The sequence below is a fragment of the Acinetobacter sp. YH01020 genome (genome assembly GCF_013420275.1).
Taxonomy (GTDB): domain Bacteria; phylum Pseudomonadota; class Gammaproteobacteria; order Pseudomonadales; family Moraxellaceae; genus Acinetobacter; species Acinetobacter amyesii.
In genome coordinates, this window is record NZ_VOYN01000008.1 from 57,672 (window position 1) to 98,093 (window position 40,422).

The window sequence follows — 40,422 nt, forward strand, 5'->3', positions numbered from 1 at the left end:
CTTTAGAAAGTACGTATACTTCTGCGTCGAATTTAGTATGCGGTTTGATTGTACCTGGTTTAGCAAGTACTTGACCACGTTGAACGTCTTCACGTTTAGTACCACGTAGAAGAACACCACAGTTCTCGCCCGCACGACCTTCGTCAAGAAGTTTACGGAACATTTCTACGCCAGTTACAGTTGTTTTAACTGTATCTTTAATACCAACGATTTCAACTTCTTCGCCTACTTTCACGATACCAGTTTCAACACGGCCAGTTACTACTGTACCACGACCTGAAATTGAGAATACGTCTTCGATTGGCATAAGGAATGCTTGGTCGATAGCACGTTCTGGCTCTGGGATGTAAGAGTCAAGAGCTTCAACAAGAGCAACTACAGCATCTTCGCCGTATTGACCAGCTTCACCATTAAGCGCTGCAAGAGCAGAACCACGGATTACTGGAGTATCGTCGCCTGGGAAGTCATAAGTAGAAAGAAGTTCACGAACTTCCATTTCTACTAATTCAAGAAGTTCTTCGTCGTCAACAAGGTCGCATTTGTTTAAGAATACAACGATGTAAGGTACACCTACCTGACGAGAAAGAAGGATGTGTTCACGAGTTTGTGGCATTGGACCATCAGTCGCAGCACATACAAGGATTGCACCATCCATTTGCGCAGCACCAGTAATCATGTTTTTAACATAATCGGCGTGACCTGGGCAGTCTACGTGAGCGTAGTGACGGATTGGAGAATCGTATTCTACGTGTGAAGTATTAATTGTAATACCACGTGCTTTTTCTTCTGGTGCAGAGTCGATTGCAGCGTAATCTTTCGCTTCACCACCGAATTTTTTTGCACATACAGTTGCAATTGCAGCTGTTAAAGTAGTTTTACCGTGGTCGACGTGACCAATTGTACCCACGTTAACGTGTGGCTTATTACGTTCGAACTTAGCCTTAGCCATGAGATCTTCCTTTTTAAACTACTCATGCAGGGATACTGCATGAGCATTTGGTTTTTAACTATGAATTAGTTTGGGCTTATAGTAATCGAAAGATTACTCGTCGTCACCTTTTTTACCGCCAGATTGGAACTTAGCGATGATGCCTTCAGCCACGTTACGTGGTGTTTCAGCGTATTTAGCGAATTCCATAGAATAAGTCGCACGACCTTGAGACATAGAACGCATATGAGTTGCGTAACCAAACATCTCAGAAAGTGGAACTTCTGCACGGATAGCTTTAGTACCACCAGGTAAATCGTCCATACCTTGAACAAGACCACGACGACGGTTTAAGTCACCCATGATATCGCCCATGTAGTCTTCTGGTGTTTCTACTTCAACTTTCATGATTGGTTCAAGCAAGATAGGATCTGCTTTCATGAAACCGTCACGGAATGCGTAAGAACCAGCCATTTTGAACGATAATTCGTCAGAGTCGACGTCATGGTAAGAACCATCGAACAATGTCGCTTTGATGCCAACAACTGGATAACCAGCTAGGACACCATTCTTCATACGTTCTTGGATACCTTTGTCAACTGCACCGAAGAATTCTTTAGGTACTACACCACCAACAACTTCTTCAGCGAACTCGTAATCTTTGCCAGCATCTTCAGCAAGTGGTTCTAAACGTACGTATACGTGACCAAACTTACCTTTACCACCAGTTTGACGTACGAACTTACCTTCTTGTTCAACTGATTTTTTGATCGTTTCACGGTAAGCTACCATTGGTTTACCAATGTTCGCTTCAACGTTGAATTCACGCTTCATACGGTCAACAATAATGTCAAGGTGAAGCTCACCCATACCAGCAATAATTGTTTGACCAGATTCTTCGTCAGTACGTACGCGGAATGAAGGGTCTTCTTTCGCCAAACGACCTAAAGCAACAGACATTTTTTCTTGGTCAGCTTTAGTTTTAGGCTCAACCGCAAGCGCAATTACTGGCTCTGGGAATTCCATACGCTCTAGTGTAATTACATTATTTTCATCACATAATGTATCACCAGTAGTAGTATCTTTAAGACCTACACATGCTGCGATATCACCCGCACGAATTTCTTCAATATCGTGACGGTCATTTGCGTGCATCTGTACGATACGGCCAACACGTTCGCGCTTCATTTTAACTGGGTTATAGCAAGGGCTACCTGCTTTAAGCACACCAGAGTAAACACGTACGAATGTTAAGTTACCTACAAATTTGTCGTTCATGATTTTGAACGCAAGCGCAGAGAACGGAGCATCATCAGACGCTTCACGAGAACCTTCAGTTTCGTCTTTGTCGTCAAGGATACCTTTAATCGCCTCGACATCAGTCGGCGCAGGTAAGAATTCAATGACTGCGTCCAACATACGTTGAACACCTTTGTTTTTGAACGCTGAACCACAAAGCATTGGTTGAATTTCATTCAACAATGTACGTGCACGTAAACCTGAAACGATTTCTTCTTTAGTTAACTCACCTTCTTCAAGGTACTTGTCCATGAGTTCTTCTGATGCTTCCGCAGCAGCTTCAACCATGTTAGTACGCCATTCGTTAGCAGTATCAACTAATTCAGCAGGGATTTCGCCATATTCAAACTTCATACCTTGAGACGCTTCGTCCCAGATAATCGCTTTCATTTCGATTAGGTCAACAACACCCTGGAAGTTTTCTTCTGCACCGATTGGAACAACGATTGGCACTGGATTACCACCAAGACGTGTTTTAACTTGTTCAACAGCACGGAAGAAGTTCGCACCAGTACGGTCCATTTTGTTCACGAATGCAATACGTGGAACTTTATATTTATTTGCTTGACGCCATACAGTTTCAGACTGAGGTTGTACACCACCTACAGCACAGTAAACCATGCATGCACCGTCAAGAACACGCATAGAACGTTCAACTTCAATAGTGAAGTCTACGTGTCCTGGGGTATCAATTACGTTAATACGGTGCTGTTCGAATTGGTTACCCATCCCTTTCCAGAAGCATGTTACTGCCGCTGAGGTAATAGTAATACCACGTTCTTGCTCTTGTTCCATCCAGTCTGTAGTTGCAGAACCTTCGTGAGTTTCACCAAGTTTGTGACTTTCACCTGTGTAGAACAAAATACGTTCTGAAGTGGTAGTTTTACCAGCATCAATGTGCGCAGAGATACCAATGTTACGATAACGAGAAATTGGGGTTTGACGAGCCATGATTTCTAGCATTCCTAAATTTTGTTGTTTAAAACAGGACGCTTTAAGCTGCATAGCAACTTAAAGCGATTCGATGACAAAACAGTGACAACTGATTTGTCACCCTCCTGAATAGGGGCTGTTTTATCCGCTTAGAAACGGTAATGAGAGAAGGCTTTGTTGGCTTCAGCCATACGATGCACATCTTCACGTTTTTTGATCGCTGCGCCTTTACCTTCAGCTGCATCAAGCAACTCACCAGCAAGACGTAAAGCCATAGTTTTTTCAGAACGCTTAGCAGCAGCATCTACTAACCAACGCATAGCCAAGGCAGTACGACGGGATGGGCGTACTTCCATAGGCACTTGGTATGTAGCACCACCAACACGGCGTGCTTTTACTTCGACCATAGGACGAACTTTTTCAAGAGTAGTCTCGAAAAATTCAACTGGGTCTACTTTAGATTTTTCTTGAACGCGGTCTAAAGCACCGTAAACGATACTTTCAGCAATAGATTTTTTACCATCTTGCATTACGTGGTTCATGAATTTAGCGATTGTTTGGCTGCTGAACTTTGGATCCGGAAGGATTTCACGGGCAGCAACTACGCGACGTCTTGGCATTTTAATACACCTAATAAATATGACACTTCAGGTTACTCCAGCAGGTGCACAAAGTGTCATGTGCTTTCGCTGGCCTTACTATACGTCGCTTGGAATTTTCACAAAAAATGCAGAAATCAGACAAGCGAGACGATAAAGGATTGCAGTTCTAACGAACTAAGAAGTTAATCTTTTCAGATTATTTCTTAGGACGTTTAGCACCGTATTTAGAACGAGACTGGTTACGATCTTTAACACCAGCACAGTCTAAAGAACCACGAACGGTATGGTAACGTACACCTGGTAAATCTTTAACACGACCACCACGGATAAGAACAACACTGTGCTCTTGTAGGTTATGGCCTTCACCACCGATGTAGCTAGAAACTTCGAAACCTGAAGTTAAGCGAACACGGCAAACTTTACGCATTGCTGAGTTAGGTTTTTTAGGTGTAGTTGTGTAAACACGTGTACAAACACCACGACGTTGTGGACAAGCCTTCAACGCAGGAACTTTAGATTTTTCAACTAAAGTTGTACGACCCTTACGGATCAACTGATTTGTTGTTGCCATTTGGCAATTCTCCCGTTAATAAAAAGCCCCAAAAAATACTACTTTTTGAGGGCATGCAATTGTAAGCGAAGACTTAAAATTGGTCAACAATATACGATCATCGAAAACATTTATTCATCGTGATTTGCGCAATTTTTCACCCACAAATAAATAGTTTATTTTTCAGAAGAATCTGCTGATTTTTTTGTAACTTTATCTACGGCTGCTGTTTTGGCTTTACGCGGCTTAGTTTTGGGTGCAGCTTTTTCCACTGGGACATCCTCCTGCTGTACAGATTCCAACACATCAAACTCATCTTTTTCAGCTAAAGCAGGTTTTTGCGCAGCCCCGGGTGCATGAGGCTCAACAACTTTCTCCGCAAGTGCCTCCAAACCTTCTGAGACTTTTTGTTCCTGCTCTACTTCCACTTCGGCTGCATCAGAGTTTTTAACTTGTGCTTTTTTGATGACTTTTACTGCGCGGATACTCTCATGACCTGCAACATCTATGGTCTGATCTAGTACCGGCTCAGCCAAATCAATATCTTTCGCCTTAATACCTTCTAGTAATTTAGGTGTTGCTTGAGCAAGCAACTCAAGAGAACGCTCATAGGCATGTAAAGGTGACAAGCTAATATCCTGATGCTGCAAAATATATTGGCGCGCATTAGAAAAGACTTGCTGTGCCTTCTGATTCACCTCATCCACTAAACGGCGACTATACACCACACTTACACCAACACTCACCACAGGAGATAATCGTGATAGCTGATTTAACAATGAAACTTTTGGCATTTGATTGAGCCATGCCCACTTAAACTGACCATTTTCATCTAGTACATATTTTTTCAATGCTGCTGCATCAGTATCTGAACCCACCAATTGCTGCAATTGATGTAAATCACTATTTTGTAGCGTACTACTCAGAGCTTTTATTGCCATAAGCAAAGTTTGTTTTTCTGCAATTAAACTCAAGTCGACCTGTTTGAAAATAAACTGAACGATATCTTGATCACTTTCTTTACTTAAGTCGAAACCATAAGAACGTCCAACTTGATAAATCACTCGCAAAGTCATAATCAGTGAAGCAGGAATATCAATACTTGAACCAATAACACCTGTCGCACCTGTTAAAGCCCCTTGAATCGAAGCAATCCATTTATTTTGCTCACCCAGAGCCTGACTAATACGACGCGAACGATCGACATCTTGTGTCAACTCTTCTAAATCACGTACCCCAGCTTCATCCAGTACAGCATCTACAGATGAAATATCCGAACTAAAATGATTAAGTCGATCAAATAAATAATCAGAAATTTTGTCACTAAATTGAGGAGCAACAAAATTAGCCACATTATTTACGGTATTAAAATGTCGACCGAATAATTGTCTAGAAACATTTGGAACGTGTTCACGCAAGATTTGCTGAGGATTATCATATTTTTTTACATCAAATACGCCCGCTTGCCTTGACTGACCCTCCAAAGTTTGACCATTTTTTTGAGGTTGAATGACCTTAGTTACGGATTCGGGTGCGACATGATTAATGATGGACACCCCAGTAGAACTGAGCTTTTTAGCCACTCCAAAGGCGTTTGAGAGTAGACCTGCCGTTGGTTTATTATTCGTTTTCACCATTCCCTACCTCATTAAAACTATTCTTGAAATTATTGATAAATACTAGGTGTAGTCAAACTTTATCACAACTTGAATATGTATCTTTAAGTTAAGTTTTTTGCTGCAAAGTTGCAAATTAGCTCAGTCAACAATAGGCATAGGATTTGCCATAAGAATTCAAAAAGCTTTCTGCTATCATTATTCCAATCAAATTATATGAGTTCGCCTATTTAGAAAGTTTCCATCGTATACTTTCTATAGCTTGCTCACACACTACCTATAAAGGATCTGTAGATGAAACGTGTTGTAATCACTGGTATGGGCATCAACTCATGCATTGGTAATACATTAGAAGATGTCACTCATTCTTTGCAAAACGGGATTTCTGGAACACGTTTCAACCCAAGTTATGCTGAACTTAATTTTAAAAGTCATGTCAGTGCGGCTGCAGAACAAAACTTTGACGGTATTGACCGCCGTTTAAAACGCTTTATGGGCGTATGCGCAATGTATGCATACAACTCCGCTTTGGCTGCGGTAGAAAATGCAGGCTTAACAGCAGAACAAATTGGCGGTAATCCACGTTACGGTATTGCGGGTGGTTCAGGTGGTGGTTCAACTGCATCTGTTGTTGAAATGAAAGAACTTCTAGACACCAAAGGTGCACGTAAAGTTGGGCCATTCTTTGTACCACGTAACATGACCAACACCATTACCGCAAACGTGGGTGTGGCATTTAAAATGCAAGGTATTGCACATACGATTACTAGCGCATGCGCAACATCTGCAGATGCCATTGGTTATGCATACAACCTGATTCAATTGGGCAAACAAGACTTAATGCTTGCCGGTGGTGGTGAAGAAGACCATTGGTCACAAAGTCTTTTATTTGATGCAATGGGCGCACTTTGTTCAAAATACAATGACACTCCTGAAACTGCTTCCCGCCCTTACTCTGCTGACCGTGACGGTTTCGTGATCGCTGGCGGCGGTGGCTTCGTTGTACTAGAGTCACTTGAACATGCTCAAGCACGTGGTGCAAACATTTTGGCTGAAGTTGTCGGTTATGCAGCAAACTCTGATGGTGCTGACATGGTTGCACCATCAGGTGAAGGTGCGACTCGTTGTGTCCTGATGGCGCTTGAAGAAGCAAAACAACACGGCGTAGACAAAATTGACTATGTAAATACACACGGCACATCTACTCCGGCAGGTGATGTTACTGAACTTAAAGCAATGGAGCGTGCTTTCGGTGAAGGACAAGTTCCTCCACTCAGCTCGACCAAGTCGATGACTGGTCACAGCCTGGGTGCTGCAGGTGTACAAGAAGCGATTTACTCTATTTTGATGATGCAAAATGACTTTATTGCACCAAACATCAACGTGACTGAACTGGACGAAGGTGCAAAACCTTTTGATATCGTACTTGAAAAACGTGATGCAAAATTGAATACTGTGATGAGTAACAGTTTTGGTTTTGGCGGTGTAAACGCTTGCCTCGTTTTCAAAAAATGGGAAGCTTAATATAAAGTTTGCTGCTTTGGCGCTTCGGTGCCAAAGCACACACCCACCGCCCTTTTAAGGGTCAATATATGGATGCTCCATCAGATGCTTTCCTCTGGGTCAAAGCATTACATATCATCGCAGTTGTTTGCTGGTTCGCAGCGCTATTTTATCTCCCTCGCCTTTATGTCTACCATGCCATGAGTGATGATGCTACGAGTCATCAGCGCTTTCAAATCATGGAACGCAAGCTATATCGCGGCATTATGTGGCCCGCAATGATTGCTACACTGATCACGGCGCACTTCCTCGTCGATTGGGGTGATGCAACACGACACTACCATGAAGCGCTTTGGTTCTACCTAAAAGTTGGATTAGTTGGACTATTGGTGATTTATCATTTTGTTTGTGGTTATTACCGTAAAAAGCTTATCGAAAATGCACATTATAAGTCGCATAAATTCTGGCGTTATTTTAATGAAATGCCCACTTTGATTTTATTTGCGGTTGTCATTTTAGTTGTAGTGAAGCCAAGCTTCTAAACGACTGTAAAAAAGCCCCTACTCATTGGGGCTTTTTTATTTCTATACCAAAATGTTTATATACAAAAACTACAACTGCACACAGCTATCTAAAATATTCCAATTGTGTGCTCTAAATTGCTCACGCGGATACGGCACCTCAGCACACAGCATACCCTCCTTCTTAAAGAAACGTCGGCCGTGGCTATTTTGATTCAACTGCGTTAAATCAGTCGCACCCTGATTCAACAAATTAAAAATCATAATTCGATCATTCAAAATGTGCCCCGCAAGCACATAGCGCTCCCAAGGCACCCCCTCTATATTGGACAAAGTATTGCCCAAATAGTTTTTGATATGCCAAGATGAATACTGTCCCTGTTTTTGACCAGCCTGCATCCTAAACGAATCATAAGAAAGCTCAGATAGCTGTGCCGCCTCTTCATATTGCTTAAACAATTGATTTGCAGTTTGATTTGGCAAATACAACCAATACATCAACGAGGTATTCCAGTCCGATAATTGCTGCACCTGCTTCAACACCGCATATACGCCATAGGCTTCCAATTGCGCTGCTGAGCGCAAACTTAACTGACTGGCACTTAAAGGCTCTAAATAAACAACTTGTCCAGTCTTTAATTGCTCATTACGTATAATTCAAACATAACGTGCCAGCCAGCTTTGAATCAGCATCCTTTCAACCAATGAGATCGGGCGCTCAAGCATCTGCTGCAATCTTTGATATTCAGCCATATATGCATCCAGCTTATCCTCTTTATTTAACGCAATATTGATCTGATAAAGGATCGCCAACTGATTTAAATACTTAAAGTCTGGATATGCGGAATTGCTCGGCATACTTAAACTGCGGTATTGGTCTGCATGCTGCAACCATGTGTTAAAGCGCTGCAACGGCACCTTTTCTTGCTGTATCAGCGCACCGAGCACCTGATGATGCTTAACAACAAATGCGCTAGCTGCCTTAGGATCATCGACCAGCAATTGCTGAAACTCCGCAACTAAATTCGTCTGTTCTTCTGACCACTTTTCACGTGTTAGCTTCGCATTCAATGGCTGGCCCAATACATTCTGATGCTCTTGCCCCAACAAACTAAATGCCCAATCTTGATGATAACGATAGCGCCCAACATTCAATGCCGAAAACCGATCTGCGGCATTCAGCCCAAGCAAGTTAAAATACGGCTCTTGTGTGTAATTTGAATGATAAGAAATTTCAGACTGCTGCCACTTGAGCACCCGAGGATCAATACGCTCATCCCACCGCAGCCAAAGACAAAAACACACAACAACTGCAAGCAACAGCAAGAAAATAAAGATGATTTTTTGTTTCATTGATTTCTTATTTTGAATTATTTCAGCCGCATTATATTCAACTTCACCATTCACGCATACAAAAAAAAGCCATCACAAGATGGCTTTTTTTACTTTAAACACAAATATTTATGCAGGAATACGAAGCACCTGACCTGGGAAAATGTCATCGGCATTTTTTAGCAAAGGACGGTTTGCTTCAAAAATTTTATTGTATTGATTTGCATCACCATAAAATTCTTTAGAAATCTTAGAAAGATTATCGCCTGATTTAACTGTATAAAATTTACTTTCTGGTTCTGGCGTTGCTACAGTCAACTGATCATCCACTTGCGCCACATGATCAATATTCCCTACCGCCAAGATAATCTTTTCACGATCTGCTTGGCTTTGCACCTGACCTTTCACTGTTGCTAGATCTGAAGTCCCGTTATAACTCACAGACAAGCCAGTTACAGGTAAGCCCAGTGCTTTGATATGACCCAATAACTTATTGGCAATTTCTTGTGCAGATGGTTCAGAAGGTGTTGCTGGCGCTGCCTGAGGCTCTGCAGGTGCTGTATTTTTTTTACCAATACCTTTTACAAAATCAAAAAGACCCATGTTTTTCTCCGTTGTTTTTACTGTTTTAAATAATTTAACTATTGTTCAATCTCTATTTTTATAGCTAAAAAGTAACCGCTTTTGAGTTGTTGTTAGTGACAGAAACGTAAGCTAATGTAAAAACAAAATATTCGGCATAAAAAAAGCCACCGAATGGTGGCTTTTTAAATCAGCATCGCTGAAATCTAAAATTAACCTAGTTTCTTAGAAACGTAGTCAATTGCAGATTGTACAGTAGTGATTTCGTTTGAGTCTTCATCAGGAATAGTGATGTCGAAATCGTTTTCGAAAGACATAACTAATTCAACTAGGTCTAGAGAGTCTGCACCTAAGTCATCCATGAAAGAAGCTTCATTTTTGATCTCGTCTGCTTTAAGACCAAGTTGTTCAGCTACTGCTTGTTTTACGCGTTGTTCGATATCGCTCACAGGAATTCTCCTCATTGCTTGTGGCGTTTTTAATGCCGTTAGTTTAATTGAATCTAAATCGTTTTGAAAGTTTATACTTGAGCGCTTAGCTCATGTATAAACCACCATTTACATGTAATACAGTTCCGGTAATGTAACTTGCCTTTTCAGAAGCAAGAAAACTTACGGCATTTGCGATATCTTGCGGCTCACCTAAACGGTTTAAGGCCACTTGATCATTCATCTTTTTACGAATTTCTTCGCTTAACTGTTCTGTCATTTCTGTTGCAATAAAGCCCGGAGCCACTGCATTTACAGTGATTTGGCGGCTTCCCATCTCTTTTGCAAGGCTGCGACCAAAGGCCTCAATCCCTGCTTTTGCAGCAGAATAGTTTGCTTGTCCTGGGTTAGCAAAATGTGCAACCACAGAACTAATATTAATAATTCGGCCAAAACGTGCTTTGGTCATACCCTTTAAAACACGTTTAGAAAGTCGATAAACGGCTTTCAAATGAATGTTGAGAATGTCATCCCAATCATCTTCTGACATACGAAGTAACAAATTATCTTTGGTAATACCCGCATTGTTCACCAAAACCAATACAGAACCAAAGTTTTGCTCAATGTCTGATACCAATGCATCAATTGCAGTTGCATCACGTACATCTAAAACTTTACCCGCACCATTTTCAGCAAAAGCAGCAGATAATTTTTCCGCACCCGCTTCTGAAGTTGCAGTACCTACAACAAAATAACCGTCTTGAATCAATTGCTGAGCAATTGCTGCTCCAATCCCTCGGCTCGCACCTGTTACTAAAGCAACTTTGCGTTCTTGTGTCATGCAATTTTCCCTTCTGCCACTAAAATGGCATTCAGTGCATCTTCCATACGACCTTTCGTGTCGAGTGGGAATGCTTTTTCAATATTTGGCAAACGTTTTGCGAGATTCGCAAGGACATTACCCGGACCACATTCAGCAATGTACTGAATACCTTGGTTTTGCAAATACTGCATGGTCTTTGTCCACTGTACAGATTGGTATAACTGTGCAGTTAACGCCTGACGTAATTGCGCTACATCAGTCGCGATTTCAGCGCCTACATTTTGTATTACAGGTATAGTAGGCAGCTCAATGGCAGTTTCTTCCAATGCTGTCGCAAACTGTTCAGCAGCAGGTTTCATCAATGCACAATGCGATGGCACAGAAACCGGAAGTGCGATTGCCTTACCGCCATTTTCTTTAGCAGCAGCCATAACCGCTTCAACCATGGCTTTATCGCCCGCAATGACAACTTGACCTTGTGCATTGTAGTTTGCAGCATCTACTGAACCTAGGCCTTCTGCTTGAGTACAAAGTTCAATGACTTTGGCATCATCTAGACCCAAAATTGCCGCCATTGCACCTTGACCTTCAGGTACAGCACTTTGCATTAACTGACCACGTAGGTTCACCAGTTTAACGGCATCACCTAGGCTCATCGCTCCCGCAGCAACCAAGGCGCTGTATTCACCCAATGAGTGACCCGCAAGGTATTTCGGTGCAACACCACCTAACTCTAACCACACACGCCATAAAGCAATACTGGCAGTCAGTAGTACAGGTTGAGTAAATTCTGTTTGGTTTAACCCTTCACCACTTTGCGCAATTTGCCAAAGATCAAAGCCAACTGCTTCTGATGCTTCTGCAAATGTTGCTTGCACACTACTAAACTGTTCTGCAAGTTCAGCGAGCATGCCGACTTTCTGTGACCCTTGACCCGGGAACACGAATGCAGTTTTAGTAGCTTGAGCTGCTTGCTCGAGTTGTTTAGCAGACATAAAAAAATCCTTTATCAAGACTGGTGAATTTATGCTATTTGGACATTTATTCAACACAATCCCATGTAAGCTTGTTTCAGGGACGGAAATTTAACACTTAATTTTTGTCTTGGTAATTGCCAAATGCAACAAAAAATCGGTACAAAAAAAGGGAGCTTAACGCTCCCATTTTTTCTACTAAGCTTGACGCTTAATACATCACCAATTATTCAGCAGATGCTTTAGCGAATAATTGACGACCACGGTAGATACCATCTTTAGATACGTGGTGACGACGGTGAGTCTCGCCAGTAGCTTGGTCTACAGTTAATGCATTCTCGGTTAAAGCGTCATGTGAACGGCGCATGTCACGGCGAGAGCGACTTTTACGGTTTTGCTGAACGGCCATGATGGCTCCTTACAAAGATCGAAAAAATGGATCAGAACAAATTCGATTGTCTTATACTCAAGAGTATAACACAAAAATTAGTTAAGTTTACCCTTCAAACCTGCCAAAACATCAAACGGGTTGTCCCGTTTTTCTTCAACAAGCTCTTCAGCGGCAGGTTGATGCTTATGTTCACAAGCGTCGTGCTTAGGTGACAAAGGCATCAACAATAACAATTCATCCTCTATCAGTGAGAGTAAATCAGCAGTCGCAGGTGCATCATATGAACCTTTGGTTGTTGCTTCACTTTCACCTAAAACGATGAAATCAGCATCCTCATCCAAGCGCTCTATCAGTGACTCGTCATCTACAAGAGCTAGATGAAAACTTAAAACAAGTGGGATCTCAACAGTATCCAGACAACGCTGGCATTCCATTGGAACATTTGTTTCAACATGACCATCTAGCCATACAATGCGATGATAAGCATCCATTGATAGCTTACAGTCTATGTTAATCAATTGATCATCAATTGATCCAACAGCTTCACGAGCAATACGAACAAAGCGAGATAATGGCAGTGTTCCTGACCATTTAAAGCCCTGTTCAGCCCATTTAAACGGCTCAATCTGTGCCGGAAAGGTATTTGCTGACATAATTAAGGCGGCAATTCTACAAATTCATCAGTACTCTGTCAAAGATTAAGATACAATTTTGTACTTATTTAGACAGACCATTTGGGTAACTTAAGTTATGCATCTGTTGCAGCCGCAAACAGAAGTGAATGTTTCATCACTTATGAGCACAATTTCAACGCTTGATTCTGACATTTCAACTGACCAAGTGCAACTCTCGGCTTGGGAGAAACTTTCCACAGAAACAGAACACGTCGATTGGCTCATCTTACACTTTAATCATTGGTTTTCCCACCTGAATGTGAGCTTAGTGAAAGGTGACTTTGAGCCCGAGTACTTTCCTGCTGATTCAAACGGCCCTGCCCGTATTCAATTTGCTCATGGTTATTTCAATAGCGCCCTGCATGAAATTAGCCATTGGACTATTGCTGGCGAGCAACGCCGTTTACTTCCCGATTTAGGCTATTGGTATGCACCAGATGGTCGTAGCAAAGAGCAACAAGCCCTCTTTGAACAGGTAGAAATTAAGCCCCAAGCGATCGAATGGTTATTTGCCAAAGCCTTTGGACGTAAATTTCGTGTCTCACTTGATAACCTTACTGGTGAAGGCGGTGATGGCAGTAGCTTTAAAGATAATGTCTATGCACAATTACAGGCTTATTTTAAGGGCGAAGCCAAACTTCCACGCGATGCTTGGCGCTTTATCCAATGCATTTGCCACTGTACACGTGCTGGCAAAATGTTACAGGCGAATGAATTTCAACGTGAAATGCTTGATTAAATTATACAATTTGACTGCATTTCACATTGCACAAAGCAAATATACCGCGACATAATGTCTAGAGCTTTTAATAATAAGAGGAAAACGACATGTTGCATTTAAGAATACATCCGGAAAATCCTCAGCCCCGTTTAATTACGCAAGCCGTTGAACGGATTCGTGCCGGCGATGTGGTGGTTTATCCTACAGATGCCGCCTATGCCATCGGTTGCCAAATTGGGAACAAAAATGCCATGGAACGCATTGCCCAAATTCGTCAGCTCGATGCTAAACATCAATATGCGATTATTTGTGCAGATTTATCTGACATTGCCACTTATGCCAAAGTCGATAATGCCATGTATCGTTTATTGAAAAATAACACCCCTGCGGTCACTACCTTTATTTTGCCTGCGACCAGTGAAGTTCCTCGCCGTTTAATGCATCCTAAAAAGAAAACCATTGGACTACGCATTCCGAGCAACCCGATTTGCCAATTGTTACTCAAAGAACTCGGTGAACCTTTATTAACATCGACCTTAATTTTACCGGGCCAAAAAGAACCGATTGATGATCCTTACGAAATTGAACTGCAAATCGGCAAACGAATAGATGTATTAATAGATGGTGGTTTAGGTACTTTAAATACCACTAGCGTTGTAAACCTTGCAGGTGAATACCCAGAAGTGATTCGCCGTGGTGTCGGTGATGTCAGTGCATTTGAATAACATGTCCTGTTAAACACATGCTGTCGATTAGAGGCACAGCATGTAAAATACATCTGCTCAAAACGCGGTTAAAGCACCTTTCGATAAAGGAATCGACCTGATGACTTTATTTCAAATTTTACTCAAGCTCCAAAATGCGACAGACCTCAATGTCTCCGAGCAAAACCGTCTCAATCATCTCGCCATTTATGCCACTGAGCCTTGGACTTTAGAATCCAAGGCTCAACTAAGGGCAAAAGATGAAAATTTAATTTCACCAATAGCGACAACACAGCCGCAAATTTTTCATTATTTTCTGCATGCATCAACGGTCAAATCGCTGTTTAAACGTAGAGCTAATCAAAATCTCTGCTCGCAAGCGCAGTGCCAACTCATCATCGAATTTGCACTTGAACAAAGGGTCTTACCAACAGGCTCAAAACCTTGATAGTGTGCTTTTCCTCAAGCGCGATAAAGCTGCATAAATTCTTTTAAATGAATTTTTTGTTGCCCTTGCTCATCAAAATTATTTGTATTGAGCCAAGCTGCATAAGCTTGAGACAACATTGGCCAATCCTGATCTAACATCGCAAACCAAGCGGTATCACGGTTACGACCTTTCACAATCACATGTTGACGAAACAACCCTTCAAATTGAAAGCCAAAACGCAAAGCAGCGTTTTTCGAAGGCGTGTTCAAGTCATCACACTTCCACTCCACCCGTCTATATCCCGCTGAAAAGCATGCTTTTAACAATAGATAAATGGTTTCTGTTGCGGCGGTTGATCGCTTCATTAAACTTGAAAAAAAGACATTGCCAATTTCGATGACAGCATGTGCTGGGCGTACATTGAGCAATCCAATCCACCCTACAATGGCATCACCTACCTCAATGACATAATGCATCGAACCGGTAAAATGAAAGGATTGCTGAAAATAATCACGCAATTGCTGCATGCTTTGAATTTGAGAATAAGGCAAATACGTCCAACAGCGTTCATCAGGTTCTTGTTGTACTGTCTGCCATAGCCGCTGTAAAAGACTATCATCAAGCTGATCTGGCAGCATTGGAATAAGCCGAACAGATTGCCCCATTTCGGTTTTACATCTGAACTGGCAAGGTTCAAACTGCGCCAACGTCATCCCTACGGCCTGACCCCATTGATTATATTGTTGTGGCATAGCAAATATTCTTTTAGTCAATTCATTCAAATCATTTCATGATAGACGCCCACCATCCAGACATCACAGCTTAAATAAGTTCATGGATTGATGAGTGTATTATTTATAATTAACACAAGTTGTGATCGATATCACAGCTTTAAAATTTTACATGTGTATAAATAAAGCCTATTCCCTATAAATTTTATGTTTTTTACCCAATTCAACCGTTCAGTAATTTCTTTAAACGCATTTTTCCATTACACTATTCCCTATAACTTTTGTGCTTTTACTTTCGATGTGAGATCGAAGCGAAAGCTGTCTGCATGCCTTTGAAAATTCGCGTGGCCTATAATTGCAATGAACCAAACTGTCCATAATTCTATGGAAGATGCTCCACACATTCGCGTTTTGGATGAGTGGCAAGAAGCTATTCCAGAAGATTTGTACATTCCACCCGCTGCATTTGAAATTCTATTAGAGCATTTCGAAGGACCACTCGACTTTCTGATTTACCTGATTCAAAAAAATGGCTTCGACTTATTACAAGTCGATATTGCCCCGATTGCATCCCAATATTTGTCCTATATGGATGCAATGAAATCTCTAGATATTGAATTAACCGCAGATTATATGGTGATGGCAGCCCTATTGGCCGATTTAAAATCGCGTCTATTATTGCCAAAACCTAAGTCGACCGCAGCACATGAACAAGATCCTAAACAAGAATTAATTGACCGTTTAGAAACGTATTTACGCATCAAACAAGCTGCGGAAAGATTAGGTCAAATGACTGTATTGGATCGGGATACTTTCGATACCAATGTCAGTTTAGGAACTATTGTCGAAACCAATGATGGCTATGACATTCAATTACTTCGTGATGCCATACTCTGTGTTTTTAATCGACCAGAACCAGTTACCCACCAAATTCTACAAGAGCCTGTCTTACTCGAAGAACGTATTGCTTATATTGAAACTAAGCTTGAGTCAGGTGAAGTATTAGATTTTGCAGACTTACTCAAGCCAAGCCAAGGCCGCATGGGTGTTGTCGTGACATTTATGGCCGTGTTGGAACTGACACGCCAACAAAAAGTTCAAATTGTCGCATCAGGTGTAGAAGCACCGCTTGCAATTCAGGGAGCACGTGCATGAACACTGAACTTAAACAAATGACTGCGGTGTCTTCAGAAGATAATCTGCATGAAATTTTGATGCAGCTTGAAGCCATTATTTTTGCCAGTGAAGCGGCAGTGAGTATTGCCCGTTTAAAAGAGGCTTTCCAAGACCGTTTCAGTAAAACCGAATTACGCCAATATTTGCAGCAGCTTTCAATGCTGCAACACGGCAGATCAATTGAACTTGTTGAAACCGCTCAAGGTTTCCGTTTTCAAGTACGTGCAAAATATCGTAATATTATTGCACAGACCTGGCCTGAACGACCAACTCGTTTATCGCCATCCTTGCTCGAAACTCTTTCTGTCATTGCTTACCATCAACCGGTAACCCGCGCAGATATTGAGCAAATCCGCGGGGTGACCAACAATAGTCAAATTTTACGTACGTTATTTGACTGGAACTGGATTAAAGAATCTGGTTTTCGTGAACTCCCAGGACGACCCGCGTTGTTAGTTACAACGCCTCAATTTTTAAATGCTTTTGGTCTAACCTCTTTGGGCCAATTGCCTCCCCTGCAGGATGCCAAGGAAGCTTTTATGGCCCTCGATGCGAATGCACCGAAGTCATAAATAGGTGAACTGTTGATGATAATTTCTAAGGTTATGCTGTCATGAGTGAAAAATTGCAAAAGGTGCTCGCACGCGTTGGTTTGGGTTCTCGCCGTTATATGGAAGAAGTCATTGCCGCTGGTCGTGTGAGCGTAAATGGGCAAGTTGCCCAAGTGGGTGAACGTATTGAACCGGGTGATGAGCTTCGCATCGATGGTCGTAAAGTTCAGTTCCAAATTGAAGACGAAATTCGTCGCCGTGTGTTGATTTACTACAAACCAGAAGGCGAAATTTGCTCACGCAATGACCCTGAAAACCGTCCAACGGTATTTGAACAATTACCTCAAATTACCGGTGATCGCTGGGTAATGGTAGGTCGTCTAGATATCAACTCTACAGGTCTATTGCTGTTCACAAATGATGGTGAACTGGCGAACCGTTTAATGCACCCTTCTAGCGAAATCGAACGTGAATATGCCGTTCGTGTTATGGGTGAAGTCACTCCTCAGTTAAAAAACAACATGTTACAAGGCGTTGTTTTAGATGATGGCCCTGCAAAATTTGAGTCATTCTCTGAAATTGGTGGTGACGGTATTAACCGTTGGTATCAAGTGGTCGTAAAAGAAGGTCGTAACCGCGAAGTTCGTCGTATTTTCGAATCTCAAGGCTTAAAAGTGAGCCGTCTTTTACGTACACGTTATGGTTCAGTAATTCTGCCACGCGAACTACGTACTGGTCGCTGGATCGAGCTAGATAAACAAGATATCGACAACTTAACCAAGTCCGTTGAGCTTAAACCACGTCAAGGTACTGGCCTGTTTGGTATGGCGAAACGTCGTACTGAACGTATGCAAGATAAACCAATGGCAGCACGTCGTGGTGGTTACTTACGCCAACAACGTCGTGACAGTGACGAAAACCAGCCACAACAAAGCAATGGTTATCAAGACAACCGTGGCGAACGTCGTACTGGTCGTACTGAAGGTGGTTTCCAAGGCAATGGATTTAACCGTTCAGAGCGTCGCAACGAAGGGTTCAACAATAACCGTAATGATCGCAACAGTGAAAACTTCGGTAACCGTGAACGTCGTAACGACAATTTTGGCAATCGTGAGCGTCGTAATGACTCTGTGCCAAGTCGCGCATTTAGCGGAAACAACAAAGGCTTTAAGAAATTTTAATTTCTTAAGTATAAAAAAACCGCTCATTTGAGCGGTTTTTTTATACCAATACTAAATAAATTGTTCAGTGGTTTGTGGAATCGCACTCAGCAAACGCTTGGTATATTCATGCTGAGGTGATCGATACAACTCATCCGAGTTTGCAATTTCAACAATATCACCATGGTTCATCACCATGATTTGATCAGAAATATATTTCACCACAGATAAATCATGTGAAATAAAGATATAGCTCAAACCAAATTCATCTTGTAAATCTTGCAATAAATTCAGAACTTGGGCTTGAACCGAAACATCTAATGCAGACACAGACTCATCACAGATCAAAATTTCTGGCTTTAAGGTCAAGCATCGTGCAATGGCAATACGTTGACGCTGACCACCAGAAAACTCATGTGGATAGCGATAAAATGCTTGTGCAGGCAAACTGACACGTTCAAGTAAATCAAACGCCATTTGCTCTCGTTCTGCATCATCCTTCCCAATCTGATGCACTTGCATCGGCTCCATCAGAATTTGACCCACAGTAAAACGTGGATTAAGTGAAGCATATGGGTTTTGGAAAATGATCTGTATTTTGCGCTGATATTGGGTAAATTCTTTTTCGCTCATCGCCAAAATATCATGACCTTCAAACAGCGCCTGACCACCTGTCGCTTCCTGTAGACGCATCAGTAAAAGGCCGATTGTGGTTTTACCTGAGCCAGACTCTCCAACCAACCCGAGCGTTTTACCTTTCGCCAGTTGAAACGAGACACCTTTGACCGCCTGATACTCATCCTTACCAAATAAACCCTTGCGGCTATAAAACGATTTTTTTAAGTCTTTGACATCTAAAATAATCTGTTCGTTACCCGTAAGACCACGCGTTCGTTGTCTACGGGTTTCCTCAGATAAATGCACATCCTCAATCAGCTCATCACCATTTTGACGCATAAAATCACTGATCATCGGTAATTTATAAGGACGCTCTGACATCTGTGGACGACACTTAAGCAAAGCTCGAGTGTAGATATCTTTAGGATGATCCAGCACTTCATTGACCAAGCCTTGTTCACGGATTTCTCCATGACGCATGACAATCACCTGATCGGCAATTTCGCTTACCAATGCTAAATCATGCGTAATGAACAGCATCGACATCTCACGTTTCTTTTGCAAGGCTTCAAGTAAATCTAAAATTTGCTTTTGAATCGTCACATCAAGTGCCGTGGTTGGCTCATCGGCAATCAATAACTTCGGCTCACATGCAATTGCCATTGCAATCATGACCCGCTGTTGTTGACCACCTGACATTTGGCTAGGATAGGCATCAATTTTCGTTTCAGGAGAAGGAATACCTACTTCCTTCAATAATTCCAAAGTCCGTGCTCTTGCCTGCTTACGCCCCATACCTAGATGAAGTCGTAATACTTCGGCAATTTGATCGCCCACCGTAAAGACAGGATTGAGTGACGACATCGGTTCCTGAAAAATCATTGCAATATCTTTACCACAGATATTACGCATTTCTCTTGGAGACAGACTCAGTAAATCCTGCCCTTCAAAAATAATTTTACTCCTTGCATCTATACGGCTTTGATCACGTGGCAACAGCCCCATAGTTGCCAACGAGGTCACCGACTTGCCACTGCCAGATTCTCCCACAAGCGCCACAGTTGTATTGGCAGGAATGTCAAAAGATATTCCTTTGACCGTTTCGATATAGCTTTTATCTTCGGCTTTAAAGCTCACTTTCAGGTTTTGAACACTGAGGAGCGTTGGTTTAACAGTTTGATTTTGTTCCGTCATCCTTTACTCCTCCTTATTTCAATTTTGGATCTAATGCATCACGCAATGCATCAGTAAACATTGAAAATGCCGTAACCAAAACCGCCATCGCTACAGATGCTGCGATAAGTTGCCACCATTTACCTAAAATCAATTCACTTTGTGCTTCATTAAGCATACTTCCCCATGACACAACCCCAACAGGAACACCAAATCCCAAGAAGCTCAAAATCACTTCTGACTTAATAAAGGCCACCACTAAAATCGAGATTTGCACCAATGCAATATGACTGACGTTCGGAAAGATATGCACAAAGATGCGTCGGAAATGACTCACCCCTATCGCTTTGGCAGCGAGTACATATTCACGCGAAGTATGTTTCATATACTCTGCGCGAATCAGACGATACACCCCCGTCCATCCAGTAAGCCCTAGAATGAGGACAATCGATAAGATCCCCTTTTGCTGTAGTACAGCAGCAATCGCAAGAACCAAGAGCAAATACGGAATCGAGGTAAAAATGTTATAGAACCAGTTTAAAATATCATCAACCCAACCACCAAAGTAGCCAGAAATTGCCCCTAAAATTGTCCCAATCACGACAGCAAGTAATGCAGCTACCACGCCAACAATAATAGATGTTTCAGCACCCTTAATGGTTTTTTGCAGGACATCCTGCCCCCATTTATCCGCACCAAACGGTAAAGTTTGTTTTAGCTCGCTTTGTTGATCTAACAAATGACCACCCAATTGCTGATCAATCGCCTTCATATCTTCTGCTAATGGATCGACAACGCCATAGTAGTCAATTGCATTGGCACCACCTTGCTCAGTCGCAATCTCTGCATTCAGTTCAGCAATTACATCTTTTAAAGGATCAACAGGATTTTCAGGCAATGCCATATCTTCTGCTGATGCTTTGGTTTTGGCTGTTTCATTGAGTTCCGCCCCAATAAAACTTGGAGGTGCATAACTAACAGCCACTTCTTTATTCCAATTGGATGCAACCACGCCTGTCATCGACAATAGCAACACTACGAAATAGCACAGTACAACGAACAACGACACCATCGCTAATTTATCGGCCTTTAGGCGTCGCATCGCCAACTTCCACAAGCCAATCGATGCAGGTGTTGATGCCGTTGCTTTAGTCTTATTGAATATTCCTAGCATAGGCCACCTACTTCAACTGAACGCGTGGATCGACAAGTTTATAAATCAAATCCGCGATTAAGTTAAAAATCATTGTAGCCGCTGCAACGTAGACTGTAATCGCCTTAATGACAGGGAAGTCACTGCGCTCAACAGCAATAATGACTTCACGACCAATACCCGGAATACCAAAGAATCGTTCAATCAGGAAAGCGCCTATCAGCAATGCCGGTAGACTCGACATGACATCGGTAATAATTGGAATTGAGGCGTTACGGAGTACATGTACACCTAAAATACGGCTTTCACCCACACCTTTTGCGCGCGCAGTTCGAACATAGTCTTGATTGACTTCATCCAATACAAAACTGCGGTATAAGCGCAAAGTTGGCGCAATACTCACCACCAACATAATTAAGATAGGCAGTAAACCGTATTTAAATAAGTTTTCGCTAAAGTGATCACTCCAGCCTTGAACCGGAAACCAACTCAACTGATATGCAAATACGTATTGGAAAACAATAATGTAAACCAAAATACTGATCGACATACCAATCGTACAAAGCATCATAATCATACGATCGGTTAATGTGCCACGAACTGAAGCCACAGCAAGTGCCAAACCAATTGAAATAATCGTTTGCAAAATGGTTAAAGGAACTAAAATCGTCAGTGATGGTCCTAGACGGGTCAAAATAATATCTGACACCGACTCACCTGTACTCCAACTCATTCCATAATCAAAAGTTAAAATCTGCTTAATGAAAATCCACAATTGTACATAGTAGGGTTGATCAACCCCCAACTGTTGACGGATGTTTTCAATTTGCTCTGGGTTCGACATTTTGCCTGCTAAAATATAAGCAGGGTCCCCACCTACCCAATTAAATAAGAAGAATATGAGCAGAACAACCCCCAACATCGTTGGGATCATCTGCCATATACGCCGTATGATATATGCCAACATAAAGTTGTCCTTACTTCACTCGTTGTCCAGTAATTTCATCAAAGAAAGCTTTGTTATCAGGTTTACGACCTAAGAAATCATGTACCAATTTTTCTGCTTCATATTGACCACCTTGCGACAAGATCGTTTTGCGGTAGCGTTGTCCCACTTCAGGGTTATTTAGGTTATCTCCGAAAGCAGACAACATATCGAGTGCCATCACTTCAGACCACATATAGCCATAATAGCCAACTTGATAACCGCCCATGATATGGTTGAATTGTCCTGGGAATTCAGTACTTGGGACATAGCCTAAAGCTGTCTCGCCTTCCATTTTCTTCCAAACATCTAAAGGTTTAACACTCAAAGCATCTGATGAGTGAAGTGCCATATCATATTTTGCATACAAGGCTTGACGTGCATAATGTAAACCACGTCCATAGCTATGAACTGCTTTTAATTTATTAATCAGGGCATCATCTACAGGTGGACACGCTGGATTACAGTAATTTGCAAGCGTAGATAAAGTTTCTTTACGACGTGCCCACTCTTCATACATTTGTGAAGGCGCTTCTACAAAGTCGCGCTCTACTGAAGTCCCCGATTGAGATGCATAGCGTGTATTGGACAAAATACCGTGTAAAGCATGACCAAACTCATGAACAAAGGTTTCAAGTTCATCACTATTTAAACCTTTACGGTTAAAGTTGGTCACTAAAGCAGAAATCGGTTTACGCTTAGTCAAGGTACTACCACCTTTTACGCCCCAAACAGCTGCATGACCGTACTTCCCTTCACGTGGGTATTTATCGATATATAAACCACCAAGCAGCTCACCGGTCTTTTTATCTTTTACATCATAATATTCAACTTCTGACTGCCAAACATCAACTTTCGCAGGCTTAAATTCAATGCCATAAAGGTCAGATGAAATGGCAAAAATCCATTCTTGAGATGCTTGGGTTGGGAAATAGTCACGCAATTTTTCTTGATCGATTTGATACTTTTCTTTGCGAAGTTTTTCACTCCAATAACTCTCACTCCAGCGATTGATTTCAGCTTTTTCGAGTGGAATTTTCAGGCTTTTCGCTTTGAACTCACGTAAAGTCTCAACTTCTTTTTTCTCTAAAGGTGCCACCGTTTGATGAACATCGGCTAAGAACTTATTCACTGTTTCAGGGTCTTTTGCCATACGGTGTTGCAACACCCATTCGGCATAGCTTTTTTTGCCAAAGAGCTGCGCAATTTCATAACGTAAATCCATTGCTTGCTTTAACAATACTAAGTTTTTCTCAGTACCACGACGCGTGAATGCAGTTTGGTAACGCTTACGCGCATCATCACTTTCTGCTAGTTCCATAAATGGACGGTATTCTGGGTATTCAAAACCGAGCAAATAATTGCCCTTTTCATTTTTCTTTAAGCCCGAAATATAGCTGTCTGGCAAGCCTTTCAACTCCGCCGGTGTAAACTCCAGTTTTTCTTTATTATCTCGTACATTACGCGCATATTCTTGTTCAATTTTTGCTAATTCATCAAAGATAGCTTTCAAACGAGCACGTTTTTCAGGTGTAAATTGTACCCCTGTATTTTCAAAACCATCCAAGATGTCTTGACGCATTTTTTTATCAATTTCGTCATTGGTTTTGAGTTTTTTAATTTGCTCGTAAAGTTTTGGATTTTGATAAACCGAAGTTTGAAACTCCATAATTTTAATTTCACAATCTTCCGCCGCCTTACGTAAAGCCTCATCAGGATCGACGTTACTATATAGTCCGATTGGTCCATAAAAATCTTCAAATTTGGCAAAAATTTGATCCCACTCCGCCAAAATAGGTGCTGCTTTTGCATTATTTTTTATCTTTTTTTGCTCAAATGCAGCTAAATCTGTTTTCACTTGCTGAATTTTGGCATCACACAGCGCAGGTATTTCTTTGGCTTGGAACTTTGGCAAAGTACTCCGTATTGAATCTTCGGCTTGAACCAATTGGCTAGCGCCGATCATCAACATACTGAGGGTGGTGAGTTTCAAAGCTTTATTTTTCATAATTTCTCCAGTTTTGTTCCATTTTATTTTTTCGGGTCAATATCGATGTACATCCATTCTGTTGCCAAAATTGGATGCTTTTTATAACCAATCACGCGTGGTTGCGACAACACACTACGGTAACGTGCATAATTAATTTGGACAGGCATATACACTTCTAAAATGCGTGACATTTTCCGATAGACTGCATCACGCTCCGGTCCCGGTTTCATACGCTGCGTCTGTTCATATAAACGGTCGTATTCAGGAATTTTTGAACAGCCGTTGTTGGTGACATTGATATTTTTGCCATAGAACAATTGCATAAAATTGTCTGCATCTGGATAGTCTGCGATCCATGCAGATGCTTTAAACATGGTTTTACACTGTTTTTCGGCTTTTAAAGCTTCTGCAAATGGCATCGACTTTGTTGTCATTTTAATTTTGATGCTATCTAAAGTTTTCTTCCAAAATTCGCCCGACTGCTGACTACGGCTACTATTGCCCGCTATCGTCATTTCAATCGTAAGCGGTTTACCATTCGGTTGAGTACGCCAGCCATCTGCGCCGACTTTATAGTTATAACGATCGAGCAATAAATTTGCCGCTTTAACTGAGTATGGAATACTCGACTTATAATTCGGGTCATAGCCGACAACACCGAGTGGAATTGGGCTTTGTAATTTTTGTGCATCACCATTCATCAAAATTTTGATTTGATTATCTGCTGAATAAGCCATCGCCATTGCACGACGTAATGCAATTTTTTCTTTACTAAAACCTCCAACCACAGGGTTTTGCATATTCCAATAGTGATAGTCGATAGAGGGATCAGAAATCCGCGACATTTGGATACCTTTTTTAGCCAACTCAGGCTTTAGCTCTCCATCTTTTAAGGCTTGTACCGACAAATCTCCATCGAGCACCAACAAATCAGCTTCATTTTTTGCAAAGGTCAACCAACGTGATTGTGATTCTTCCATCACCTGAATATCAATCACGCCAATTTGCGGCATTTTTTTGCCTTGCATGGCTTTTACGATCTTTTCATCTTTGGCATCTGATGCCTTGAAGTCCCAGACAAAACCACGATAGTTGGGATTGGCCTTTAAAATAATTCGTGAGCCAGGTGTCCAGCGCGTCAAAGTATATGGCCCTGTACCCACCGGTTTACCCATCACAAAACCCGCTTTGTCTCGATATTTTTCGACCACTTCACGTGCCATAGCCGATGCAGGTTGATGAGCCAATAACATTGGAAAGTTTTGATCTGGAGAATTTAAACGAATGACAAGGGTATAACGATCAGGAGTTTGTATGCCTTCAATTGGTGCATCATAGTCAAACTTACCTGTTTTTTTCGCCTTATCTAAAACCTTCTCCATGCCTAAAATGCGGCCATCGAGTAGCCAACTGTTTGGTGAGCGAAGTTGTGGATCGACTAAACGTCTAAAGGTATATGCATAATCAGCCGAGGTTAACTCTCTTTTCTTGCCCTTAAACACAGGATCATCAGCAAAATAAATGCCTTTTTGCAGGCGAATGGTATAAGTCAAACCATCTGCACTGATTTCTGGCATCGCAGCCGCCGTTTTAGGAACCAACTTTGCCGGTGATGCTAAATAGTCATAGGTATATAAGGTTTCAAAGATTGAGGTATTCACATGTGCAGAATACAGATCATGTACGCCAACTGGGTCAAAACCTGTTTCTGCGACAGGGAAAATATGACGTAAAACTTTATTTGGATCTGCTGGATTCTTTGCCATTGCTAATGTCGGCATCGCACTGAATAGCACTCCCCCCATCAAACACGCTGTAGCAAATTTGGTTAGCGTAAAATTCGAATTTCGCTTCATTGTAATCCTGACTCAATTATTTTTTACTAGGCTGAATATCGAGATATTGCCAACTGGTGTTCATCATTGGATGTGTTTTATACCCCTGAATTTCAGGGTGAATTAACCAATTACGAATCCGTGTAGAATGGATAATCCAAGGGTTATCCGCTTCAATTTGACGGTTCATTTTTTCATAAAAAGGTTCACGATCTTTAGGTTTCAACACAATTGCTTGTTTATATAAAGCGTCATAAGCTTTAGATTGATAACAACTTAAATTCCCTTGTCCTGAATTTGGCCCATATAGTAATTGAGCAAAGTTCTCCCCTTCAGGATAATCTGCAATCCACGCTCCTGACCACATCATATATTTACATTGCATTGCTTCTTTTAAATTGTCAGCAAAGTTACTGACCTTAAACTGTACCCGTATCCCAATGGCATCGAGATTTTTTTTCCACAACTCAGATTGAATCACCGATTTAGAGCTATTTTCAGTATTTATTTTTAAGGTCAACGCTTTACCATCGGGCAAGGTTCGATAACCATCAGCACCTTTCTTATACCCAAATCGATCCAGTAATTTATTGGCCAGCAATGGGTTATATCCCAAACTGCTGCGATATTTTGGATTAAAGCCACTCACACCTTCTGGCAAAAACATTTCAGCCTTTACGGCCTGCCCTTGATATAACTGTTTAATCGCTTCAGCTTGATTGTATGACATGCTGATAGCACGGCGTAACGCAATCTTTTCAAGGCTTTGACCACCGACAAGCGGGTCTTGCATATTGAACATGCTGTAGGTGATTTCAGCATCTTTATTTGGATAATGCTTAATGCCGAGCTTTTGCATATCAGGCTTAAGTTTATTTTGCGAATCTAAGGCTTGCGGTACTGCATTTGAGGTCAATTTATCAAAATTCAGCTGCCCTGTTTTAAATGCTAACCACCGTGACTGTTCTTCTTCAATAATACTGACGGAAACTTTGCCGATTTGCGGCATTTTCTTCCCGTTCATTTCTTTAACTAACTGATTGTCCCAAGCTGTGCCTGTCGATTTAAAATTCCAAACAAAACCACGATAATTCGGGTTTGCAACCAGTTCGATCTTGCTACGTGGCACATATTTACTGAGCTGATACGGCCCCGTTCCTACAGGATGTTGTGCAATTTTATTGCCATAAAATTCAACAACTTCTTTTGAAACTGCTCCAAACGTAACATAGGCCAAAATATATTGAAAATTATAGTCAGGGCGCGTCAAAGTAATTTGCAACGTATAAGGATCTATCGCTTTTAGGCCGGCAATTGCCGCATTGTAATTAAATTTCCCAGACTTCTTTGCATCCGCAACGACCGCATCCCCCCCTAAGATCTTGCCATCAATAAATGAATAGGTCGGAGAACGATTAGCCGGATCTAAAATTCGTTGAATCGCGTAAATGTAATCCTGCGCAACCAGCTCGCGTTTCTTTCCCTTAAAGGCAGAATCATCTGAAAAATGGATACCTCGTTTGATTTTGAAGGTATAGACTTTTCCTTCTTGTTCAATCTTTGGCATCGCTTCAATGGTATTTGGGACAAGAACGACAGGACGTGCTAGATAGTCATATTTCAATAAGGGTTCAAAAATCGCTTCCGCAATATTGCCACTATAATAATTATAGGTTTTGACCATATCAAAACCATCATCCGGTGCTTCAAATGCAATATTTAAAACTTTATTCGATTGTGCAGAAGCTTGAACCTCGGCCATCATCCCTGTTGAAATTAATAATGCAAGGAGCGCTATTTTAAATTTTCTAGTTTCCAAACCTTTTCCTTTCTGATGATTTTTTAATAATACAAAGCCGCAAGCAGACTTTAAATAAAGCCACCCTCACTAAAATAAAACAATCCAGTTTAAATTGAGTTTTAAACGTAGAACTTAATACAGCAATTAATATAAAGCGAAATTCATGCCACCACTCCTTGGTTGAAAGTTATCTGAATTAAATATCCTTTTAAATTCATTTTTTAAGATAAATTTATACTAATAGTGACTTTCCGAGTAAAGCTCGTTTTTATCAAAAATTCAACTCTTGGATGTGTACTCATCCATGCACATTCTGCACAAATATAATACATTCCTGATTCATAATGGATCACGATCAGATGAAATGACAGATAAAAGACAACTAAGCCACTGAATTTATAATTTTTTATTTTTTATTTATTTATCTTATTAGCCTTATAAATCAAACACATAAATATGAATTAAATCACACTTTTTGAGGTTTAATTTGCACCCAATCATGTTTTTAAATTTTTTTTTGATCAAAAGTTAAATTCCTAATAAAACCTAATTAAAAGGATAACTTTAAAAAAATATACTTACCGTTCATCTTAAATTTCTCCACTTTAAAACCAATAATGTAGATATTTATTAGTATTTTATATTTGAAAATAAAATTTAAATATAAATTTGGCACTTGAATTGCTTAAAAAGAATCAAGCAATATCGCTAACTACAACAAAAAGGAATACTTTTACTATGAAAGAGAAAAAAAATGCTAAATCTGTGGGGGGCACACCATTTAGCAAAACAATACTTAAATTAAGTACTCTTAGTTTAAGTATGCTGTGTTTATCTTTAGCGCATGCAGCAGAAACAAATGAAGAAGAAACAGTTAAGCCAACGAAAGTAGCCAAAGTAACTGTGACTGGTTCATCCATTAAAGGGGTTTCTGCTCAAAGTTCTTCACCTATTACGGTGATTAAAGTTGAAGAATTAACTAAACAAGGGGTTACAACGACTGAAGAAGCCTTAATAAAAATTAGTGCGAACCAAGCGGGATACAGTACAGCGCAAAACGTTGGTGCAAGTAATACATCAGGCTCAACAGCGAACTTACGTGGCCTAGGATCAGATAAAACCCTTGTCCTACTTAATGGACGTCGTTTGGCTTATAGCCCATTTAGTACCTCTGAAACCAACTTAAATACCATTCCGCTTGCAATGGTCGAACGTATTGAGGTTTTACGTGATGGTGCCTCTGCAATTTATGGTGCAGATGCAATCGCAGGTGTAATTAACTTTATTACTAAAAAGCAATACACAGGTTTAGGTATTAGCGGTGGTTTACTCAAACCAGAAGATAAAGGCGGCGAAGAATACGATGTTTCGATTTTTGGTGGCTATGGCGACTTAGATGAACAAGGTTTTAACGTTTATGGCGCAATTGACTACCGTAAAGCCAAAGAAATTATGGCAAAAGACCGTAAAGTCAGCCGTCGTGGTGGCCTTCTACCTGAGTTAGGTATCGATGCTGGTTCAGCAAATGGCTTCCCTGCTAACTTTCTTGATCCAAACGGCGGGCCTTTAGATGCAGACGGAAATCCTGAAGGTGTATTAGCGAACCCATACGGTGGAGCTGCAAACTGTAATAACTTAGTCAATGTAGTTGAAGATGGCGGACTATGTTTCCTCAACACCCAAGCATTAATTGGTATTCAGCCAGAAACTGAGGACTTGTCTGCAATTGGTCGTGCAACCATCAAACTTAGCGATAACTTCAACGCTATTGGTGAATATGTCTATGCAAAAAGCAAAGTGACGACTTCTATTGCTCCAGACGTCTACAGCCGCTCTGTCACGATTCCTAAAAGCAGTCAATATTATCCAGGCGAGGGTATTACCCCTGGTGTAGATGGTCTAAGTGGTGATCCATTACAACTTTACTTACGCTCTCAAGCCGGTAACCGTGTTTCACAATCTATCAATGAATCACATCGTATTTTTGCCGGACTTGAAGGTGAAGCATACGGTTGGGATATCAACGGTGGAGTAACTTACGCAAAAGGCGAAGCATCAGATAGCTTTGTAAGTGGATACTTAAATCGTAACAAACTACAAGAAGGATTAAATGACGGCACAATCAACCCATTTGGTCCATCTGCAGATGCTAACGTTTGGAACTCATTAAATGTGAGTGGTACAACAAACGAAGCAACACTTGATTCCACAACATTTGACTTTACCGTGAGCCGCCCGATTTACACCTTACCAGCTGGTGATGTTGGTTTTGCATTTGGTGGAAGTTTTACAACTCAAGATTGGGAAGCAAAAGTAAACTCTGAGTTAGTACGCCTTGTACCGGGTAGTGGTATTGACCCTGATAAACCTCTGAGTAAAGGTGACCGAGATATTACTGCCGCTTTTGCTGAGCTTCAAATTCCAATTACCAAAACGATTGAAGCTCAACTTGCAGCACGTTATGACGACTACAGCGATTTTGGCGACACTTTCAATCCAAAAGTCGGTATTCGTTGGGAACCAATGAAGCAACTTATGTTCCGTAGTACATACAGTACTGGTTTCCGTGCTCCAAGCCTTTGGGAAATTAATGCGCAACAAAGCAAAACCTACACTGGTGCAAAATATAACGACCCTGTCCTTTGTCCAGGCGGTAATCCAACTTCACCTCAATATCAAACCGAATGTAATACTCAATTCTACCGTATGCAAGGTGGTAACCCAGATCTTCAGCCAGAAGAATCTAAAACATTTACCGCAGGTTTTGTTTACGAACCAATTAAAAACTTAGTTTTAGCTGTTGATTATTACAACATTGAAATTGAAGAATTAGTTGGCCAAGTGGGTGAAACTTCAATTTTTGAAGATCCTGAAAAATATGCTTCATTATTCGTGCGTGGTGCCGATGGTCGTATTGAATACATCAATACCATTCTAATGAATACAGGGGGTATTAAAACTCAAGGTATCGACATTAGCTTAGATTATCTTTCACCATTAACCGCGACAGGTCGTTTTGGCTTTGGCATTAATGGTACCTATGTCATCAAAAATGACTACCAAGAAGAAAAAGGCGGTGATTGGGAAGGCTTAGTAGGTGTGTATGACGACCCTGCTGTTTTACGTTGGAAGCACACAGCGAACCTAAATTGGAGCTATGAAAACTGGAAAATCATCTTCGAACAACAGTTCTTCCGTGGCTACGATGACCAAAACCAAATCGGCGAAGAAAAATTTGATAAACACCGTGTGCCTGATTACACACTGTATAACGTTGCAGGAACATACAGTGGTTTCAAAAACTTAGAAATCACTGGTGGTATCAAAAACCTATTTGCTGAAGAGCCTGCTGCATCGAACGTATTAGATAACTTCCAATATGGTTATGACCCTCGTTATAGCGATCCTACTGGTCGTACATTCTATGTCCGTGGTACTTACAAGTTCTAAAAGCTAAATTTGCCAGTACGATTCCAACTGGAATTGTACTGGCACTATTTATTTAATTAATTAGTCAAACATAAAAAATGCAAAAAACACTTATATCTCAAGTGCCAATTTCACTATTGATTGTTTGTCTCACATTTCAGGAGTAGTAATGGGCAAAAGCTTTTCCGAATTAGAAAATAATTCCGGCAAACGCCTGATCGGAATTGGGGCAGTCATTCTTCTGCATCTCATTGTACTCTACGGATTAATTACTGGCCTGTCCAAAAAAGGTGAGAAAACTGTAGAAGAACCTGTTGAATTAATCATTATTCAAGATAAAAAACCTGAGCCAGAAAAACCGAAACCAATTGAAAAACCACCTGAACTACCAAAACTCGTTAAGGAAGTGCTCAAAACACCAGACCCTCAACCTGAACAAAAGGTTGTTGAAAAAGCTGCACCAACACAAACAGTTAAAGCCGTTTCAACACCTACGCCTACAACCTCTCCATCTCCTAGCCCTGTTGCAGCACCTGCACCAGTCGCTGCGGCAGCACCCGCTCCTGCCCCTGCTCCAAAACCAGCTGGGGAAACACGTGGTGCATCTGAGGGAAGCGTTGGATGTAAAGAACCAGATTACCCTCGTGAAGCTGCAATGGCAGAAGAAGTAGGAACTGTCCGCATCTCTGTATTGGTTGGGCCTGACGGCAGTGCGAAACAAGTGAAGGTCAAAAAATCGAGTGGTACTAAATCTCTAGATAAGGCTGCTAGCAAAGCATTCAGCTTATGTACATTTAAGCCTGCACTCAAAAATGGTGAGCCAGTTGAAGATTGGTTTGATATTGAATACGAATTTAAACTTGATTAATGAATCTACAAAAATTTGGAGAATATAAATGAATAAAATGATGAAATCTGCGCGTATTTTTGCATCTGCTACAGTTTTAGTAACAAGTACATTACTCCCACTGCAAGCAGCATTTGCTGAAGAATCTGCAAATACTGCAACAACACAAGTAGAAACTACGAATACAACAAATACACCTGCACCGCCACCAATGCCTACAGCAACCAAAGAAGTCTATAACCCGTATGGCTTAGAAGCACTATGGCGTGAAGGTGACATCGTTGCTAAATCGACACTCTTTATCTTGGTCCTGATGTCGATTGGAACTTGGTACATCATGGTCACTAAATTTATTCAACAAGCTAAAATTAAACGTCAAGGCAAAGAAGCCGAAGCTAAATTTTGGGATGCTGCTTCAATTGATAGCGCAGCAGAAACCTTAGACGAATCGAGTGCATACCGCTTTATTGCAGAAAAAGGCATTAATTCAACCAAAAAACATGGCGGTAATCTGCTGGAACGTATCGACTTCAACACATGGGTGACTATTTCAATCCAGCGTGCTATCGATAAAATTCAAAGCCATTTAAGTGGTGGATTGGCTTTTCTCGCAACTGTCGGTTCGACTGCACCATTTGTGGGTTTGTTCGGTACAGTTTGGGGTATTTACCATGCTTTAACGGCAATTGGTATTTCAGGTCAAGCATCTATTGATAAAGTTGCAGGCCCAGTCGGTGAAGCCCTAATTATGACGGCAATTGGTTTGGCTGTAGCAGTACCTGCGGTTCTTGGCTATAACTGGTTAACGCGTCGTAATAAAGCAGTTCTAGATAATGTTCGTACCTTTGGTTCAGATCTACACACCGTACTTTTAAGCGGTGAGATCAAAAACAATAATAACGACACAAAATAAGAGAGGCATCAGCCATGGGAATGATGGTCAATTCAGATGGTGACGAAGATGATGTAATTTCAGCCATTAATACAACACCTTTGGTTGATATTATGTTGGTGCTGCTCATTATTTTCTTAATTACAGTACCTGTTGCAATCCATACAGTTCCGGTGAAGTTACCTGAGGAAAAAAACACACCTTATGAAACCAAACCGATCAATATTCAGATTGCTGTCAATAAAAATGGCGATATCTTCTGGAATGAAAAATACATTGCAGATAAAGATACGCTGATCAGTCGACTACAAGCGGAAGCTAAAAAGCGTCCGCAACCTGAAGTTCATATCCGTGGCGATCAGGTGACAAAATATGAAGCGATTGATGAAGTCATTAGTGCGACACAAGCAGCAGGAATTGGCAAAATTGCTTTTGTCACTACTCCTGTTGCCGCACCATAATCGGATGAGGGACAAGGTATGGGAATGAATGTCGGTTCCGATAAAGACGATGATGTTATGTTGGACGTCAACATGACGCCATTGATCGATGTGATGTTGGTTTTGCTCATTATGTTTATTATCACAATTCCAATTCCAAATAATTCGATCAATATTGATTTACCAAACGGTACGCCACCGCCAACCAATGAAAAGCCGCCTGAGCCGGTCACCTTACGCATTGATGCGCAGGGTAAATTATTTTGGAATGGTCAACCCGTTGCCAATAAGCAAGCTTTAGAAACACTTTTTGCTGGTGTTGCACAACAAGCAGATCAAGATACGATCAAAGTGCAACCTGACAAAATGACAGAATATAAAGATGTCGCTATGGTGATGGCAGCAGCACAACGTTTGAATGTCAAAAAAATTGGTGTCTCAGCAAATCAATAATTGCTCTCCAACAAAAAAAGCCAACTGATCACCTCAGTTGGCTTTTTTAATTCTTCACAGAAATCTATACAGTTAGTGACTCAGAAAGAAACTCTTATTATTTATTAAGTATTTTTCTGCTTCCAAAAATCGTATAGCTCATGATCACAGTTTGGCTTTAACTGACTAAAACTCAACCCTTGCTGTTCATGAGGCTCATGTCTTAATTTTTCGGCAATCTCTGCTGTAGATAAGCCATAGGCTTCTGCATCAGCATTTGAATAGGCATACACAATTTTTTCAACTCCAACCATTCGCAGAGCTGCCAAACACATTGGACACGGTTGTCCGCTCGCATAAACGACACAGTCCTTCAAAGACGTCGTATTTAAATTTTGTGCGGCTTGTCTTAATGCATTTAACTCGGCATGAGATGTCGGATCGCCCGAGATTAATATTTGATTCACCCCTGTACTCACCACAACGCCATGCTTAACGATCACAGCACCAAATGGTCGGCCACCTTGCTCAATATTTTCTTTCGCAAGTTGAATCGCAAGTTCTATAAACGCATGATCCGTCATAAATACGCCCAATTATTGTCAATATAAAGAGTTAGCCCATTATGCCAATACAGGAACATCAATCCATAATGCTTGTGGAAAGTGTTTGGCTAAATATGCTTTTAAATATTCAGCAGTATCTTTAGAAATCAATACATCTTGCGATTCATCATTTAAATTATAAGCCAGTGCATAAAGCGCCAAGCCACGACTTTTTAGTGCTTCCAAACTTAAAATCGTATGGTTAATGCTGCCCAAACGCCCCGAAGTCACCAAAATAACGGGATATTGCTTCTCTACAACATAGTCGATGGTTAAAAGGTCCGTAGTCAATGGCACCATCAACCCTCCCGCACCTTCGAGTAAAACGTTGTCATATTTTTCAGTTAAACGTTTTGTCGCATATTCAATTTTAGCAAAATCAATGTCACGTCCATCGAGTTTGGTGGCGAGATGTGGCGACGCAGGATAACTAAATATTTCAGGCATCGTGAGTTTGGTTTCATCTTCGACCAACAACCCCGTGCCCATAATTTGACGATGTTGTTCTATATCCTCAGAAATATCGACATTGCCTGTTTGGATCAACTTTTGCGTGATCGTTCGCGCCCCTTGTTCATTCCATATTTTAGCCAAATAGCCCGTGGTATATGTTTTACCGATGCCTGTATCGATCCCACTAATGAAATAAACTTGCCCTGTCATGGCATTCTCCGTGCAATACAAAAAATCGGATGATAGGTCAGTGCATAACGCATCTGCCCAGATTCATCACGCAAAGAAAACTGTTGATATGCTGAATAAAAATCAAAGAGCGATTTTTTCGTCCAACGAAAATGTGAGGCTGTCGCAGTCACACCTGTCGCTTTTAAATGCTGCAAAACCTGCTTTGGATGATCAAAACATAATGCCGTTGTCTGCTCTGAAAGATGCAGAATTTCAAAACCTTTTTGACTTAATATGACTTGAAGCATATCAACATCGAGGTAGTCCAAACCCTGCCCAGTCAAAGCTTTTATTTCCTGTAAATTCTGCTGCCCAAAGGTCGAAAAACAAAAATATGACTCTGGATTTAAACTTTGAAAGGCTTTTTCGACAATGCCTGCAAAGTTCCCTACCCATTGCAAAGCCGAACTAGATGCGATCAAGTCGATATGCTGTGGAAATTCAAGTTGTTCGATATCTCCAAGCCAGTAATGAATCTGCGGACTTGACTGAAAATGCTGTTGAATTTCTGCATATAGATCATTTAAAACCAAACGATTGATTTGCATATTTTCCAGCATTAAATGGCTTAAATTCCCCGAGCCACATCCAATTTCAAAAAGCGTTTCCACAGGATGATTTTGCAACTTTGGACAATACTGCTGCATCAACTCAAATAAATGTTGAGCAATCTCTTTTTGTGCTACGGCATGTTCAGCATAGCTGTGCCCTGCCTGAGCAAAGCGTAACGCCACTTGGGATTTATCAATCTCAAAATTATTCACAAGTCACTCACAACAATTGAGTCAACTGATCCAAATCAGTTTGTGTAATCTGAGCAGTGAGTGAAATGCGTAAGCGCGAACTATGCTGCGGCACAGTGGGCGGACGTACAGGCATGATATAAAAACCTGCCGCTTGCAAAGCTTGAGCCTTGGCAACAGTTTTATTCGACTCGCCAATAATGACGGGCACAATATGTGATGTAGATGGACAATCAAAACCTTTGTCTTGCACCGCTTGTTGCAAATTTTGACTGATTTGCTGTAAATGGTGACGCTCTGCTTTTAAATTTAAAACATTCTTGAAAATAAAATCTGTCCACGCCATACAGATCGGGGGCTGTGCAGTACTAAAAATCAACGGTCGCATCGAGTTAATCAAATAGTCACGAATAATCGCATGACAGATGAGATACCCCCCTATTGAAGCCAGTGCTTTACCAAATGTCCCGACTAAAAGATCAATATCATCAATTACTTGATATTGTTCAGCACAGCCTAAACCACGCTCACCGCGCACACCGATTGCATGTGCCTCATCGACATACAACATCACTTTAGGAAATTGTTTTTTGATCCGTACCAATTCAGCCAAATCGGTTTCATCACCATCCATACTAAAAATCGATTCAGTCACCACAATGATCCGCTCAAAAGCCTCATCTTCATGATATTTGCATAAAAGCTGAGAAAGATGCGCCAAATCATTATGGCGATAACGTACATATTTCGCACTCGATAATCGGATGCCATCAATCATACTGGCATGAATCAGCTTATCGGCCAAAATTAAGGTTTTGCTGTCCGCCACTGCCGGTAAAATTCCGATATTCATATGATAGCCGCTATTAAATAACAGTGCTGATCGGCCATGAAAGGCATCACTTAATGTTGATTCAAGTTGTTCATATTCAGGAAAGTTTCCAGTTAATAAACGCGAAGAGGATGAGCTCATCCAACGCTGTGCGTTCGGGGTTTCATCAAAAAACTGTTCACGTAGATGTAGGTTTGAAGCCAGACCTAAATAGTCATTTGACGCTAAATTCAACATATTGTGATCGTGAATACTGATGCAATGATCGTGCTGAAGATTAGAAGTGAACTGACGTAAGTTGCCTTGCTGTTTCAGTTGATCAAGTTGATCTGAAAAATGGCTAAGCAGATTCATACCGACTGCCCCATGTTTTTCACCACCTCAACCATTTGTTCTAGCAAAATTTTTAATTCATACTCAGAAATAATATATGGCGGCATCACATAAACCAGTTTCCCAAATGGACGAATCCAAATACCACGACGGACAAACTCCTGTTGTAGCGTTTTCATATCCACATTAAAGGTCAATTCCACAACACCAATAGCACCAAGTATTCGCACATCTTTGACATGTTCAAGTGATGAAAGTGCTGGTAAATGAAACTTCAATTGAGCTTCGATACGTCGAATATTGGCTTGCCAATCTTGAGAAAGTAGCAGTTCGGTACTTTTTACAGCCACAGCACATGCCAACGGATTTGCCATAAAGGTTGGGCCATGCATAAACACACCAGCTTCGCCTTGGCTGATCGTATTCGCAACTTTCTGCGTGGTTAGAGTTGCAGACAAGGTCATATAACCGCCTGTCAGTCCTTTAGCAATACACATAATATCTGGCTCAACTGCGGCCCATTCCCAAGCAAAGAGTTTTCCTGTACGCCCGAAACCTGTCGCGATCTCATCGAAGATCAGCAAGATATTGTATTTTTCGCAGAGTAATTTAGCTTGACGCAAATATTCAGGATGGTAGAAACGCATGCCTCCTGCACCTTGCACAATAGGCTCTAGAATCAATCCCGCAACATTTTCATGCTGTTCAGAGACAGTCTTTTCTAGTTCAGCAATATCCGCAGGATTCCACGCTTGGTCAAAGCCAACTTGCGGCGCAGGAACAAAAATTCGATTTGGCAAACTTGAACCAAAAATCTGATGCATCCCTGTCACGGGATCACACACAGACATCGCATTCCAAGTGTCGCCATGATAGCCAGAACGTGGTGTGATAAAATTGGTTTTATTCGGTTGATGCCAAGACGCCCAATACTGCACTGCCATTTTCAAGGCTACTTCGACAGCAACCGAACCTGAATCGGCAAAGAAAATTTTATCTAAACTGGGCGGGGTGATTTTTAACAGTAACTTAGCAAGTTGAATCGCAGGATCATGCGTCAATCCACCAAACATGATATGAGACATCTGTTGCAGTTGATCGGTCACAGCTTGATTTAGCTCAGGATGGTTATAACCATGAATCGCACACCACCATGAAGACATACCATCAATCAATTGACGACCATCTTCAAGCTCAATCATCACCCCTTGCGCACGTTTCACTTTAAACGTTGGAAGGGGCTGAGTCATCGATGTATAGGGATGCCAAATATGCTGCTGATCAAATTGTAGATCGGTTAAATTGGCCATCCCTCACTCCATGTATCAGGCTTAAACATCAATGTGGCAAGATGTTAAACCCACGGCAAGGAAAAATAAATTGCCATAAAGCCCAGCTATTCAGAGATTTGTTCTATTTTCTTTAAATATTGGCAGATTTTGCAACTTATGACTTCAGATTGAAACAATGGAAAGCCATGTGATCCAGAAACCAATTCAGTCTCCAAAAACTTTACAGCTAAATTACGCAGTAAGCGTTCAACTTTGTAACTAACTAAAAAATCTTGCTTAGCAAACAAATGGTATTGATGACCAGTGTAATTTTTCAAGATACTGACATTATTAAGCTTCTCCAAACAGTTCAATCCTGCTCGAAGCACATCTAAATTTTGCGCTTGAATCAAACTTTGCAAGGTGATGAAATCTTGCTTGCTGCTATCAGTGCCCTGACAAACCATATAACCAAACTTTTTTAGGGTCGAAATTGCATCCTGCTCGAAAGATTGTTTGAAGCTTTGAAAACTGACTTGATCCATCGCAGCAGGCCACTGTTCATCAGCCACAAAACTTGGATTTGAGCCTAATGTGATCAGCACTTTCTGTTGTTGATATTTTTTTTGAATTTCATCTACCAAAATCGTCGCCAATTGACCACCAAGGGACCAGCCAATAATCACATCAAATTGCTGCGCCAATTCAACTTTCTGTTCGAGCACTTCTAGATTTAAGGCATCAAAAATATTCCATAATTCGACCTGATAACCTTGAGCGATCAATGCCTGCTGTAAAGGAGCAAGTAATTTACGACCGCCGCCCCAGCCAGTAATAAGTAAAATCTGTTGTTTCAATGCAAACTCTAAAATTAAACGATTCCAAATAGTATAAAAGTTCAGAGCACGTTTGATAGTGGCATTTCAGCACATCAACCGATTTGCCAAAAGACATTCGAAATCTACTTCAATAAATATAAAATCAGCTAGCCTACAGCGCTTTAAAATTTGCTAAGATCAGATAAAGAACAATATAAACTGATGCTCTATGAAAGTTTCTTCATTGCTAAAAATCTGTTTAATGACATGTGCTTTAATAGCAACCACCCAAATCACAGTTGCCGAAACATCAATACTCAGCACCAGTCAAAACAAACAAAAACAATGGGTAGGCACACCCGCACCCAACTTTAAATTACAAGATCAAAACGGAAAATGGCACGAACTGAAGCAATATCAAGGGAAATGGCTCGTTCTGTACTTTTATCCCAAAGACAACTCACCCGGTTGTACAGAAGAAGCCAATCAATTTAAAACCCTGTATCCACAATTTTTAAAAACTAATGCGGTTGTTTTGGGCGCAAGCTTAGATGATGTTGCATCACATCAAAAGTTCTCTAAAGCACTCGGACTTCCCTTTCCAATTCTTGCCGACCAACAGCATAAGCTGGCGACACAGTTAGGCATTGTACGAAACTTAGGGATTTTAAAATTTGCCAAACGTGAAACCTTTCTCATTGATCCGAAAGGTATTATTGTTTATTACTACACCAGTGTGAATACACAGACACATGCGGCGCAAGTTTTGGCAGATATCAAAAAACTCTCTGTACACGACAAATTTCACAGAACCCTTATCCTATCAGGATTCTGCTTTCTTAAAATTGCCAAAATTTCCTTAAACTCTTCTTTTTTCCCAAAACCAATTAAACGCTGAATCGCCATTTGAAC

Annotated in this window: 39 protein-coding genes and 1 pseudogene (1 of these 40 cut by a window edge); 14 read left to right on the forward strand and 26 right to left on the reverse strand. The window is 41.0% G+C overall.

All coding sequences use genetic code 11. The features are described from left to right. The 5 genes from tuf to FTT85_RS05175 form a co-directional block, all read right to left on the reverse strand. On the reverse strand, positions 1 to 949 hold the 5' portion of the coding sequence (gene tuf, locus FTT85_RS05155; RefSeq protein WP_180002848.1) for an elongation factor Tu. The gene continues 242 nt to the left of window position 1, outside the view; the window shows 949 of its 1,191 coding nt (coding positions 1–949); its start codon is at positions 947 to 949; its stop codon lies beyond the left edge, outside the window. A 93-nt stretch (positions 950 to 1,042) separates the two neighbouring features. Next, complete coding sequence (gene fusA / locus FTT85_RS05160; protein ID WP_180114326.1) at positions 1,043 to 3,178, reverse strand: elongation factor G; 2,136 nt, start codon at positions 3,176 to 3,178, stop codon at positions 1,043 to 1,045. Positions 3,179 to 3,309: 131 nt separating this feature from the next. Next, positions 3,310 to 3,780 (reverse strand): 30S ribosomal protein S7, encoded by a 471-nt coding sequence (gene rpsG / locus FTT85_RS05165; RefSeq protein WP_005011815.1) that lies wholly within the window; start codon positions 3,778 to 3,780, stop codon positions 3,310 to 3,312. Positions 3,781 to 3,958: 178 nt separating this feature from the next. Further along, a complete protein-coding gene (gene rpsL / locus FTT85_RS05170; protein WP_000246374.1) occupies positions 3,959 to 4,333 on the reverse strand; it encodes a 30S ribosomal protein S12 in 375 nt (124 codons plus the stop codon). A gap of 155 nt (positions 4,334 to 4,488) precedes the next feature. Further along, positions 4,489 to 5,949, reverse strand: a complete 1,461-nt coding sequence (locus FTT85_RS05175) for an EcsC family protein (protein ID WP_180183038.1) — start codon at positions 5,947 to 5,949, stop codon at positions 4,489 to 4,491. Positions 5,950 to 6,222: 273 nt separating this feature from the next. Here FTT85_RS05175 and FTT85_RS05180 point away from each other — a divergent pair, with 273 nt between their 5' ends. Together FTT85_RS05180 and hemJ are read left to right on the forward strand one after the other, a co-directional pair. Next, entirely contained in the window at positions 6,223 to 7,452 is a 1,230-nt protein-coding gene (locus tag FTT85_RS05180) for a beta-ketoacyl synthase N-terminal-like domain-containing protein (protein ID WP_078190050.1), read from the forward strand. A gap of 68 nt (positions 7,453 to 7,520) precedes the next feature. After that, positions 7,521 to 7,973 (forward strand): protoporphyrinogen oxidase HemJ, encoded by a 453-nt coding sequence (gene hemJ / locus FTT85_RS05185; RefSeq protein WP_180022661.1) that lies wholly within the window; start codon positions 7,521 to 7,523, stop codon positions 7,971 to 7,973. Positions 7,974 to 8,042: 69 nt separating this feature from the next. Here hemJ and FTT85_RS05190 read toward each other — a convergent pair whose 3' ends face one another. The 8 genes from FTT85_RS05190 to FTT85_RS05225 form a co-directional block, all read right to left on the reverse strand. Then, positions 8,043 to 8,537 carry a hypothetical protein gene (locus FTT85_RS05190; protein ID WP_180183039.1) on the reverse strand — a complete coding sequence of 165 codons (495 nt, stop codon included), beginning with the start codon at positions 8,535 to 8,537 and terminating at the stop codon, positions 8,043 to 8,045. Between the two features lie 72 nt (positions 8,538 to 8,609). Continuing rightward, positions 8,610 to 9,305, reverse strand: a complete 696-nt coding sequence (locus tag FTT85_RS05195) for a hypothetical protein (RefSeq protein WP_180183040.1) — start codon at positions 9,303 to 9,305, stop codon at positions 8,610 to 8,612. Between the two features lie 108 nt (positions 9,306 to 9,413). Continuing rightward, positions 9,414 to 9,887, reverse strand: coding sequence for a peptidoglycan-binding protein LysM (gene lysM, locus FTT85_RS05200; RefSeq protein ID WP_180008199.1), 474 nt, complete (start codon positions 9,885 to 9,887; stop codon positions 9,414 to 9,416). 191 nt (positions 9,888 to 10,078) lie between these two features. Continuing rightward, positions 10,079 to 10,315, reverse strand: a complete 237-nt coding sequence (acpP, locus tag FTT85_RS05205) for an acyl carrier protein (protein ID WP_078190054.1) — start codon at positions 10,313 to 10,315, stop codon at positions 10,079 to 10,081. A gap of 85 nt (positions 10,316 to 10,400) precedes the next feature. After that, positions 10,401 to 11,135 (reverse strand): 3-oxoacyl-ACP reductase FabG, encoded by a 735-nt coding sequence (gene fabG, locus FTT85_RS05210; RefSeq protein ID WP_180183041.1) that lies wholly within the window; start codon positions 11,133 to 11,135, stop codon positions 10,401 to 10,403. Next, complete coding sequence (gene fabD / locus FTT85_RS05215) at positions 11,132 to 12,112, reverse strand: ACP S-malonyltransferase (protein WP_180183042.1); 981 nt, start codon at positions 12,110 to 12,112, stop codon at positions 11,132 to 11,134. Before fabD ends, fabG begins: the two co-directional genes overlap by 4 nt. Positions 12,113 to 12,317: 205 nt before the next feature. Continuing rightward, positions 12,318 to 12,500: a 50S ribosomal protein L32 gene (rpmF, locus tag FTT85_RS05220; protein WP_004279227.1), complete on the reverse strand. Its 183-nt coding sequence runs from the start codon at positions 12,498 to 12,500 to the stop codon at positions 12,318 to 12,320. Positions 12,501 to 12,577: 77 nt separating this feature from the next. Beyond that, positions 12,578 to 13,135, reverse strand: coding sequence for a DUF177 domain-containing protein (locus tag FTT85_RS05225; protein ID WP_078190057.1), 558 nt, complete (start codon positions 13,133 to 13,135; stop codon positions 12,578 to 12,580). 97 nt (positions 13,136 to 13,232) lie between these two features. Here FTT85_RS05225 and FTT85_RS05230 point away from each other — a divergent pair, with 97 nt between their 5' ends. The 3 genes from FTT85_RS05230 to FTT85_RS05240 all read left to right on the forward strand — a co-directional run bounded on the left by FTT85_RS05230 (position 13,233) and on the right by FTT85_RS05240 (position 15,029). Beyond that, positions 13,233 to 13,895, forward strand: coding sequence for an elongation factor P hydroxylase (locus tag FTT85_RS05230; protein WP_180073190.1), 663 nt, complete (start codon positions 13,233 to 13,235; stop codon positions 13,893 to 13,895). A gap of 89 nt (positions 13,896 to 13,984) precedes the next feature. After that, complete coding sequence (locus FTT85_RS05235; RefSeq protein ID WP_078190059.1) at positions 13,985 to 14,602, forward strand: L-threonylcarbamoyladenylate synthase; 618 nt, start codon at positions 13,985 to 13,987, stop codon at positions 14,600 to 14,602. Positions 14,603 to 14,702: 100 nt separating this feature from the next. Continuing rightward, positions 14,703 to 15,029, forward strand: coding sequence for a hypothetical protein (locus tag FTT85_RS05240; RefSeq protein ID WP_180183043.1), 327 nt, complete (start codon positions 14,703 to 14,705; stop codon positions 15,027 to 15,029). A gap of 14 nt (positions 15,030 to 15,043) precedes the next feature. Here FTT85_RS05240 and FTT85_RS05245 read toward each other — a convergent pair whose 3' ends face one another. Continuing rightward, on the reverse strand, positions 15,044 to 15,763 hold the full coding sequence (locus tag FTT85_RS05245; protein ID WP_180005436.1) for a GNAT family N-acetyltransferase: 720 nt from the start codon (positions 15,761 to 15,763) through the stop codon (positions 15,044 to 15,046). A gap of 339 nt (positions 15,764 to 16,102) precedes the next feature. Here FTT85_RS05245 and FTT85_RS05250 point away from each other — a divergent pair, with 339 nt between their 5' ends. The 3 genes from FTT85_RS05250 to rluB are packed head-to-tail and all read left to right on the forward strand — an operon-like array spanning position 16,103 to position 18,650. Beyond that, entirely contained in the window at positions 16,103 to 16,897 is a 795-nt protein-coding gene (locus tag FTT85_RS05250) for a ScpA family protein (protein WP_180005437.1), read from the forward strand. Further along, entirely contained in the window at positions 16,894 to 17,490 is a 597-nt protein-coding gene (scpB, locus tag FTT85_RS05255) for an SMC-Scp complex subunit ScpB (protein WP_078190063.1), read from the forward strand. The genes FTT85_RS05250 and scpB overlap by 4 nt, the downstream gene beginning before the upstream one ends. Before the next feature lie 41 nt (positions 17,491 to 17,531). Beyond that, the gene (rluB, locus tag FTT85_RS05260; RefSeq protein WP_180011977.1) at positions 17,532 to 18,650 is read left to right on the forward strand and encodes a 23S rRNA pseudouridine(2605) synthase RluB; all 1,119 of its coding nucleotides are present in this window, start codon (positions 17,532 to 17,534) and stop codon (positions 18,648 to 18,650) included. A 51-nt stretch (positions 18,651 to 18,701) separates the two neighbouring features. On the opposite strand, the gene FTT85_RS05265 is transcribed toward rluB, so the two are convergent. The 6 genes from FTT85_RS05265 to FTT85_RS05290 all read right to left on the reverse strand — a co-directional run bounded on the left by FTT85_RS05265 (position 18,702) and on the right by FTT85_RS05290 (position 28,148). After that, positions 18,702 to 20,441, reverse strand: coding sequence for an ABC transporter ATP-binding protein (locus FTT85_RS05265; RefSeq protein WP_180183044.1), 1,740 nt, complete (start codon positions 20,439 to 20,441; stop codon positions 18,702 to 18,704). A gap of 13 nt (positions 20,442 to 20,454) precedes the next feature. Further along, positions 20,455 to 21,594, reverse strand: coding sequence for an ABC transporter permease (locus FTT85_RS05270; protein WP_180129900.1), 1,140 nt, complete (start codon positions 21,592 to 21,594; stop codon positions 20,455 to 20,457). A 7-nt stretch (positions 21,595 to 21,601) separates the two neighbouring features. Continuing rightward, positions 21,602 to 22,540 (reverse strand): ABC transporter permease, encoded by a 939-nt coding sequence (locus FTT85_RS05275; RefSeq protein ID WP_180183045.1) that lies wholly within the window; start codon positions 22,538 to 22,540, stop codon positions 21,602 to 21,604. Positions 22,541 to 22,550: 10 nt separating this feature from the next. Next, a complete protein-coding gene (locus FTT85_RS05280) occupies positions 22,551 to 24,566 on the reverse strand; it encodes a M3 family metallopeptidase (RefSeq protein WP_180183046.1) in 2,016 nt (671 codons plus the stop codon). A gap of 23 nt (positions 24,567 to 24,589) precedes the next feature. Then, positions 24,590 to 26,353: an ABC transporter substrate-binding protein gene (locus tag FTT85_RS05285; protein WP_373886880.1), complete on the reverse strand. Its 1,764-nt coding sequence runs from the start codon at positions 26,351 to 26,353 to the stop codon at positions 24,590 to 24,592. Between the two features lie 67 nt (positions 26,354 to 26,420). Next, entirely contained in the window at positions 26,421 to 28,148 is a 1,728-nt protein-coding gene (locus FTT85_RS05290) for an ABC transporter substrate-binding protein (RefSeq protein ID WP_180063870.1), read from the reverse strand. A 774-nt stretch (positions 28,149 to 28,922) separates the two neighbouring features. On the opposite strand from FTT85_RS05290, the gene FTT85_RS05295 reads away from it, so the two are divergent. The 5 genes from FTT85_RS05295 (at position 28,923) to FTT85_RS05315 (ending at position 34,245) form a co-directional block, all read left to right on the forward strand. Further along, positions 28,923 to 31,634 (forward strand): TonB-dependent receptor, encoded by a 2,712-nt coding sequence (locus tag FTT85_RS05295; RefSeq protein ID WP_180146917.1) that lies wholly within the window; start codon positions 28,923 to 28,925, stop codon positions 31,632 to 31,634. A 148-nt stretch (positions 31,635 to 31,782) separates the two neighbouring features. Then, positions 31,783 to 32,481 carry an energy transducer TonB gene (locus tag FTT85_RS05300; RefSeq protein ID WP_180022671.1) on the forward strand — a complete coding sequence of 233 codons (699 nt, stop codon included), beginning with the start codon at positions 31,783 to 31,785 and terminating at the stop codon, positions 32,479 to 32,481. A gap of 28 nt (positions 32,482 to 32,509) precedes the next feature. After that, the gene (locus FTT85_RS05305; protein WP_078194237.1) at positions 32,510 to 33,373 is read left to right on the forward strand and encodes a MotA/TolQ/ExbB proton channel family protein; all 864 of its coding nucleotides are present in this window, start codon (positions 32,510 to 32,512) and stop codon (positions 33,371 to 33,373) included. Between the two features lie 14 nt (positions 33,374 to 33,387). Beyond that, on the forward strand, positions 33,388 to 33,813 hold the full coding sequence (locus FTT85_RS05310; protein WP_078190074.1) for a biopolymer transporter ExbD: 426 nt from the start codon (positions 33,388 to 33,390) through the stop codon (positions 33,811 to 33,813). An 18-nt stretch (positions 33,814 to 33,831) separates the two neighbouring features. After that, entirely contained in the window at positions 33,832 to 34,245 is a 414-nt protein-coding gene (locus tag FTT85_RS05315; RefSeq protein WP_078190075.1) for a biopolymer transporter ExbD, read from the forward strand. A gap of 104 nt (positions 34,246 to 34,349) precedes the next feature. Here the strand turns inward: FTT85_RS05315 and FTT85_RS05320 are convergent, their stop codons facing one another. The 6 genes from FTT85_RS05320 to FTT85_RS05345 form a co-directional block, all read right to left on the reverse strand. Beyond that, positions 34,350 to 34,808: a nucleoside deaminase gene (locus tag FTT85_RS05320; protein WP_180183048.1), complete on the reverse strand. Its 459-nt coding sequence runs from the start codon at positions 34,806 to 34,808 to the stop codon at positions 34,350 to 34,352. 39 nt (positions 34,809 to 34,847) lie between these two features. Beyond that, positions 34,848 to 35,492 (reverse strand): dethiobiotin synthase, encoded by a 645-nt coding sequence (gene bioD / locus FTT85_RS05325; RefSeq protein WP_180183049.1) that lies wholly within the window; start codon positions 35,490 to 35,492, stop codon positions 34,848 to 34,850. Further along, entirely contained in the window at positions 35,489 to 36,277 is a 789-nt protein-coding gene (bioC, locus tag FTT85_RS05330) for a malonyl-ACP O-methyltransferase BioC (protein WP_180183050.1), read from the reverse strand. Before bioC ends, bioD begins: the two co-directional genes overlap by 4 nt. Positions 36,278 to 36,284: 7 nt before the next feature. Next, the gene (locus tag FTT85_RS05335; RefSeq protein WP_180183051.1) at positions 36,285 to 37,442 is read right to left on the reverse strand and encodes an 8-amino-7-oxononanoate synthase; all 1,158 of its coding nucleotides are present in this window, start codon (positions 37,440 to 37,442) and stop codon (positions 36,285 to 36,287) included. Then, positions 37,439 to 38,731: an adenosylmethionine--8-amino-7-oxononanoate transaminase gene (gene bioA, locus FTT85_RS05340; RefSeq protein WP_180183052.1), complete on the reverse strand. Its 1,293-nt coding sequence runs from the start codon at positions 38,729 to 38,731 to the stop codon at positions 37,439 to 37,441. The genes FTT85_RS05335 and bioA overlap by 4 nt, the downstream gene beginning before the upstream one ends. An 86-nt stretch (positions 38,732 to 38,817) precedes the next feature. Further along, positions 38,818 to 39,549, reverse strand: a complete 732-nt coding sequence (locus FTT85_RS05345) for a YqiA/YcfP family alpha/beta fold hydrolase (protein WP_180183053.1) — start codon at positions 39,547 to 39,549, stop codon at positions 38,818 to 38,820. Positions 39,550 to 39,772: 223 nt separating this feature from the next. Between FTT85_RS05345 and FTT85_RS05350 the strand changes: the two are divergent. Then, positions 39,773 to 40,300: pseudogene (locus tag FTT85_RS05350) on the forward strand (peroxiredoxin); the annotation flags it as partial. Positions 40,301 to 40,422 lie beyond the last annotated feature (122 nt).

Excerpts from the sequence above, each read along its gene's own strand:
- FTT85_RS05265 (WP_180183044.1), bottom strand. The coding sequence starts at position 20,441 with ATGACGGAACAAAATCAAACTGTTAAACCAACGCTCCTCAGTGTTCAA.
- FTT85_RS05305 (WP_078194237.1), top strand. The coding sequence starts at position 32,510 with ATGAATAAAATGATGAAATCTGCGCGTATTTTTGCATCTGCTACAGTT.
- FTT85_RS05225 (WP_078190057.1), bottom strand. The coding sequence starts at position 13,135 with ATGTCAGCAAATACCTTTCCGGCACAGATTGAGCCGTTTAAATGGGCT.
- FTT85_RS05230 (WP_180073190.1), top strand. The coding sequence starts at position 13,233 with ATGCATCTGTTGCAGCCGCAAACAGAAGTGAATGTTTCATCACTTATG.
- FTT85_RS05245 (WP_180005436.1), bottom strand. The coding sequence starts at position 15,763 with ATGCCACAACAATATAATCAATGGGGTCAGGCCGTAGGGATGACGTTG.
- hemJ (WP_180022661.1), top strand. The coding sequence starts at position 7,521 with ATGGATGCTCCATCAGATGCTTTCCTCTGGGTCAAAGCATTACATATC.
- FTT85_RS05315 (WP_078190075.1), top strand. The coding sequence starts at position 33,832 with ATGGGAATGAATGTCGGTTCCGATAAAGACGATGATGTTATGTTGGAC.
- rpmF (WP_004279227.1), bottom strand. The coding sequence starts at position 12,500 with ATGGCCGTTCAGCAAAACCGTAAAAGTCGCTCTCGCCGTGACATGCGC.
- bioD (WP_180183049.1), bottom strand. The coding sequence starts at position 35,492 with ATGACAGGGCAAGTTTATTTCATTAGTGGGATCGATACAGGCATCGGT.
- FTT85_RS05235 (WP_078190059.1), top strand. The coding sequence starts at position 13,985 with ATGTTGCATTTAAGAATACATCCGGAAAATCCTCAGCCCCGTTTAATT.
- FTT85_RS05285 (WP_373886880.1), bottom strand. The coding sequence starts at position 26,353 with ATGGGGGGAGTGCTATTCAGTGCGATGCCGACATTAGCAATGGCAAAG.
- FTT85_RS05195 (WP_180183040.1), bottom strand. The coding sequence starts at position 9,305 with ATGAAACAAAAAATCATCTTTATTTTCTTGCTGTTGCTTGCAGTTGTT.
- rpsL (WP_000246374.1), bottom strand. The coding sequence starts at position 4,333 with ATGGCAACAACAAATCAGTTGATCCGTAAGGGTCGTACAACTTTAGTT.
- FTT85_RS05175 (WP_180183038.1), bottom strand. The coding sequence starts at position 5,949 with ATGGTGAAAACGAATAATAAACCAACGGCAGGTCTACTCTCAAACGCC.
- FTT85_RS05275 (WP_180183045.1), bottom strand. The coding sequence starts at position 22,540 with ATGTTGGCATATATCATACGGCGTATATGGCAGATGATCCCAACGATG.
- FTT85_RS05300 (WP_180022671.1), top strand. The coding sequence starts at position 31,783 with ATGGGCAAAAGCTTTTCCGAATTAGAAAATAATTCCGGCAAACGCCTG.
- rluB (WP_180011977.1), top strand. The coding sequence starts at position 17,532 with ATGAGTGAAAAATTGCAAAAGGTGCTCGCACGCGTTGGTTTGGGTTCT.
- fusA (WP_180114326.1), bottom strand. The coding sequence starts at position 3,178 with ATGGCTCGTCAAACCCCAATTTCTCGTTATCGTAACATTGGTATCTCT.
- FTT85_RS05335 (WP_180183051.1), bottom strand. The coding sequence starts at position 37,442 with ATGAATCTGCTTAGCCATTTTTCAGATCAACTTGATCAACTGAAACAG.
- FTT85_RS05250 (WP_180005437.1), top strand. The coding sequence starts at position 16,103 with ATGAACCAAACTGTCCATAATTCTATGGAAGATGCTCCACACATTCGC.
- bioA (WP_180183052.1), bottom strand. The coding sequence starts at position 38,731 with ATGGCCAATTTAACCGATCTACAATTTGATCAGCAGCATATTTGGCAT.
- FTT85_RS05180 (WP_078190050.1), top strand. The coding sequence starts at position 6,223 with ATGAAACGTGTTGTAATCACTGGTATGGGCATCAACTCATGCATTGGT.
- FTT85_RS05320 (WP_180183048.1), bottom strand. The coding sequence starts at position 34,808 with ATGACGGATCATGCGTTTATAGAACTTGCGATTCAACTTGCGAAAGAA.
- FTT85_RS05295 (WP_180146917.1), top strand. The coding sequence starts at position 28,923 with ATGAAAGAGAAAAAAAATGCTAAATCTGTGGGGGGCACACCATTTAGC.
- scpB (WP_078190063.1), top strand. The coding sequence starts at position 16,894 with ATGAACACTGAACTTAAACAAATGACTGCGGTGTCTTCAGAAGATAAT.
- fabD (WP_180183042.1), bottom strand. The coding sequence starts at position 12,112 with ATGTCTGCTAAACAACTCGAGCAAGCAGCTCAAGCTACTAAAACTGCA.
- FTT85_RS05290 (WP_180063870.1), bottom strand. The coding sequence starts at position 28,148 with ATGATGGCCGAGGTTCAAGCTTCTGCACAATCGAATAAAGTTTTAAAT.
- FTT85_RS05310 (WP_078190074.1), top strand. The coding sequence starts at position 33,388 with ATGGGAATGATGGTCAATTCAGATGGTGACGAAGATGATGTAATTTCA.
- fabG (WP_180183041.1), bottom strand. The coding sequence starts at position 11,135 with ATGACACAAGAACGCAAAGTTGCTTTAGTAACAGGTGCGAGCCGAGGG.
- rpsG (WP_005011815.1), bottom strand. The coding sequence starts at position 3,780 with ATGCCAAGACGTCGCGTAGTTGCTGCCCGTGAAATCCTTCCGGATCCA.
- FTT85_RS05240 (WP_180183043.1), top strand. The coding sequence starts at position 14,703 with ATGACTTTATTTCAAATTTTACTCAAGCTCCAAAATGCGACAGACCTC.
- FTT85_RS05280 (WP_180183046.1), bottom strand. The coding sequence starts at position 24,566 with ATGAAAAATAAAGCTTTGAAACTCACCACCCTCAGTATGTTGATGATC.
- lysM (WP_180008199.1), bottom strand. The coding sequence starts at position 9,887 with ATGGGTCTTTTTGATTTTGTAAAAGGTATTGGTAAAAAAAATACAGCA.
- FTT85_RS05270 (WP_180129900.1), bottom strand. The coding sequence starts at position 21,594 with ATGCTAGGAATATTCAATAAGACTAAAGCAACGGCATCAACACCTGCA.